The organism is Bacillus sp. XB1 (assembly GCF_053557995.1).
In genome coordinates this window covers 2,680,510-2,738,180 of the sequence record NZ_JBNRIL010000001.1, presented here as the reverse complement: position 1 = coordinate 2,738,180, position 57,671 = coordinate 2,680,510, and the positions used below count along the sequence as shown (strand labels likewise).

Genomic DNA, 57,671 nt, shown 5'->3' with positions numbered 1-57,671 from the left:
AAACTTAGGATTAAAGAACTTGTGATGTATGACTATATTGGCTGTTTTTATTCAGAAGGATATATTAATCCTGAGTATACATTTGTATTTAATCATGAGGATATCGAAGAAATTATATTTGTAGGTTTTATAGATGAGGAAGAAGAGGCATTTGTAGGATTGCTTAATTGAATAGAATCTAGAAACAGGTAATTTTCAAATTTCGATAAAACTAGCAATCTCCACGCCGAACTTGGACAAATCCTAAGCGGGGGAAAAACGGACGCGAAAATGATGAAGAGATTACTATTTTTAAATCAGTTGGTTTGGCTGTAGTAGATATTATCGTTGCGAATTATTTGTATGAGAAAGTAGTGGAGCGCGGGATGGGATTGAGTTTTGAGGGACTGCCTTTTGGTGGTCTTTTTTGCATAAAATCTTGTAAAGTAAGAAAAAGTTGAATATTAATATTCTAATATTCAATAGAAAGATAAAATGTTTTAAAGTTCAAAATAATACATTATAATATATTTAGTAAAATTAACCAATTTATATTTTGCTCATTATGTATTAAAGGGGAAATGAAAATGGCTGGACAAATTCGTATGTCACCAGAGGAGCTTAAATCGAAAGCGGCTCGATATGGACAAGGTGCAAATCAAATTGAGGACATTTTAAGTCAACTACAAAACTTACAAAATGAATTAAGAGGAGAATGGGAAGGTCGTGCTTTCGAAGGTTTTGATCAACAGTTCAATCAATTAAAGCCAAAAGTACAAAACTTTGCACAGCTATTACAAGAAATTAATATGCAGCTTAATAAAACTGCAGAAGCTGTTGCTTCTCATGATGAAGAATTATCACGTAATTTCGGTTTGAAATAAAAATTGTCATACTCTATATAACAGGCATTTCAAATGAGCCATACAGCTTATAGTGTATGGCTCATTTGATTGCATGCCCAACTTAGCTGGACACACGTTTAAAAAGAGTGATATTAATAGGGAATTTTCATATATTTATTGGGGTTTCTTTGGCATCTTCTGAAAATTAGAGAAAGGATTTGAGTGATGGGACAATTTCAAAGTAATTTTCAAACGGCACAACAAATTGCTACGCAGATGAGAACAGCTTCGAATATAATCCAAAGTGCAACAAATCGTTCTATAACAAAGGCGACGCGTACAACATTATCTGTTAATTTCAAAGCACAAGAAGCGAATCAACAAATGTTAGACTTGACGAAACAATTTTCCGCTGCCTTTCAACAAGCGGTTGATAATATTCATTCAGTAGCCCAAGAGTTTGAGAGAATGGATAACGAACTTCACAACACTTTTCGCTAATGTGACAACCTACGTAAAGGTAAAATGGCAGGAGGAATATAATGAGTCAAGATATTGAAAAACAAATCAATCAAGTAAATCAAAAGTTAAGAAGTGTATTTGAAGAACAAGACCGAAATCAATCCGCGATTCACATTCAGGAGCAAGCGGAAGCAGATTTTTATGAATGGAGAGGTCGAAACCATCGTTTGTTTGATCGAATTTTAGGAACTTGGCATGGTGATAGAGAAATGTCTCAGTTTTTTATGAATACATATCAAGAGGCACAACATATTGAACGAAAAGTCACATTTGAATTAGAAAACCAAAAAGAAACGTTGCTTAAAGAAAGACGAAACCTTAGTGATTTAGAAAACGATCTTTCCTATCAACAACAACAATTAGCGAGGGAGGTCAATGCATGAGCTTAAATATGTATTTAGGAGAAGTACAAGGCCAAACTCAAAGTATGAATGCTGTATGTAACGCTACTATTCAAGGTATGGAACAAGTCATTCAGTCAATTGATGCCTTTGCAATTGATACTGTGTTACAAGGGCAAACGTATAGCAGTGCAAAATCATTTTTTGTACAAACCTTTCGTCCTTTAGCGCAAGGAATCATTTATCTGTGTGAAGAGTTAATTCGCCAGAACGATGCTTTTCCAAGTCAATTTCAATCACAAGTCGCTTCCACAGATGTAATTGAACAAGAAATATTAGAACAAATTCGAGAAATTGACCGAATGAAAGCAAGTATGGAAGCCATCAGTCAAGCTATGCCAATCCCAGGTATGGAAGCTATGGTAAATCTTTTTACTGTGATGAGGCAAAAACTGCAAGAAAAACTAGAACATCTATATGAATTTAATTATACTTCTAGTAGTAATTATGATACTGCTCTCCAACTAGCTGTTAGCATTGCGACAGGTTTGGCGGAAGTTCAAAGTGGAAAAGGCTTTAGTCCTGCAAGTGGTACATTTAGTACGCAAGGGTTGAATATGGATTGGATAGCGCCTATTCAGAAAATTACAGAAAAGAAAATTACAGAAAAGAAAACTCTTGAAGCAGATAAGAAAAAGTCACGAGACGAAGATGCTAAGTTCATGGAGGGATCAGTAAAGGGTAAAGAAGGAAAGCGAATTGGATTTGAGGCTGAAGGGTCTATAATGGGAAAAAAGAGCAGCTTCTCTAATGGTGATAAGCTTACTAAGGAACGATATATTGATGAGCTTTCAACAAAGGCTATAGCTGGGCAATTGGATGTGAATATACCCTATGATTGGAAGAGTTTAAAAGAAGATGTATTTGCTAGTAAAGTTATTGGTTTAAAAGGGGAAGCAGGTATTTTAGATAACTCATATAAATTTAAATCCACAATTCCTTTCATGACACCTTTAGGTATTATACAATTAAAAGATAGAGAGGTTACAGTTACTCAAAAAATTTTTTCAGGAGAAGTTGTAGCAGGTATTGACGATTACTCCTTAAAAGCAGCATCGGAAGCTTCTACACTTAAGTATGAAGTAGAAGTAAGTATGCTACATTTTCCAGATTGGTTGCCAATTATTGGAGATACAGATCTAAAAATTAAAGGTGATTTGGGATTGGGCGCAATAGGTTTGAAAGGTAGCGTTGGAAAAGAAACTGGTATAACAGTTCCTGTTTTAGAGGGGTTTACTGTGGGAAGTAGTTTTAAATTTGAAAAATCTGAGGAGAAAAAATGATATGAAAACACCATCGTATAAACCATTATATATTTTAGTTTATGTCGTAATATCCGTATCTATTATAGGGTTAATGATTACTCCATCCAACAATTGGTGGGAAAAGTTGTTAGGAACTATCGTTCTCATTCTTTTGGGAGCAGGTTTAATATGTTTTTTAAAATTTGGACGGTGGGCGCAAGAGAAATTTTATGATAAATTTACAAAAAAACGGGATTAATATAAGACTGGAGTAATTAAGATATGCGTACAATAAATAGAATTCTGACTTTTACTGTATGTATTATGTTTATGTTGTTAATTGGGGCTTCTTCTACTATACGGTTAGAAGATAAAATTTTACTTATAGGTTTGCTGCTAATTTGCAATGTTATTGCATACTTTACAGTAGAGTATATCTATAAACGTATAGACAATAAGAAAAAATAGTAGATTTATAATTCTCGGAATTTATTCAATATTTAGGAGGCAAAAGTATCAATGAAACTATTACCAATTGGAACAGTAGTTAAGCTAGAAGATATGGAACAAAGCGTTATGATTATTGGAAGAATGGCTATTTCAGAAGATAAACGTGAATTTGATTATGTAGGTGTTCTTTACCCTATTGGATTTATAGGTAATGAGAATGTGTTGTGTTTTAACTACGATAAAATCACAGAAGAAATGCATAAAGGATACATGACAGATGAAGAATTAGTTTTACGTGAAAAGTTATTAGAAATGTAAATAAAGCTTTTGTTTATAAATATCCTTTTAGTAAGAATACTTTAAACGTTTTGGTAGAAATCTTTAAAAGATGACATGCTATAATTTAGCATGTCTTTTTTATGAAAAAAATTCTTCCTATCTAAATATCTTCCTTTCTGCCAATTTCATATGCTGCTCTAGATGCTTCGAATAACTTTTGATTACGTTGGTATTTAACTTGTTTTATGATAATTGTGGCATACTGATTTAAGGTGGTTTTGGTGCGAAGTTCTTGCAAGTAATCTACTAAACTTGGACATACCAGCAAAATCTCCGGCTTTTTGAAATTTTTGATAAGCCTAGATTTTATTAATGGGTTGATCTTCTTTTCGAGAAGGGAATAATATTTCACAGAAGGTGTGAAATGGGATGTTGATTTAGATGATGATGGTGAAGATGATAGTATTAAAGATATGGTGAAAACGGGTGTGAAAAAAACTTAGTCAACAGTAGCGGGGTGGTTTAATTCACATGAAAAAAAATACAGATTTTAATAAAAAAGCTTTTGAATATTATATGGCTCTTTATGCTGTAAATGATATAAGATCGACTATAATTACTCTTGTGATTGGGATAGCAGATATATTTGTGCTTTTACCTGCTTTTGCGAATCCTGTTCAACCGATATATATGTACATAATAGTTCCACCAGTTGCTTTTTTAAATGTATGGGCAATATGGATTGTTATAAATCCTAGGAAGCGGCAATTACAATACACTCTATTTCGTGGGGTATTTGGCATCGTATGTTCAGTAGGATTATTAATTATAACCCAAAAGTTTGCATATGGAATGTTAGGATTACAAACTCCTATCTATTTTATTTTTTCGGTTGGTTTGTATATTTTTGCTTTGCATTATTATTATAAAAATCATATTAAAAAACTTCAGGAATCAATCAAAAAATCAAAATCATCGAAAAAAAACTCTAGTTTTGGAGTAGTGGCTTTTGTAGGATTGGGTCAACTCATTGCTAATATCAGTCTTGGTTTTGCAACACAAAAGATGGTAGCAATTGTATTAATGTGTGTATACTCCATGCTTTCGTTTATGTTGTTTCATTTCATTATGGAACTCCATAGGTACTATTATTTAAGGAAGCATATAGAAGATGGGGGTAGAACACATGAAACCTTTTAAAGAGGTTTATTGAATTTTAAGTATTGTGATTTATGGAAGGAAACAAAAACTTATGGTTAAAGAACCTGTGATGTATGACTATATTGGCTGTTTTTATCCAGAAGGAGGAAAGCTGATATGCAAGCATTTAAAGTTGGGAAATTAGTCACATTCGTTGCAATTATAATACTTCTTGCAGTTGCTATTTTATCTCCTTACAACTTATTTAAAAAGATTTATTTTATTATTGGTGTTCTTATTATTGGCGCAATTTCACTTGGTGCAAATAAATTCTTTGAACTGATACACAGTAAATTTGATAAGAAATGATATTACTTATGTGATAAAGAAATTCCCCTCTAAATCCTTAATGATTTAGAGGGGAATTTCTACAATATGATTTTACTGGATTACGTGGAACTAAATTAGTCCATCACCATATTGGTGGTGGTCAAGCTGTTGGTGTTCCGCTGCCACTACATCCTGGTTTTGGAGGGATTCATAACGCAGAAAAATCGATTGGAGCATGGGGGAAAAGATGCAGGGATTGAACTACCCCCATATTCTAATGCAGCACATCATCTAACACCTTGGAATGATAGTAGGGCAGAAAAGGCACAAAAATTATTAAAGGAATTTGGGATAGACCATGATTCGGCGGCTAATGGAGTATTTTTACCTTATAAAGTTAATAAATACGTGACTACTGAAGTCTTACACATAGGGAAGCATAGTTCAGAGTATATACTTGAAGTAGAGAGAGTATTAAGTCTTGTTAAGAAACGGGGCGGTACTCAAGAAGATGCTGTTGACGCCTTACATGATATAAGAGAACGTTTATTGAATAGTGAATTAAAATTAAATAAACCGAAGAAAGAGTAATCTTATAATAGAAAAATAACAAAGGAGAGTAAAAATGAAAATTTGGGAATTAAAGAGTTCATTTGATGACTATGAATCCTTTCAACTATTGAACTTAGAAGAAGATTCTAAAAAGTATTTTGAAGGAAAAATTGACTCGGCAGTAAAAGCATCTGATTCATGGGGAGAAATACGTATTAAATGTGTAGAGGAAGGAAATCAAAGTGATTTGCCTCATTTTTGGGGAGAAGTTGGTACACCAATGGTTAGTGGGAAAGCTAAAAAATTTTTAGAGTCTATACTTGGTGATAATGTAGAATTTCTTCCCCTAATTCATGATGTGACGGGAGAAGTGTATTATATAATTAACGTTTTAAATGCAATAGATGCTATTGACTATGAGAAAGCTATACTAAAGAAACTACGTTCTGGCTTAGTAATAGATTTCAAAAAATACGCATTCTTACCTAATATGGTTAAGAACCAAACAATATTTAAAGTTTACTTAAATGAAATATTACATATTCCTTCCGTTTTTGTATCAGATGAATTTAGAAATACATTGTTAGAAAGTGATTTAAAAGGTTTTGAATTTATCGAGGTATGAGATTCAGAAGCAAACATGTAAAAGAAAGTCCTAAAATAATTGATAGGAGTTAGTGACATGGATGTAAAGGATTTAAAAATTCTAAGAATGTTAAACAATTATGAGGGAAATGAAAAAGAAATTTTTGAACTGATTCAAGCTGAAGCAATGGTGAAATTTATATGTGGAAAAATCTGATTTTAGAAATTGAAAAAATAGAGAAAAGTTTTAATGATAAACTGAATACACCAGCAACAGATAGTGAAGTTAAGAAATTAAGAGAACGCATGAAAAAGAGTTTTAATGTTGACCTCCCGAGTGAATATGAGGAGTTTCTTAAAACTGTAAATGGATTAGATTTTAACGGGCTAGTACTTTATGGAGTTGACTCTTATTTGTTGGATACAGAAAGGGACGAATCAATTTGCGGGCTTATAGAAACCAATGAGATTTGGTATGAAAATGAATTTCAAAAAGAGTATCTTTTCCTTGGAGATTCAAATATAGCATGGTTCTGTAAAAACTTATCTGATGGTACTTATTTAGAACTTGATAAACCATCTGGTACAGTGATGAATACATATAATGATTGCAACACAATGCTTGAGGAAGCATTGAAAACAGCCCTTCTTTAATAGGAGGTAGTAAAAATTATGTTTAATTTTTTGAAAGAATATGTTGTAGCAGACAGAAGTGTCCGTTCTAAACAGAAACCTATTTTCTATCCTATATATCAAGATGAGATAGATGAGGCAGAAAGTTTATTACAAATGGAACTCCCAAAAGAACTAAAACGCTTTTATCAAGAAATAGGTTATGGGTTTTTAAAGTCTGATAAAAGAACGTTTTTCAACAGATTTATGGACCCGATTTCAGTTGTAGATTTCTGTTTAAGGCAAGATATTTATGAATATAATCCTAACCTAGATGATGTAGATGATGATGAATCATTAGTGTTTGTTGAAGTAACAGAACTTAACTTTTTAACCATTAAATTTAAAGAGGAAAATGAATTAGGTCAATGTCCTATTTACTCTGAAGATGAGAAAATAGCGGATTCTTTAGAAGAATTTTTAATTAAAATGGATGAAAATCCTGACTATTATATTTAATGGATATCAATTCTATTTTGTAGAGTGTGCATTATTGGTTCGTCCTTGTGAGAAGTGTTTTCTAGCTTATGTGATTGCAAAGACAAATAATAATTAATTATGAGTAACAAAAGTAAGACTTATGTGAATTACGCATAAGTCTTTTTAATATTATCCCCAAGTTAAGAAGATTGAGGGGGAAAATTCTCATGAATCTAGGGGAGCTAGTTTAAAAGAAATTAAAAGACAATTAAATATACCTAGATTTCAACACCCGATTAGTCAAAAAATGGTACCATTAACAGATAGTAATGGTAAAAGGATATTAAATGATAATAAACAGCCTATTATAACTCGAGAATTAACATATGAAGTAAAAGGTCAAAAAATTATAATTCAAGATCATTCAGAGGGTCATAAGTTTGGAGAAGGTGGAGTTGGAGATCAGTCACCGCATCATAATGTAAGACCTGAATACAATACACGAACAGGACAGGTAGATCGTATGGAGGATCATTATTATTTTGAGAAGAGAAATAATAAATAGGGAGTATAAAAATGATTGATCAATTTAAATTTTTAAATCCACAAGCGTTAATTAGTATTTTTGGGAAAATACCAAAGTTGGAAGAATCAGAGTTATTAGATGTGCGTCTTAAAAGAGATGGCCCTACTTTAGTTATTCAATTGATGACAAAGGAAAATGTTGAAAACAAGCCAAAAAGATGGGATAAGTGGGATGTAATTTATGTAGAGATATCTTTCTTTACTATTCATAATTTAACAATAAAAGGTTTAGGGACAGAAAATATAATTGATTATTTTGAAATAAATACGATAGAAGAAGAAGGTTTATTAAAAATTAAGTGTAAGAATCAAATGTTAGTTGAGTGCTCGTTTGGATGGGCAAAGGTGGAAGGGGTAACCCCAGGTTTAATAGGATTACCATAATTTTGATGGGAAGTAGATAGTTAATTTTTATAATATTCATATTTTAATGTTTTGGGGTTAAATAAGGAATGTATAAAGGACATTTGAAACGTTGATAGTGTTGCAAACATATGAAGCGGAAATTACTAAAATTAAGATACCTAATTATATACCTGTATTAGGTGATTATGATATAAGTTCCAAAGGTGAGATTGTAATAGGTGGGTATGGTTATAGATTCCGCAGGAGTTTCATTTAAGTTTGAGAAGGAAGCGAGATAATAGAATGCGAAAATTTTCAAAAATAGTTATATGTGTTGGTGCGTTAATAATGATTATACTAGGCATGATTGTACATGATACATGGAAGGATAGGATTTATTTTTCTTTAGCTGTACTTTTTGTTACCGTACTTTCTTTACTATGGAATATAGTTGCTCATAATATTATGGATAAATTTAGGGGGAGAGAATGAATAGTTATGAAACTTTTACTGATTGGAACAGTAGCAGGGTGGTTTAATTAACATGAAAAAAAGTATAGATTTTAATAAGAAAGCTTTTGCACATTATATGGCTCTTTATCCTGTAAATGAAATAAGAGTCCACGTAATTGTCCTTGTCCTTTTGGGGGCAGACGTGTTTGTTCTCTTGCCTGCGTTTGCGAATCCTTTTCAATTACTCTATGTATATGTAGTAACTCCTCCAGTTATTTTTTTAAATTTGTGGGCGATATGGATTGCTATCAATCCTCGGAAACGACAGTTACAATACACTCTATTTCGAGGAGTATATGGCACCATATGTTCAGTCGGATTATTAGTTATAACTCAAAAATATGCTTATGAAGTGTTACAATTACAAACTCCTATCTATTGTATTCTTTCATTTGGTTTGTATAGTTTTGCTTTGTATCATTTTTATAAAAATCATATTGAAAAACTTCAGGAACCAAGAAAAAAATCAAAATCATCGAAAGGAACTGGTGGTGTAAAAGTAGCAGCTATTGCAGCGGGATTGGGGCAGTTAATTGCTAATATAATTCTTAGCATTGCAACACAACAGATAGGGGTAATTGTATTTATGTCTGCATGCACAGTGATTTCGTTTGTTTTGTTTTATATGATTATAGAACTCCATAAGTATTATTATTTACGTAAGCATATAGAAGATGGAGGGAAAATACGTATAGGCTTTTAAAGAGGATTTGTTGCATTTCAAGTGTATAATTGCATTCTTCTTATGGAAGCCATTCACGAGGCTTATAGCAATAAAAGATGTATAAGTGGAAGATTATATTGTGGTAAAACATCTGAAGGAATGGAAATTAGGTTTGTTCTTATTAATGATAAGATTATAGCTGTTTATCCCGTGTATTAAAGAATGTGAGGTACTCAAAAATGAAAGTAACTAATCAGCCCATAGTTAAAAATGTAAGAAAATATAGAGGTAATTGCTAAGAAGCATTCCCCCTAAGTTTCAGATGAAATTAAATGATTGAATATTTACATTTAAATAATCGACTATTTATGCTTTAATATTTATATGTACATAATTGGGATAATTAGGGATTTAAATTTAATATGTTTTAAGAAAGGGGAATGTTTTTTATATGGAAACTCCAGAAAATCAATTTAAACGTGCACTTAATCCTTGGTTCTCCATTTGGACAAAACCACGTGATACAATGAAAGAAATTTTTATATCCAAACCTAAGAATGTGTTTTTACTCATTTTATTAGGCTCATTCGTACAGACTTTAGATCGAGCATCTTCTAAAAATATGGCGGATTCAATAAGTAGTCCAGTTTCATTAATCTCAATGGTTATATTCGGTACCTTCGTTGCCTTCTTAATTTATTATTTTTTGCTACCAGCGTTATTTAATTGGGTGGCAAAAAAACTTGGTGGACAAGGTACCTTTGAAAAAACACGTTACTCAGTTGCCTATTCTTATATCCCTTACGTTTACTCTCTTATATTAGTTTGGGTGCCTTCATTTTTCTTGTTTGGGATAGAAAACTTTACGAGTGAGACACCGAAAATGGAGAGTAGCATAACTTTAACGATTTTGTTTCTTATTTTTGCCATAATTGATATAGTTATTGGAATTTGGACAATCATTATTTCCTTAAAATGTTTAGGAGAAGCACACCAATTTTCAGCATGGAAAGCATTATTAACAATAATAATATCCTTTATGATTATCATTCTTCCTTTAGTAATAATAGTATTTCTTATAGTAGGGGTTACAACTTTTTAATCATTTATTTGCCTCTTATTTATCCAAATGTTTTCTACGCGCTGTTAGTAATTGTTACAGGGTGAACAACCACATGATTCGGATGTTCCACTTGGCGAAGCGTATGACCTATATGATCAAATTGATCGCCCGTTTTACGGCCTGTTCTTCTTATTATTAGTGTTAACAGGAATTTGTGAAGGCAAACTTGAAAATCAAATATTAAACTATTAAAACCTTAGGAGAGCTGAGTAGATTGTCTTTGTTCGTCTCTTATTTTCCAATTGGAGGCTAATTATTACCAATTGGTTCTGTAGCTCTTATAGAAGAAATTAATCAACCTCTTATGATTTATGGAAGAAAGCAACAACAAGCTGATAATAAATTATGCGATTATGTTTCTTGTCCATATCCTCATGGTAATTTATCAAAAGAATATAATGTGTTTTTTAATCATAATCAAATAATTCATTTATTATTTAAGGGTTTCGAAACAGAGGATGAATTAGAATTAAGAAGTAAATTATCTGAGTTTTAGTGAAAATGGAGAAAATATAATATGGTTTTAGGAATTTCATATTCTGATATTTTTCATATCATAATTATTGTTTTGGTTTTTTTCATTTTTTGGAGATTGAATACTTGGTATAATAAAAAATATAATGTTCCTAAGGTTTTTCAATGGTTTCCTAGAAGATGGGGAAAAAGAAAAGTTTCAGAGCATTTGTCTCAACTAGATAAAAAGTTAGAAGCTGAAGGTAAAGGTATCTGGGTTACAATCTATGCTATAGATTTGTACATTGTAACTATTCCTTGTACAGTAAAAAAATATAAATCTTAATACATATATGTGTATAAAAAAGACCTTTTATTTTAAAATAAAAGGTCTTTTTTATGATGATTGAAATAGTAATTTTAAGTGAATTAAATTTGAAATGTATCAAGAATATTATCTTTTTCTTCTTTATTAATTCCAATATATTCCAGATGAATGTGTGGTGTGCTATGATTAAGAATTTCTTGTAACATAGCAACATCTTTTGTTTGTTTATAGAACCAATAGCCGAAGGTTTTTCGCATGGTGTGAGTACCAATGGATTCTACATTGGCAAAATCTCCGGCTTTTTGCAATTGTCGATAATACGTGTTTTTTCGTCATACAAAAACCCCTACATATAAGTAGAGGTTTTTAAATTATATCTTAATGAATTATGCCTTCTTAGATAAAGTAAATCGAGTTCAGATAAACGAAGATTATAGAATACATCATTTTAACTAGATTTATTATTAACTAATGTATCCCCACTACCAAGCTCCGCCTCAATTTGCGAAGTCTTCGATGACTCATCCATACGCCAATACGTAATAAAGCTGATTGCGATACATCCAGCTACATAAAAGTAGAATAGTGATTCCATCCCAATACTCTTTAGCCATAATGCGATGAACTCAGCTGTTCCGCCAAATATCGCAACTGTTAGTGCATATGGTAAACCTACGCCAAGTGCGCGAATTTCAGTTGGGAAGAGTTCTGCTTTTACAATTGCGTTAATCGAAGTGTAACCAGTAACGATAATGAGACCGACCATCATGAGTAAGAATGCTACGATTGGTTCTGTCGTTTTTTCCATAAAGAAGAAGATCGGTGCTGTTAGCAATGTTCCGAGAATACCAAATGCCATTAATAGTGGGCGGCGTCCAATTTTATCGGATAATAGCCCTGCAATCGGTTGAAGTACGACGAAAATAAGTAGTGCGACAAAGTTAATCCAGCTTACAACTTCTTTCGGAAGACCGACTGTGTTTACCATGAACTTTTGTAAATATGTTGTGTACGTATAGAATGCGACAGTGCCTCCGAGTGTTAGACCGACTACTGTTAATACTGCTTTCGGGTGTTTCATAAGCGTGCGAACGGTTCCTGCGCTTTCGCGTTTTTGTGATTTTATGTTTGTGAACTGCTCCGATTCATCCATTGTGCGGCGAAGCCATAATACAGCTACTGCACCCATCGCTCCAATAATGAATGGAATACGCCAGCCCCAAGCTTTCATATCTGGTTCGCTTAGTAATTGCTGAAGAACAATTTGAACGCCTAACGCAACCATTTGTCCGGCAACGAGCGTGACATACTGGAAGCTTGAATAAAAGCCGCGGCGTCCACTACTAGCCATTTCAGATAAATACGTTGCGGAAGTTCCGTACTCTCCGCCGAGTGATAATCCTTGTACTAAACGGGCAAGAACTAAAATAATTGGTGCCATAATACCGATGCTTTCGTAACTAGGTGTACAGGCGATAATTAAGGAACCACCGGCCATAACCGTAATGGAAAGCGTTAATGCTGCCCGGCGTCCGTGCCGATCCGCATAGCGTCCCATTAATAAACTTCCGATAGGGCGCATTAAAAACCCAACTGCGAAAATAGCTGCTGTGTTGAGTAACTGACTCGTTGGATCTCCTTTAGGAAAGAACTCTGCTGAGAAGTAAACAGCGAAAGCAGAGTAAACGTACCAGTCGTACCATTCAATTAAATTGCCGACTGAACCTTTGAAAATATTGCCGGCGACTCGATTAGATTTTACTTGAGCCATAATCATTCCTCCTCTTGCTTATAAATAAAATGATAATTATGAAAGCGTGTTCATTATAGTTGAATTGTACTGTCTGTAGAATGAAATCTCAATATTATGACAATTTTATTCTTTTTGTACTTTATGTACATGGAGAGTTTTTATAGTTGCTTCATTATTCGTTTTGTCATAATAATAGAAAAGGAGATTGATAGTTTTGAATATTTTATCAAAGGATATGAAGCATGAAGAAATCACGAAAGGTTTCATTACAAACGAAAATAGTAAGCTTAATTATTACGTTAATTGTATTTGTCGTTCTCCTATTAGCGGGGATATTTGTTTACATTCAGTCCGTTGATACGAAACGCCAAGTGGAGCAGTTAGCACTGCAAACAGCCAAGTCGCTTTCTTTTATGCCAGCTATAAAAGATGCCTTTCAAAATAATGAGCGTAAAAGTACCATTCAATCCATTGCGGAACAAGTTCGTGAGCAAGCTGGTGCAGATTATGTCATTATAGAAGATCGTTTTGGGGTGGTGTATTCCCATTCTAATTCGGAGTTAATTGGCACAAAGAGTAACAATCCATATAACTATGAAGCACTTACTTTTGGAGGATACTATACGCTCGAAGGAAATGGGGAAAGTGGTCCGGCTTTAATGGCAAAGGCACCCATTATTGTTCATAACGGAGATTACGATCAAGTCGTAGGTGTTGTGACAGTAGAGTTTTTAATAAAAGATATCGAATCTAACATACTGAGCAGGACGAAAGAAATTATACTCTTTTCCTTAGCTGTATTACTAGCCGGCATTGTTGGTGGCATTCTTTTAGCACGTAGCATTCGAAAAGATACACTCGGTTTGGAACCGAATGAAATCGCGGCGTTATACCGTGAAAGAAGTGCGATATTACTATCTATAAAAGAAGGAATTATAGCTATTGATCAAAACGGTTTTATTACGATGATGAATACGTCGGCAGAAGAAATGCTGCATGTAAATTGTGATTATATGCAGCAACACATTTCAAAAGTTTTACCGGAATTTAATATGGAAAGAGTGCTAGAAAACGATCAAGAAATCGCGTTTCAAGATAAAGTGTTTATTTTAAACATGACACCGATACTTGAAAATAACAGTACGGTAGGAGTTGTATGTAGTTTTAGAGATAAAACAGAACTGCAAAACCTTGTGAACACAATATCTGAGGTAAGAAAGTATTCCGAGGACTTACGCGCTCAAACACATGAATTTACAAATAAGCTTTTCGTTTTATCAGGATTACTTCAGTTAGGACATTACAAAGAGGCGATTGAATTTATCCAGCAAGAATCTAATATTCATCAAAGTCAAAACCATATTTTATTTCATCAAATTCATGATGCGAAAGTACAAGCTATTTTATTAGGGAAAATCGGAACAGCATCTGAGAAGAAAATTGATTTTCATATTGAAGGAGATAGTGCGCTTCATCCGTTACCAGACCATATAAAGGTGTCGCACCTCATTACGATCCTTGGAAACATAATCGATAATGCGTTTGATGTGGTGAGTGGGCAAGAGGAGAAGAGAGTTTCCTTCTTCGTTACGGATATAGGACACGATATTGTATTTGAAGTGATAGATAGTGGGATAGGAATACCGGTAGAAAAAATCACGACTATTTTTCAAAAAGGATTTTCAACGAAAGGAAATGATCGTGGTTACGGACTAGCAAACGTGAAAGAAATGGTAGATCTACTAGGGGGAACAATTGAAATTCAAAACGAGAAAAATGGGGGAGCTATTTTTACAATTTACCTTCCGAAAACATTGAAAGAAAGTACATAACAAACAGGGGGATGGACATATGTTGAAGGTTGCAATTGCAGAAGATGATTTCCGCGTCGCGCAAATTCAAGAGGAGTTTTTATTAAAAATAAAGGATGTAAAAGTAATCGGAAAAGCATTAAATGCAAAAGAAACGATAGAACTACTACAAAAGGAAGAAATCGATTTACTTCTATTAGATAATTATTTACCAGACGGAATTGGGACAGACTTATTACCAAAAATTCATGCCGACTTTCCAAGCGTTGACGTCATTATGGTAACGGCGGCGAATGAAAACCACATGTTAGAAAAAGCAATTCGAAACGGCGTAAGCAACTACCTTATAAAACCGGTCACGTTAGAAAAATTTGTTCGTACAATTGAAGATTATAAAAGAAAGAAGCAACTATTACATAGTAACAATGAAATAAATCAAGCACTCATCGATAACTTCTTCGGGACTTCGCAAACACAAGACATAAAAAACTTACCGACAGGTGTTGATCCGTTAACACTGCAAAAAGTGAAAGGCATTATAAAAGGATTCGAAGAGGGCATTACAATAGAAGAAATGGGAGAACAAATGGGGGCCTCCAGAACAACGGCAAGAAGATATTTAGAATACTTAGTAGCGACCGGCGAATGCACAGTAGAGTACACATACGGCATTATCGGACGACCAGAACGAAAATACCGAATAGGACGAGGGCTATGAAAAAACGATTATTACTATTTATATGGATCATGACAGTAGTAATAGCTGGTTGTTCCTCGGAAAAATCCCATACGAATACAGTGAACATCGACAAAGTAGAAATCGTTGCACCAAACGTTCAAGGAGCAGGATGGGACTTAACAGCACGGGCGATGCAAAAAACACTAACAGAAGAAAAAATCTTCACAAAACCAATCACTGTCACAAACAAAGTAGGTGGCAGCGGTGATGTCGGATGGAAATATACGAAACAAAAAGGTGGTCACGTACTGGCGATTAACTCAAGCTTACTCATAACGAACAACCTACTAGGCCACAGTAAACTAACATATAAAGACTTCACGCCGCTCGCAACACTCGCATCAGACTGGGAAGTCGTTGTCGTATCAAAAGACTCAAACATAGAAAACGCAAACGAACTAATGGAAGAAATCAAACAAGACAAGAAAAACTGCAAAATCGGAGTTGCCCCCGGCCTAGGAAACGACGATCACCTATCCTTCGTACAAGTAAGCAAAGCATTCGGCATAAACCCAGCCGAACTACAATTCTTCGTCTACGAAAACAAAGAAAAAATCATAAACGTCCTAACGAACAAACAAATCAGCGCCGCAACCATGACCCTATCAGAAGCCGAAAAACAATACAAAGCTGGCAAAATAAAAATACTAGCCGTATCCGCACCAAAACGACTAGACCGACTACCAGAAATCCCAACATGGAAAGAACAAGGAATCGACGTCATCTTCCAGCACTGGAAAGGAATTATGGGCCCGAAAGATATGACGGAGGAAGAGGTTGCTTATTGGGATGGTGTTATTAAGAAGATAGTGGAGAGTGATAGTTGGAAGGGGATTTTGAGGGAGCGGGGTTGGGAGAGTTTTTATAAGGGGAGTGGGGAGAGTAGGATATTTCTTGAGCAGAGTAGTCAGGAGTATGGGGAGTTAGTGGGGAATGATAGGAATTAGTAGATCATACGGTATGGCGTATGATTTTTCTTTTATACATAGTTTAACAAAATTATAGTAATTGATCTTTTAAGAGAGCCCGAGAAGGATATAGAAAACAACTGTAGGGATTTTTGGGATGGTAATTTTTGAAGTTTTAGAAGGAAACTTAATAGTGGGATTTTTTGTAATTTTGCTATAATATTAATATACAAAACAATAGTGAAATAGGAGGTGCTTGCGTGGGAAGAAGCAAACCTATGAGAGTTGCATACTATAGAGGTTATAACAATTTAGAATATCTAAAAGAAGTGAACTGTAAAGATGTCACAATGGCAATGAAAAATAAAGGTACTTTTCATTGCATGGATTGCATGAGACAGGTAGTACATGCAGGTGGGAAAAATCCTTATTATAGGCTCCCTTCAAAGGATGCAGAACATGAAATGAATTGTGATAATTATCTACCGATTGATGATTTATCTGAGAGGATTAGAACAGTAGGCGAAAAATTGAAAATTAAGTTAAAAATACCTTTTTTCTGTGGGAATGAGGAAGAGAGAAATGAAGGGATAAGGATGAAAGGTGAGAAATCACATTCAATAGGTGGGAAATCAGTTAAAGTTGGACCTGTCACAACAATAAAAGCCCCTAATAAATCAACTACAGTTACGCTGAATAGTGCAGCAGAATTACTTTATCATACTTCTTTTGATCGTTCGGATGAGCACCGAAAGAATGTAACGAGGGTATTATGCTTTAATAAACAATTTTATTATCCTAGTATATATGATGAATTACAAAGAGACTTTGAGACCGGTAAATTGAATCCTATAATTTTTGTTAAGGGGCGATTGAATCAAAGTCAGTTCTATACATTTGAAAATCACGGTTATATTAATGTGCAAGATAAACCATATGACTATGGGCCAATAGAGTTGAGAATTCACTTTAATAGGGTCCAAGAATTAGAAAAACGTTTAAAAAAGATAACTTGGCATATTAAAAGCGGAAAAAATCGTACAGAAGAAATCGGTGTAATGGGTCAAGTCATTAAAGTGGAAGTAACGGAAGATAAAATATTTATCCACATTAGATGCTATGATTTAGATGTAGAGCCAAAAGACATATAATGAGCAACTCTGTTAAAAGTAAAAAAGTTTTATAATAATAAATAGGATTTTCTATTTGGCTATTATGGTGCGAAAAAGTACAGATATATTATGTCGTATGGTTTTTAGAAACAAGTAACAGGGCATTTCATATGTATTATAGACGTTGGTAATCACATATGAATTGTTTAAAATTAAGAAAAAAGGGGGTTAAGTAATAAAGCTTAACCTTCTTTTTTATATTGATGGATTATGGACAAAAATATCGTTGTTATAGGAAGGGTGTTTTTCGTGATAAAAAGATCCTTTATGTTTATTTTTGAAATAGATTCCACTATGAAATAAAAGTTCATATTTATTTGAAGCTGAGTATAATTTTTCTTTTATACATAGTTTGGTAAAATAGTAGTAATTGTAATTAATTGTAACGGTGGGGATGAAAATGTTAGAGCAACTCATAATTGAATTGGCTAAATTAATGGAGCAGGTTGAAGATATAAATGGTGATAAAACCTATTTGGTTATAAATAAAGATGATGAAAGATTATACGTTGAAGCTAAATTTTCACGTGAGCAATATGAAGAGGAAGCATCACCTTATTTTAAAGTGAGCTTTGAATTTCTTAAGGATGCTTGGAGAAAATTTATCGCTATGCGTACAGTAAAGAACGAAGATTTTGGACAAACGAGTGAATGTAATACTTTCATGGTAGCTTTCTTTTCACAGCTTCCATTTGTGGATGTAAATGAATCGGGAGCTATTACATTTAAAGAATTCAAAACCGATAATTTACCAAGCGAAAAATACGATAAAGTCATGCTCTTTTTAGAAGAGATAATGAATGGTACATATAATCCAAGTACGTTAAGTGAACAAACGGATGAAAACTTATATAGAATGAAATCTAATGCGCGCCAAGATTTAAGATTGTTGGGCTTTTTGAATGAATCTCATGAAATGAATCAGCTGCTATTAAGCGAATATGTTCAATCGGAAGATAAGAAAAACTACATGACACAGCTAGTTTTAAAACAAGAATATTTTCGTCATACTTTATTTGTTCTTGGAGTTTTAAAGAACTGCTCAAAAGATGACAAGAAAGAAGCATTAGTGGAGTTAGGAATGACGATTGTCCGAAATTCATTAGGGGATAATTTGATGGTTGAATCAGTAGCGAAGCGGCGTACGGGTAACTTACTGGATTGGATGGAACAAGTAGGGCTGATTAATGATGAATGGATTCCTGTTGAACAATATGTAAAAGATGATGTGGAAAAGGGCGGTAGTATGAACAGTAATTTACGTGAAAAGTTTTTAACGGTTATGAATGAGTATTTACAGGCAAGAACAGAAAGATTTGCGGGTCATAAAATGGGATCGGTTGTTAGGAATGAGATGACAACGGAAATAACGAGGTTACCATTTATTGATCATAATCAGTATGTTGTCACAGGATCAATTGGACAAGGAAACTGGGCTGCTGTTCCATGGCTTGCAATTATGAATAAAGATATTACGACATCCACACAGAGAGGTTATTATATCGTTTACTTATTTAGTGAAGATATGGAACGATTATATTTAACGATAGCGCAAGGAGTAACTAAAACGGATAAAGAGGAATTGGATAAAATTAAAGAAGAAATTCGCGAGCAAATACATATGTCCCAAAATGTGAAAAAAGATGATGAGATTTTCCTAGGGACAAGCTCAAAAGCGAAAGGCTATGCGAATTCAACAGCTGCATATATTGCGTACGATGCTAATAAAATGCCAAGTGAAAAAGAGTTAGTAGAGGATCTAGAAGAAATGCTTCGCTATTATGAGGGATTCATAGCGTATAAAGAGGAAGGAACGAAATATGAAGTGATTTATGGGAGGAAAGAAGTTCATTTAGATCAGCAATCCATTATTGATCATGTGTCTTCTTATATTCAAAGTAAAGGTTTCTTTTATGAGAAAAAAGATCTTATTAATTTCTTCCTTTCATTAAAGACGAAGCCATTTGTGATTTTATCAGGTATTTCAGGTACAGGGAAAACGAAAATTGTGCAGTGGTTTGCGGAGAGTTTAGGGGCAACAGAAGAGAATGGACAATTTACGCTCATTCCAGTTCGACCTGATTGGAGTGATAGCTCTGATTTACTTGGTTATGTGAACCTGCAAGGGGAGTTTCAAGAAAGACCGTTAATTAAAGTTCTTGAAAATGCAGATGCAAATCCAAATCGACCGTACTTTGTAGTGTTGGACGAGATGAACTTAGCTCGAGTGGAATACTACTTTAGTGACTTTTTAAGTGTAATCGAGAGTCGTAAATGGAAAGATAGAAAAATTGTTACGTCACCTGTTCTTCCTGAGTCAATTACGAATAAGCATATTACGATTCCATCAAATGTATATATTATCGGAACTGTAAATATGGATGAAACGACACATACGTTAAGTAAGAAAGTATTAGATCGAGCGAATACGATTGAGTTTAATACTGTTAGCTTAGATTATTTTAATTTCTTAATGGATGTAGAAGAGAAGGAAGCTGAAATTGTTTCAAATCGTTCTTTAGAAACTGAGTATCTTCATCTAAAAGAATGTTTTAAAGAAAACGAAGATCTTGTGAGAAATATATCGAACCTTTTAATAAAAATAAATAAAATACTTGAATCAGTTGGAGCTCAAGTTGGGTATCGTATACGAGATGAAATTTGTTTCTACATGGCATACAACGAACAAGGAAAGTTATTGTCATTCGATGAAGCACTCGATTATCAAATATATCAAAAGATTTTACCGCGTCTTGCGGGGAGCGATGGAAGAACAGAAGAGGTATTGAAGCAGTTGTATGTATTATGTACAAATGAAGAATATGATAGTGGCAATAATGATGCTTCCTATGCTAAGTATCCTCGTTCAGCTAACAAGCTGTCTCATATGTTAAGGAGGTTCGAGTATGATGGTTTCACCTCTTTCTGGATCTAATAATGAGATAGAGCTAGTTAAGATTGAAACAGAAGAGCTATCATTGACAATTAAGGGAAATCCTTATCATGAAAAATATGAGAGTTTAAAAGAGTATCAAGCTATGAAGGTAGATGAAATGATGTATTTTCATGTAGATGGGAAGGCGGAATCCGTTTCTGTATTTGATGCGAGATTGCAGGGGTTAGACGAATGGAATGAACACCCGCCAATCTTTTTTGAAAATAGAAGTTATCAGCTTGTTGTTGTTCCGAAAAATAACAGGCAGCTCTCTTTTTATCATGAACACCCGGGTTTTCGAAAGCAAGTTAGTTCTATTCAAATGGGATCACTTCATGTGTTAATGGGGAATCTTTCGTTTCCAAATGAAGTAGGAAATACAACATTCGAAATTAAAGACGAGCAAGAAACTTTATTAACTGTTACATTTGAAGTTTTCCCGGCAAAACTTGATTATAAGGAAGATTATAGAGCCTTATTAGATGAAGTAAATGATGAAATTTATAATTTAGCATTTCATTTACTAAAGAGAACTTACTTAGGAGCATCCGCAATTTACGCTACAAATCCATCGAAGAGTGAATTTTATCGTATTTTAAATGATTCCTTTGAGCGATTTATAAAGTCGATCTCTCATATTAAAAGACAGCCGCATCATACGCTTATGACTAGGCATCAACTTGTACGAGGAGAAAAAATTCGTAAATTGGATTCTGTCGGAATGAATTATTTGCGAAAGCGACCACACTTACTGCAAGGAGAAAACTATATACCGACTAAAGGGATTACAGCTTATAAGGAAGTGTCTTATGATACGTTAGAAAATCGATTTGTTAAATGGATGATTCAAAGAGTCGTACATAAAATAGATGATTTACTTAAGGCATTAGAGCCGAAGTCTAGATATACACGTGGTGTAACTGATGAAGATTTGTTAGAACGTGTGAAAGATATGAAGTATCGAATGAAAAATGAATTGAACGATCCATTTTGGCGAGGAATAGGAAAATTAGATCGCTCAGTCTTTTCACTCGTTATCCAAATGGCGGCAGGCTATAGAGATGCGTATCAAATCTTCTTAATGCTATCGCGAGGTTTAACATTACGAGGACAAATATTCAAAATGTCGGTAAAAGATGTTGCTAGATTATACGAATACTGGACGTATTTAAAACTTGGACAAATTCTATCAAAAAAGTATATACCGCTCCATCAAGATGTTATTCAAGTTAAGCAAGACGGGTTATACGTAACGCTTGATGAAAGCAAAACTGCAAAAAGAACGTTCAAGCATCCAGTCACTGGTGAAGTAATAGAACTGTATTTCCAGAAAAGGAACGGTAGACTGCCAACAGTTACACAAAAGCCAGATACGATGCTCGCTATTGAGAAAAAGGGAAAGAACTATCAATATCAATACATTTTTGATGCAAAATACCGAATTGATTTTGCTGAAAGGTCTCATTATAAAAAGAAGTATGGTACTCCTGGCCCAATGGAAGAAGACATTAATACAATGCACCGCTACAGAGATGCATTAGTTGTGGAACAAGATGGACCTTTTGAGCGGACAGCTTACGGAGCGTACGTATTATTCCCATGGAACCAAGAGGAAGCGTACGAGAACCATCCATTTTATAAAAGTATCGAAAAAGTAAATATCGGTGGCTTTCCATTCTTACCAAACGCAACAAGACTAGTCGAACAATTTCTAGACCATCTCATTGAAAAAAGCCCCGAAGAAATTATAAAAGAAGGCATCCTTCCAAGAGGGACAAAAGAAGAATGGCACTCCTCACTAGAAGAAAAAGTATTAGTGGGCAGCGTGAAAACTGAAATTGAATACGAAACATATAGAAAAAATGGCTTATATCAGATGTTAGTCACACAGTTAAAACCAGGATGGCAAGAAGCGAAGTACATAGCATTATATGCACCGAAAAAATGGTACGGAGAAAAAGGCGGAATTCAATACGTCGCCAAAATCAAGCATATTCAAATGCAACAAAACGATGACCATGTACATTTTGAACTAAAGCCATGGAAAAAACTAGACCACCTCATCCGCCCAGTAGGATATGGCATTCAAACATACACAATAACAACTATGTCGTTATTAAAAGAAGTACAAGAACTCCCAGAACTCTTCATGAAATCAAAGGAAGAACGAACTCTTTGGAAAACGCTGCGCCGTTTTACGAAGCAAGTTAAGGTGGAACTGGATCATAACAACTTAGATGAGGCTTCTTCTATTAAGAGTTATTATGTACAGGATGTTCAGATTTGGGTTGATTATGAGAAGGAGGTTGTTAGTGTGGGGAGAGATGGGCGAGTTAAGGAAGTTCCATTGGAGTTGGTTGTTGGGAGAGGATCGGTGTTGTTTAAGGAAGTTTTAGAAGTATTACATGTTGAGGAATAGTGCTTAGATACAAAGGGGATTAAGTAATGGATAAGAGACCGAATTTATTTTCACATGGAACAAGTGAGTTGTCGCAAGATGCTTTTATTTGTTGGCTAGCAGAGTGGGCGAACCCAGTCTATAAAGAAACTGATAAATGCTTACATGAAGCTGGTATAGATTTTATTAGAAGAATATATGACTTACATAAAAAGAACTTTCCAGCTTCTATTAAAGAAATTAAGGTTACGAAACAATTTAAAGGTTTAGATATACTTATTGAAGTTAACGGTAATCAGGCTATTTTAATTGAAGATAAAACATATACAAAAGAGCATTCTAATCAATTGAAGCGTTATTATGAAGAAGTGGTTAAATTAGAAAAATACAAAGAGAGCGACCTATTACCCATCTACTATAAAATAGGTAATCAAAGTGATTATTCAGCAGTGATTGATGCAAAGTATATGTTGTTTACAAGAAAACAAATGCTTGAATTTTCACAAGAAAATATAGATAGAGGCGTTCAAAATCAAATATTTTTAGATTACTATTTTTATTTAAGAGAAATAGAGCAAAAATATGATTCATATAAGACACTTCCGTTAAGCGAGTGGAAAGGTGAAGCTTGGAAAGGATTTTATGAGGAACTAAAGCAGCGTGGGATCAAAGGTCAATACGGGTATGTAGCTAATCCGAATGGTGGATTCTATGCCTTATGGTGGAATGAACGAGAGGATAATAATTGTAAGCAGTATTTGCAGTTAGAAGAAGGACGTTTATGTTTTAAAATACATGTTGCTGATAAGGATAGAAGAAAAGAGCTTAGGGATAAGTGGAGTAAAGCACTAATCGAACGAAGTCATAATTATTCTTTCAATGTGGAGAAACCCAGATTTGGTAATGGGCGATATATGACGGTTGCTGTGGTGAGGGATTATAGAGTGGGTGATGGAAAAGGGAGGATTGATATTCCTGGAACGATAGGAGTTTTAGGTGAAGTGGAGAAATTTTTAAAAATGATAGATGTAATTGTGAAATAGATTAGATAAATATTAGTCGGACAAATTGTATTATTGGCTATGGGAAGAAGAGCATATGAGATATATGCTCTTCTTTCTATTTATAAATAACGTGGATGTGAAATTTAAATGATGACCTCCACCCTGTCAAGGTAAAGGTCTTATTTTACCTCTATATTAGTGATACCAAATTTTTTCTGTATATTCCACTTGCATCTCCCCCAACGTCACCCCCTAACCTAAAGAAGACAAATCAAAAAGGGGGGACCAAACAACTCATGAAAACCACCACAAAAGAAAAAAGAAACACCATCATCATGCTATTACTCTCAGCCGCAATAGGAATTTTTTCACCACTACTCATGTACATCACGCTGGCACGTAAAAATGAGGTGTACAAATATCATTGCCGAAAGGCATTCAACTTTCATTTGTTAATCTTTCTTCTATTTAATATTAGTTCGCGTATTAGTGATGTTTTGTTTTGGATTGTGTTTGCCTTTGAGGTCGTTCAAGTGATTATTGTTGCGTGGAAAGTAGTACGCGACGAACCATATCGTTATTTCATTCGGATTCCTTTATTTAAAGAAGATAAGTACGCTGTGGAAGGAGAATAGGTGATGAAACAAGAAGTGGAGATAAGGGAAAAGCGAATTTTTATTATGATTGCTGTGTTGTTTCTTGCGATTTATATCGTTTTACGAAACAGAAAGTATGAGTACTTTTATGACGGTATTAGCGAGTATGAACATCGTTATAGAGGTAATGTTCCTTTTGTATTACTTGTTGTAGGTTTGTTTCAATATTGTAGGCAAAATGAGATGAGTTTTTCACGTATGCTTCAGTATGTGAAAGAGAAGTTATCGGAGTAGGTGATGATATGGCGTGGATGATTAGTGAGTTTGCAAGTGTTGGGGATGTTACGGTGCGGACGCTTCGTTATTATGACAAGATTAATTTATTGAAGCCGAGCGATTATACTGAGGGTGGGCATCGGTTATATACGAAAGATGATTTGTATGTGCTGCAGCAGATTCAATCGTTTAAGCATCTCGGTTTTTCACTTAGTGAAATTCAAAATATTATATTGCAGCGTGATATAGAGACGGAAGAATTTTTAAGACAAATGCATTTTCAAAGGGAATTGCTTTTGGCGGAGCAAGAAAGAATTGCGAAGGTACTTTCGCATATGGATGAGATGACGAAGAAGTTTCAAAAGGAAGAACGAGTGGATGTCGCTTTGTTTTCTTCTTTTCTGCAAACTTTTATATGGGAGAAAGAAAATAAGGAATGGTTAGAGAAACATTTTTCAACGGATAGTGTTCGAGCTTTTTATAATAATAAGGAACTAAAAGAGAAGTTTGATCGGCGTTTTATGGATGTGATAGGGACGTTGAAAAAGTATAAGGAGGAAGAGAAGGATCCGAGTCATCATGAAGTTCAAGTTACTTTGAAGGAGTTTTTCAATGTAATAGAAGAGGTAACGAACTATCTTGATATCTCTCAAAGTGATATAGAGGATATAATTAAACAATCAAATTTCCCATTATCCGAATTCCCAACCATTTTCACAACCGAAGAAGAAAACTATATAAAAGAAGCAATGAGAAGCGCCTTATAAGTTGATGAAAAACAACTTATAAGGCGCTTTTTAAAATTGTAAAAATTTGTTTGATTTTGCAAGTTGATGCAGGGAACCATCATTATAGTATTGAAAATTACAGGTGATAAGGTCACAAAATGGTATTGCAGAAGGAGGTTGAAATGAAAAAATTATTTGAATACATTCCGGAAAATTATTTTAATTTGTTTACTGGGAAAAATCGGGAGTTTTATGCTGAAGTTGCTTTTTTACTATATGAACAATTCCACATCAATCGAGCTGGTATTTTATATAGCTTGATGAAAGATGAAATTCAAGAATTGATAGAAACGAAAGAGGAGCTAGGAGAATGTATTGATGTAGAAGATGAAATGGAAGAAAGAGTGCAAGACAGTGCTGAGAGAGCGAATGTGGTACTTCGACGTTTAAAGAAACTTAAATGGATTGATGTGGAAATACGTGATCAATTTGAAGAGTTTATAGTACTTCCAGTGTATTCTAGCCGTATTTTGGCTGTGCTAAAGGAAATTTGTGAAAATAGAACAATTGAATATCAAAGATATTGTTTTACGACATATCAGTTGTTAATAGGAGTGGAGGCGGAGGGGCGCCCAGCTTCAGCTATTTGGGAGTCTGAAAAATATAGTGATCAACTTTATGATGAATTAACAATTTTACTGCACAATATGAAAAATCATATGGAAACAATTGCAGCTAAAGATGATATACAACAAGTGTTAGAGCATCATTTTGGAGAATATAAAAAAGACATAATTGATAAAAGTTATCATCGTTTAAGGACATCGGACCATGTGTCGAGATATCGAAATAAAATATTAGAGCGTATACAGACTTGGTTTTTAGATGATGAATTCATGAAACGTGCTGCCAAAGATGCTGTAGAAAGTGGATATTCTACTAGTCAAGAAGAGGCGATGGATGTACTAAGTAAGAAAATGTATAAGGTTGAAGAAATTTATAGTAATTTAGATGAAATTTATAATCAAATTGACGCACGTCATTATCAATATTTACGAGCGGTCTTAGATCGTTCTCGATATTTAAGTACTTATAATGACAGTACTGATTACAAAATATCTTATATTTTGGAACATATCAGGCAAACGGACGAGAATATACTCGATTCTTCCCCGTTTCGCTTAGTACAGTTTAGGCAACTTCAAGAAGCATCACTGTTATCCCCACGTAAGAAAAAAGATGTATATGAACCAGAACAGCATGAGGTTACCGAAATTAGTGAAGAGATGCGAGAGGAGCTAAAAGCTGAAAATGTAAGACGTATTGAAAAGGTTATTAATAGAAAGAAAATCCGAAGATTTGTGTTGGAAGCAATGAAGGGGCGTCAAGAGATAGAGATGAGTGAGTTGGATTTGCAAAACGAGGAGGACGCTTTGTATTTAATTTACGTTTATTTGTATGGCTACAGTAGGAACGCTGGATATACGTTAAGTGAAGAGTCACCTGAATTTATTACACAAAGGGGCTATACATTTTCTAATCGCACGATAAAACGAGAAAATTAGGGAGGAATTTATGCAAAATATATTGGATAGAGAAAGAGAAGAGATGGAAGTTGTTATTAATTATTTGTTTTCTCATAATTTTTTATTGAAAGAATTTGAACGTGAGAAGTATCAATTGGCAGTACGAAATAAAGAGATTATTAAGCGATATTTACAGGTAATTGGTTGGGATTTTATTGTGGATGAAAAGCATGGGTGTATTGTTATTGCTTCGCCACATTACGAGCATCGGTTGAAATTGAAGAAAGACGAAACGATTTGGTTGTTAGTATTAAGACTTATCTATGAGGAAAAACGCAGTTCGCTATCTATTAGTCAATATCCATTTACCACCCTTCAAGAAATCAAGGGGAAATATGAGACGTTTCGATTAACATTTGTATCAAAAACGAAGTTACGTGAACTTGTGCAGATGGGGAAGCAAAATCAACTTTTGAGACCAATTGATAATGATATAGAGTTGGATGATTGTCGTTTTCAGCTTTTCCATTCATGCATTCATGTGCTGCAACAAGGGGATTTAAATGTATTGTATGAAAAAATAAAATCTTATAGTGAAGGTGGGGATCAAATTGAAATGGATGAAGAAGCTACGATTAATTAATTGGCATTATTACAATGATGAAACAATTATATTTGGAAAACAAACGGTTATATCTGGTCATACAGGAGCAGGGAAGTCCACTATCATTGATGCTTTACAAGTTCTCTTTATTTCGGATGAGCGGAAGATTAAATTTAATTCAGCAGCATATGAAGAAGCTAAGCGTTCTTTAATTAATTATTTGCGGGGGAAAATAGGGACAGAAGAAAAGCCTTTTGTACGAGAAGGGTATTTTACAACGTATATTGTTGCGGAGTTTTATGATGAGAAGGTAGGAGAAAGTTTTGTAATTGGTATTTCAATTGATGTATTTAAAAACGATGAGAAAATAAAAGAGTATTTTATTATACCTAAATCTGAAATTAATATGATTTCGTTTTTTAATACAAAAAATGCGAAACGTTACGTAGAAACACAAGCCGATTTTTCCAAAAAATTAAGAGCGCAATTTCCAAAGGCTATAATTGAAAAAAGTTCAATTCAATACCAAAAAGCTTTATTACACCGCTTTGGCGGACTACATGAAAGGTTTATTAAAACCTTTGCGAAAGCATTATCATTTAAACCAATCGATAACATGAGGGATTTTGTATATAAAAATATACTGGATGAAAAAGAACTTAAAATCGATGTTATGAGGAGCATTTTTAAAACACATGAAGAATTGCAAAGAGAATTAAAAGAATTAAAAGAAAGAAAAGAAGAGCTGGAACGAATAGATAATATTTATATGGAATGTGTAAAGTTAGAAGCGGATATTTCCATACAAGAGTATGTTCTTCGAGGGCTAGATTATTTATTAGTAGAAGAAGAAAAGAGCATATGTCAAAAAAGTATTGAACAGAGGGAAAAGGAATTGAGAAAATATGAATTAGATCAAGAAAAGACAGCAGAACAAAAAGATTATGCTAGAAAAAAAGAGATTGAGTATGAAATTAAAATTAAGGATAGTGCGGAACAAAAAAGACAAAAACAATTACAAGAACAAATAGATCAAGCGAAAAAAGAATGTGATGATTTAGAGCGTGCCAAAAATGTATATGTTCATAGTTTAGAAAGAGAAGAAAAGGATGTTTCTAGTCTTTTTAATTATCAAGGTAATGAATATTTCACTTTAAGCAAGGACGAGAAGCATGCATTGGAAATAGGAAGAGATTGTCTAGCATTCTTGTCACGTAATGATGGTACTGGAGGGAATAGGGAAGAGCAAACATTAAATAAACTTGGAGAGAATTTAAAACGAATTAGTGGGCGTTTTTATAAGAGTACAGCAGAATTAGAACACAGATCTGTTGAATTGAAAACAGAAGAGCAAAAATTACTTTCTGATATAGAGAATTTAAAAAGAAAGAAACGCTCTTATCCTATGTCTGTTGAAAAGTTGAGGGGATTACTAGAAAAACATTTAGAGGATCAATCGAAAGTATGGGTTCTTTGTGAAGAGTTAGAAATAAAAAATGATAAATGGCGAAATGCCCTAGAAGGGTATTTGAATACTCAAAGATTTGATATTTTGGTAGAACCACATATGTTTGCGACTGCACTATCTATCTATGAAAGGGAAAAGTGGAATCTTGGTCTTGAAGGTGTTGGACTTGTTGATACTGAAAAGGAACAAACATATTTAGGGAAGGTTGAGAAGGGTTCTTTAGCTGAAGAGATAGTAGGTGGTAACCAAATAGTACAGGCTCGAATCCATCATTTATTAGGCAGGGTAATAAAGGCGGACAATGAACAAGAATTACGAAAGCATAAAACAGCTGTTACTGCGACGTGTATGAGTTATCAACGTCTTGTAGCACGTCAAATTCCTAAAAGAGTATATGAAACTCCATATATAGGTGCACATGCTATTCAAAGGCAATTAGAAATTAAAGAAGAAAACTTAAAGGGAATTCAAAAAGAACTGCAAATGGTAGGGTACTATATTAAAGAATTTAAGAAATGGATTGAAATTTTAGAAGGTAAGCAATCCCATTATAAAAACTATATGTTAAATTTTTCATTGAATGATAGGATTTTGGGATTTAATAGAGATATAGATAAATGGCATAGCGAACTGAATACTCTTGATTTGTCACCATTAGAAAGGTTACACCAAAAGTTAGAAGAGTGGAAGGGGAAATATAATCAATTTAATAGAGAAGAAGGTAGATTGTTTGAACAAATTGGGAAAGTGAAGAAAGAACTTCAAGGTGTGAAAGGTGAGTTGTGGAAAAAAGAAAAGGACGTAACGGAGCGTTTAGAGAATTTGGAAAAATGGAAATTTGAATATGAAGTTGAATTATTACAAGAGGCCGAGCAAAGGTACGAGCAAGCTATTTTCACAAATAAAGCTTATGGTGCTATAAGAAATAAATACGAAAATAATAAAAAAGAAAATCAAAATAAATACGAAGAAAAATGGAGTTTTCTAGAAAGTGAACGTAAGTCTTATAATGAAGCGCGAACTTTCCAAGGAATTATACAGGCTAAAGATAATAAGCAGTACGAAGAGGCACTCCGAAAAATTGCAAATCTCGACATCCCAAAGTTTGAACAAGAGATCAAGGAAACGTTGCAACAAGCTGAAGAGGAATTTCAGTCTCATTTTATTTACAAGATGCGGGAGGCTATTCAAGCGGCGCGTAGAGAATTTAATCAATTGAACCATGCGTTAGGAAGATTTAAATTCCGAAATGACACGTATCGATTTGTAATAAAGCCAAGTGAACAATATAAAAAATTTTATGATGTAATTATGGATGAAAGGGTACAGCCGGAGATATCTCTATTTGATTTTGGTGATGAAGATAGGGCAGAGATTTTAAAGGACTTATTTGGTAGATTAGTGGTGGGCGAGTATGGTGAAAATGAAGAGTTTGTGGACTATCGTAATTATCTCGATTTTGATTTAAGTATTAATAATGAAAATGGAACAAGATTTATGTCTAATTTATTACGTGAGCAATCTGGTGGAGAGACGCAAACACCTTTTTATATTGCCATCCTAGCATCATTTCAACACCTTTATCGAAATAAAAATACCATTCGTTTAGTCGTATTTGATGAGGCCTTTAATAAAATGGATGAAGAGCGGATTCAAATTAGTTTACGTCTTATAAAACAGTTGGACTTGCAATTAATTGCAGCTGTTCCGGATGAGAAAATGGCTCATATGGCAGCTGAGGCAGATACAGCCATTATAATTAACCGAGTAGGGCATGTATGTTTTGCTGACATGTTATCTTATCCAAGGGAGGACGAGGCAATTGGATTACAAGAGCAAGATTCTTTCAGTCTTATTGAATAAATTTGAAAATAGTAAAACTGTTCATACAGGCGAGAGAAGTGCTCAGCGCCCTCAATTTTCATTTCGGCAAAAGCATGAACTTTCTAAAGTATATAATGATGAAATGGATTATACAAACCGTTTAGAAATTAATACTGCATTAAAAGACTTACTTAGTAAAGGAATTATTGAAGTGAAGTGGGAAAAGTGGGAAGAGAATCGGATTGCTGAAAAAGTTTATTTACAGTATGATTTTATTCCACTAGCTTATAGCGAAGCTGGTATAGAGCCGAAATTTGAAAAAATGAATCGGATTTTAAAAGTGTTAGAACCACTTGCTATTCATTCATGGAGTTGGGTTCGACAATGGTATAAAGAAGTTCAACAGTCGTTTCAAAATAAAAAAACGGCAAGAGTTGATTTAAATGATGTTAAAGGTTATGAACTACTTGTAAAAGCACTTTCTAGATTAGAAGGTTTAGAAGATAGTATACCCAAAAGGACCTTTAGCCAATTAGTATTCGGAGATACAAAACTTTTTGAAACTACGATACAAAACCGATTATTAATAATATATAAAAGGTATGGAGATATAGAATATGAAAGTGATAAAGAATATTTAGAGAGTATTGGGATTTTAGAGAATATCCAACCTGTCTATGTAAAAGGAAATGTTGATATTTGTGTTAGAGGAGAGAAGATTGCTCTCGGTTCCCTTCCTGGTGGGCTTGGTTTAATGGATGAAACAATAAAAGAATTAGAAATTCAGTATGTACACGATGAAAGTATAATGCTTATTGAGAACATGACCACATACTATGAACAAATTAAAAAAAATAATAATATTTTATTTATCTATACAGGTGGGTTTCCAAAAAAGAATGTACAGCAATTGTTAAAAAAGTTGAATATATATTTGAAAAACCATTCAATTCAAGTGTATCACTATGGAGATTTAGACTATGGAGGAATCCAAATATTTGAGTACATTAAGCGTGCGTTTTTTAAGGAGCTTGAGCCTTATATGATGGATGTATCTACCTATAGGCAATATGTAAAATATGGTATGGAATTTAGTGAAGGGTATGAAGGAAAATTAATGAAGATGTTAGAGAATGAGCGTTATTCTTTGTGGTATGAGTTAATTAAGGAAATGCTTAAAGAGGGACGGCGTGTCGAGCAAGAAGTGATTGTTAGGTGAGAATGTTGCGGTATATAGTGGGAAAGGAAATAGGTTATCTTCAACACGTGTTGAAGATAACCTATTTCCTTTTTTGTATGGTGCTATAAAAATACAACTGTATACATATGGTATATTTTTATGATAACTAATACAGTTTTTCTACCAATTTTTTAATTATATTATTACCCCTTTGGGAAATAAACCTTAAAGCTGATTCAGCTGTATCATTATCAAGTTCTACCTCGATATCATTTATGATTCTTTCCTCAGGATATAAGGCTACACTATTGAATTCCTCTTTGATATTTTCACCTGAAGCGATTAATTTATATAAGTTAAGATCCTTTTTCGCTCTATTTACATTGCTATCTAAAAACATCATATTTCCAAGCGAACCAGCTGGAATTTTATGCTTGGAATACTTATCTTTAACTTTTGATTTTACAATAATATGTTCAAAATCATGATCTCTGCCATCTAATAATCCATTGCTAGGAATAAGATTATAGTATACAGTTAGAATCAATTTTGACATATCATCAAACATTAGACTAGGGTTTGAACATCTTTCCTTCCACCAGAACAATAATGTTTCTTCAAGGTTTTCTTTGGATGGTCTCGAGGAATATTTTTTACTCCTATCTAAATAATAACTATTTAGTCTTGAATCGCCTGCATTTCCCCAACTATTCATAGCCGCATCTTGTAAATAATATATAATAAAGTTATTAAGTGAATTCGAATATGTTTTATCTTGACCAGTTGAATTATCTTTTATTTGACCGTCTTTAGTAATAATAAAATTATTAGCCCAAAGATCTGCAAAATAAGATAAAAATTTAAAATTACTTATTTTTTTATTTTCATATGCAATTTTTATTTTCATCAATTTTAAATATTTTTCAAAATGCGAATTAATATTACTATAAATCATTAATACTTTACCTATCAATTCTTCAAGTAAATCGGCATTCAAAACAGAATCAGTTTGGATTTTTAGAGTATGTAATTTTTTATTATCTACTCCAAAGATAATGCCCATTGTTGAATAGCCTAATTCATCAGCAAGATCTTCAAGTTGCTCATATTTTTTACTTGAATAAAAAACAGGAGATACATCTAAAATTAATTTTCCGATTCCGTAACATAATTCTGATAAGTTAATTGTTTTTAGTTCTCTCATCTCATCAGCTGAAAAATCTTCAATTTTAATATCCCTATTTTCATTAAGATTAATATATTTATTTATAATTGCTTCTAATAACTTTTGATTATTTTTTTTATCATTTAATTTAATAGTATCGTTATACCATTGTGCAGCAAAAACTTGGTATTTTGTTAATTTCTTTCCACCCTTATTTAAATTTTCAAAGACCTTAGCTAATTCGCTTACATCACCTAAAAATTCTACTGCCGGAATTTCAATGTTATCTACATTTAGAAAATTGGTTTTCTTTTCAATAATGTTATGCTGTAATTCACCAATAGCCCTTGTAAAAGATGAGTCGAAATATCTTGAGATATTTTCACTTGTCTTAATTTCATCCTCTAAATAAAAAGGTTTTGGATTATCTTCTTTTAACATATTTTTGAAAATATCTTTAATTTCCTTTTTTAATGAGTTTACTAGCTTTTCGTTCTCTTTATCAGAATCATTGGTAACTAACAGTTTAATTAGTTGTATTGCTTCATCATCTAAATCAATATATTTTTCAGGTGATTTTTCATAATCTTGAATTGTTGAAATTCGTTGTAGCCCATCAATTAAGCTAATCTCTTTTTTTTCTGGATATTGATAAACTAAAATCGATCCAAAAGGAAAACCCAAACTTAAAGTGTCAATAAATTCTTCCTTTTGCTTTGTACTCCAAACTAATCTTCTTTGAAAAGTAGGGAGATTAAATTTTCCCCTTAAGTGACTATATGTATATTGCTTTGAAGAATATTTCTTAGTTCTACTTTTTACAATCATAGTGTGTCCCCTCTATTTATATCTATTTTATATTTGTATTTTAGCATGTATTGTTTTTTATTAAAATCTTTTATATAAGCTTTATAACTTAGTAGTATTGTCATTATCTCTCGCATAAAATGTAATCTAAACATAGAGCTAATGATATAAGTTGCGGAGGAAATGGTATTAAACATGTTATGTTGGGAGACATTTATAAAATAGATGAAGATATCGATGTTATTGAAGATTTGTTTGATAGAAGAAAAAACCAAACAGAGGAAAACCACATGCCAACCTACAACAAACTAATCCGAAACAAAATCCCACAAATCATAAAAGCTAACGGAAAAACACCAACTACAAGAATCCTACCCGAAGACGAATACATAAAAGAACTCTGCAAGAAAACACAAGAAGAACTAACAGAATACATCGAAGCAAAAACAAAATCCGATAAACTCGAAGAGCTATCCGACTTACTAGAACTAATAAACGCCCTAGCTGAACACGAAGGCACGACACTAGAAGAAATCAACAACATCCGTAAAAAGAAAACAGAAGAAAGAGGCGGCTTTTCAAATAGAGTCTTCCTAATCGAAGTAACCGATAACTAGCCCCTCATAAGCCCCTTACAAGCCCCTACCAAGTAATAAATCACTAAGAAAAAACATAACAAAAACAAAAACACCAACAAACACCGTAGTAGTAGTCAAAAAAAATTAAAAATAACACGCCAAAAACCCGGCCATCCTCCCATATATATTATGAAGGGGCTTTTACTTTTGAACGGAGACGGGAGGAACTTTGATGGCGGTGTATCGTAATGTGCAGGTGAATTTTTGGCAGGATGATTTTGTTTTGGATTTGACGCCGGAGGAGCGGTATTTTTATGTTTATTTATTAACTTGTTCGAAGACGACGCAGTGCGGGATTTTTCCTTTTCCGAAGCGGTTAGCTGAGATGGAGACGGGTTATAATCGGGAGACTGTTGATAAGCTTGTGCAGCGCTTCATTGATTATGGGAAGATTCTGTATGATGCGGATACACGGGAGTTATTCGTTTTGAATTGGCTTCGTTATAACCCTGTGACGAATACGAATGTGGAGAAGTGTGTGCTTCGTGAGCTGAAGGGTGTGAAGAATAAGGAGTTTGTACATATGTTTCTTCAGAAGTGCGTAGAGGAGGAGCTGAATGTTCCGATGCTTTTAGCGCATTTCGGTATACCGAGTGATTTGGCTGTGGATGATGTTGAGCCAGTTTGTGAGGAGACAGAGGCGGAAGAAGAGGTTATAGAGGAAGAAACGGGAAGTCGTGTGTTTTCTTTTTATGAGCAACATTTTGGTAGTTTGTCTCCTCATACTGTGGAGGAACTGAGTGCGTGGATGGATGATTTGTCTGAGGATCTTGTGCTGAAGGCGCTTCAAATTGCGTTTGAGAATAATAAGCGGACGATTGCTTATGTGAAGGGGATTTTGAGAGGATGGCACGGGAAAGGGTTTACGAAAGTGTGTGAGGTTGAGGCGGATACGGCTAAGTTTCGGAAGAAGGAGTTGTCTGTTAGTACGGGGGAGACGGAGGAGTTTTTGGCGAGGTGTGAGGAGTGGGAGAAGAATGCGCCATCTGAGGAGGAGTTGCAGCGCTTTTTAGCGGAGCGCGGGTGGCGTCCATGAGTATTCAAAATGTGGAGGCGGAAAAGACGGTGTTAGGTTCTCTATTACTTGATGGAGAGCTTATTAAGGAGTGCCGTTTGACGGAGCAGTATTTTTCTCTGTCAGTGCATAAGTCTATATTTCAGTTAATGCGAAAAATGGAAGAAGAGGGGCAACCGATTGATCTTGTGACGTTCATTTCTAGGGTAGATCCGAAGTTTTTAGAGGGGGTCGGGGGAATGGAGTATTTTATAGGGTTAATGGATGGTGTGCCTACAACTGCCAACTTCTCTTATTATGAGGGGCTTGTTCGAGGTGCCTGGAAAATGTATCAGGCTGGTGTTCTCGGGCACAAGATGGGGGAGCGTCTTATTGCGGAGAAGAGTGAGAAAGTTATCGGTGAGACGATTACGGCACTTTGTGAGTTAGAGGAGAAAGACTCTGTATGTGAGTTTGATTTGAAGGATGCGTTAGTTGATTTGTATGAGGAGCTTCATCAAGATGTAAAGGAGATTACTGGTATTGAGACTGGTTATACATCGTTAAATAAAATGACGTGCGGATTGCAGGAAGGTGATTTTGTCGTTCTTGGTGCGCGTCCTTCTATGGGGAAGACTGCGTTTGCGCTTAATGTTGGACTGCATGCGGCGAAGTCTGGAGCGGCGGTTGGATTGTTTTCGTTAGAGATGAGTAGTAAGCAATTGTTAAAAAGGATGGCTTCTTGCGTAGGCGAAGTGTCAGGAGGTAGGCTGAAAAATCCGAAGCATCGTTTTGCGATGGAAGATTGGGAGAAGGTAAGTAAGGCGTTTGCGGAGATTGGTGAGTTGCCATTTGAGATTTACGACAATGCAGGCGTTACGGTACAAGATATTTGGATGCAAACTCGTAAGTTAAAGAGGAAACACGGTGATAAAAAGCTTTTAGTCATTGTAGATTATTTGCAGCTTATTACAGGCGATTCGAAGCATAAGGGCAATCGATTTCAAGAGATTAGTGAGATTTCTCGTAAGCTTAAGGTATTAGCACGTGAGTTAAATGTTTGTGTAGTAGCGTTATCACAGCTATCTCGTTCTGTAGAGTCGCGGCAAGATAAGCGTCCGCTTTTATCTGATTTAAGAGAGACGGGACAAATTGAGCAAGATGCGGATGTCATTATGCTTATGTATCGCGAAGATTATTACGATAAGGAAACGAAGCAGAAAGAGATGACGGAGATTCATGTGGCAAAGCACCGGAATGGGCCTGTGGGGAGTTTTAAGCTGAGGTTTTTGAAGGAGTTTGGGCGGTTTGTGGAGAGGGAGAAGTAGTGAGAGGAAGGTGTTTTGAAAATAGCATGTGCATGTGAACCAAAGTTGTAACGCTAATTTTATAAGTTATATAATAAAGAAAATGGTAACTAATAGTTAAGGGGGATTAGCTATTGGCAGGGAATGATATTTCTTATCATAATAAAGATATTCTGATGAAGTTTTTAAGTGAATGTTATAGGGATAAAGGGCTTGAAGCATATGGGTTAAAAGGTTATCCAAGAATAAAAGAATTGTTGCTAAATGAATTTTCGAGAGTTCGTGCAGATCAAAGGCGCTCAGATACTTTATTTGAAATGGAAGATGGTTCAATTTTAATGTTAGAGTATGAAAGTAATACCCGTTTCCTCGAAAACCATTTGAAGTATATGGATTATGCGAATCAAATTATGTATCGTTACTATAATAAGAGGAAAGAGTTACCGGATATTCGAATCGTAGTTATTTATACAAGTGAGGTAATGAATCCTATAGAAGAAATAGATGTATGTAGTATACGTTTAAATTCTAAAGCGGTTTTACTAAATGAATACAATGGTGATGCCATTCTTCAAAAGATTATTAGAAAAATGGAAGAAGGAAAATCTTTGACGGATGAAGAAACCATGAAATTAATACTTGTACCACTTATGCATAGTAGAGAGAAAAGACAAATTTTAATTGAAAAAACGATAGAAGTAGCAAAGTGTATCTCCAATGAGCAAGAACAAATTCAAGTTATTGCTGGGATTCTTGTAGCTACAGATAAATTTATTGATGAAGACTACGCGAAAAAGGTAAAGGAGTGGTTACGGATGACAAAAGTAGGTCGTTTATATGAGCAAGAGAAGCAAGAAGAAATTGATAAAGCACTTTCGGCAGCTGGAATGCTCTTTAAAGGAATGAGTGTAGAAGAAATAGCTAAAAAATTAGATGTAACAATTGAAAAGGTAAAAGAGTGGGAGAAGCGTTTATCTCATTAATCGCTGGGGTAATGGCAGCGTCTGTATAAATTTATACAAAAATAGCCGAATATTTATTATATAATAGTCGGCTATTTTTGTACGGAGAAGTTGTTAGGTTTAATACGCAAATCTTTTGGTTTGCTCTTGAATATGTTCCTCATTTCCCCATAAAGAAAGATCTTCTCTCTGCAGTAATCCATTGCTGCAAGTCATCTTGGCTACGTCGGACGAGTCGATTTACTAAAACATCATGCCATACATAATCCTCTAATAAGTATATATGAACGGGGTCATCTGTATAAAAAGCAATATTACGCTCTTCAAGTGATGGTCCATAAATCATCTCTTTAGAATCTATCGATACAATAAACCAATGTTCTGTAGACAAGGTTTCTGTATAAGGTGTTATACGATGGGCTTCTAGATTTTTAATTGGGTTTTCAACATGCAGGGTAATACCTTGTATTGTAACTTTATCAGCTACTTCAGATAGATCTTCTTTTAACGCTTCATACATCTCATCCCACATTGAAATGACAATACGTCGTTCTGCTTTTTTTATTAATGCCTGACAATAGCTAATGATTGTTTGATTGTCTTTTAAAGTAATCACTCGATTATCCGTTTTTTCCTCGGAAGTTTCTAGTTTTTTTAATGAATCACTTATTCCTTCGTAAGTAGACTGCCATTCTGTTTGCGCCTTCTGTAAAAAGATTTCAACAGGTAGAGGTGAATAGCGAGTGGTGTCATTTATTTCTTCCTTCATGACAATTCCTTTTTCTACAAGGTTACCTAAAATCTCATAAATTCGCGCTCTTGGGACACCCGAATCCTTACTCACTTGGTAGGCTGTGACAGGCCCTTGTTTAACAAGAGATACATAAGATTTAGCTTCATATTCATTGAAACCAATTTTTTTAAGCTGTTGCACTATGTAGTCCACTTTTTTCGTCCTCCGATGTTTGCTTTTATATTTCAACGTTACAATAACTCTTTACATTTAGCAAATTGGTAGTTACTATTACAATAGTGACTAAAGGGGAGGCTACTAGTATGGATTTGTATTTAGACCCATCTATATTAATTATTTTGATTGTTTTTGGGTTTGTAGCTGCATTTATTGATTCAGTTGTAGGTGGTGGAGGACTCATTGCCTTACCAGCTTTATTATTTACAGGGCTGAATCCAGCAAGTGCAGTAGCCACGAATAAATTAGCATCAACAATGGGGAGTGCAACTAGTAATATTGTGTTTTATCGTTCTGGTAATCTTGATTTGAAATCGGCTTTAAAATTATTTCCAATCACTTTCATAGGTTCTATAGTAGGTGCATGGACCGTTCATTTAATGAACCCAGAAGTACTGAAGCCATTGATGCTGATCATGCTCGGTGCAGTCGCTATTTATACGATATTTAAAAAGGATTGGGGTAGTATTTCTACTCATAAGAAATTATCTGGTCGACACGTCATTATTTTTACCTTTTTTATTTTTGCTATTGGTTTTTATGATGGATTTCTAGGGCCTGGCACAGGTTCGTTTTTAATGTTTTCTCTTTTATTTATTGGGTATGATTTTTTAAAAGCAGCAGGTACTGCGAAGTTTCTTAATTTAGGAAGTAATGTTGGTGCATTGTTGATGTTTATGTACGTAGGGCAAGTAAACTATGCATATGGTTTTATAATGGGGATTGCTCAAATTGCTGGAGGAGTTGTTGGCTCCAAGTTTGCTATAAAAAAAGGAAGTGGGTATGTTCGTGCTCTTTTCATTACAGTAACTTGTTTATTGTTAGCGAAAAATCTGTATGACTATATTCAGTAAGTAATTAAAGAACGTAGAAAAGGTCAAGTATGCAAACTACATCGAGTATAAGAAGATACTAAGGAGAGATTCCTTTTAACATTTTTTAGATGCTACCTTGTTTGAAGATAGCATCTAAAAAAATTAAGGTAAGAGGGTGAAAATAATACAAACGAATATTTTCGGGGTATGTTTATGTAATTTGGCGAAATAACTATTCCATATTCTTCTTATAATTAACCCGCAACAATCCTTTAAAATCCACCTCAGCAATCAACACACTTACTAATATAAGCGTAGCCCCTAAGTATCCTTTTCCGGTAAGTGTTTCACCTGTGAAAACGAAAGCGAAGCCTGCGGAAAAGACAGGTTCTAATGAGAAAATAAGTCCGGTATGTGTAGGCGTCGTGTATTGCTGGGCGATTACTTGCACGATGAAAGCGACTGCGGTGCAAAATATGCTTAAGGCTAGGATGATGAGCCATGAGTTGGTTGTGCTAGGCAGTTTGGGTGTTTCAATAATGAATGAAAAAATAAGACTAAATAGGCCGACGAAGCCGAGTTGTATGACGCCAAGTGCGATTGAATTCACATGTTTCGTTACGCTGCCAGTGATGATGACGTGAATGGCATAAAATAAGGCAGACAGTATGCAAAATATATCGCCATTACCGATCTTGAATTCGCTCGTTAATGTTAATAAGCCGATTCCTATTATCGTTAAAATGATTCCTACTATCACTTTCTTTTCTGGAATGTGTTTTAAAAATATAGCTGATAAGATCGGAATGAAGATGACTGTGAGACATAGTAAGAAACCAGCATTAGAAACACTCGTGTACTTTGTACCGAAAGTTGCGAAAATGTAAACGATAAATAAGACAGAAGCGAGTATAAATGCGTATTTTACAGTTTTAAAATCGACTTTGAATAAATGTTTGTAAAATATTAAACCTGATAAAAGAAAGGCAATAATAAATCGTAATGCGATTAAGTTGTATTCTTCGATGCCTTCGAGTCCAACCTTTGTAAGTAAGATCGATGCACCCCAGAAGAATGTAACTAGTAGTAGCCCTAAATCCGCTTTTAATTGTAGTTTCATTTCTATTCCCTCGTTATGTATAAATTTTTAAATCCCATACCCCTATCCCCATTCTTCATTTTAATATTAATTCTGAATATTTGTAACTTAAATTTATCGACGTTTTATTCCATCAAAAAAAGGCTGTTTATAAAACAGCCTATATGTATCTGAAAATCCGAACTTTGACTAAAGATTACGTAGAATCTCCAACCCTTTTCTTGTTAGATGAATCCCTGCTCTACCTCTTTTTATTTCCACATACCCTTTCATTTTCAGGAAGTTCAATCGGTGTCTTACCTGTGCCTCAGTTAATTTCATTTCGACTTCTTGGCTCTTTTCAGAAATAATTCTTCTTCCGATTGCTTTTCCTTTTTCTTCATAATTCATGATGAGGGTAAGGATGAAAAGGGATTCTTGATCAAGAGCGTTTGAACTTGAAGAAAAGGGTGTAATATTTTCTGCCTGATCACTATCTGTTTTCTTATGTGGAGGCTTTTGAAAGTAATGTTGATTAGGCAAATCATTTTTTGTTATTTGGTTTCCGGTACGGACAGCAAGCATATAATCTATCGTATTTTTAAGTTCTCGTACATTTCCGTACCATGGATATCCTTGAAGTTCTTCAATTAGTTCTTGTTCAATTTTGACTTTAGGGTCCGATAGTGCAACAAAATGTTTAGCTAATAATTCAATGTCATTTCGGCGCGCCCTTAATTCGGGAAGGTGAATAAAGAGTACTTTAAGCCTATGGTATAAATCTTCTCTAAACATATTTTCTTGAATCATTTTCAGTAAATCTTTATTGGTTGCTGCAATAATTCGAACGTCTATCGGGATAATTTGGCTTCCGCCAACGCGCATAATCTCTTTTTCCTGCAATACTCGAAGGAGTCGTGCTTGAAGTTTCAGGCTAATATCTCCAATCTCATCTAAAAAAATGGTGCCACCATTTGCTTGTTCAAATAATCCCATTTTCCCGCCCTTTTTTGCCCCGGTAAACGCTCCGTCTTCATAACCAAATAATTCACTCTCGACTAAATCATCCGATAAAGCACTAAAGTTAACAGCAAGAAAAGGGCCGCTATTTCGCTGGGACGCATTATGGATAGCGCTTGCAAATAACTCTTTTCCGGTACCACTTTCACCTTCAATTAATACAGTTAAATCGGTCTTAGCTAACCTTTTGGCAATTTGTTTCGTGTCTTGGATCGTAGAGCTAATGCCAACGATATTATGGAAATTGTATTTTGCTACATATCCTTTTTTGACAAATTCTTTTCTCAATTTCCGTTCAAATCCGATGGTCTTAAGGGCATTTCTAAAAGTAACAATAATTGATTGATCATTTATATGTAGGCGTTCCACTATTACATCCAAGCCGTTTACAACAAATATTCCGCTTTCTTGCTGCTTATTTGAAAGGATGAAGTTTACTAAATCAATATTATCAATAATGGCATCAATTGGATGACCAATAGCGTTTTTACTTTTTATTTTCAGCATGCTTTCCAGAAATTCATTAAAGACAACAATTCTTCCTTCATAATCAATAGCTAGTATGCCATCACCAACACCATCAATAACTTGATGAAGTTGTCGATGAGCTTTAGCTAAATTCTTTGTTAAATCTACTATTTTTCGATAGTATCTTTCAGAAACGTGGTTACCTGATTCCTCCATTAAATGAAATCGATCTAGAATGGACATGATTGTCGTAATATCTATTAATCTATGACCAATATTAATTACTTTTTCTACAAAGTCAGGGATAATTTCAAGTTCGCCAGGTGTGATTGCGAGCTTGATCATTTGTATATTCGTTTTTCCAGGATAGTATGGGACATATTCAATATGGTTCAGCCCCAATTGACGCATCGTTTCAATTGATTCGTATACTGTTTTATGATTATCATTCACATATAGGGCTTGTGTTCCTTCTGGTAAAAATAAAAGCTGGTCTACGTTTTCATAATTTAATGTTCGTTTTGCTATTATTACTTCGCAGTTTTCCCCAATAAAGTCTTTCACCGTTTCTATCGTAAATGTATTCGGTAATACAATTAATGTAGAATGAAATACTTTTGGAATACTTTCTTCTACAGAAAAACTTTCGATATCTATGAGATCACCTACCATCTCCGTTAGTTGTTGATGTAGGGCTTTTCGTGTTTCTTTTAAAACGGTGATCAATACAATGTGGTTGGTTTCAAATTTGTTCATAGAGCACCTCTTTAGTTGAATGGAATTGGTCTAAAGTTGGTTATTAAATGGTTATTATGTAACCAATTAATAACCAATTATAATACATTTCAACATAGTAAACACCGATAAAGTGACAAAATATTTAAATATGTGTAAATAATTGTTTAAATTTTAATGTTGGCACGATATTTGCTTATATCAATGGTGTGTAAAGAAATAGGGAAATGAGTAGAGTCGTAATTTACATATTTAATTCTTTACCACTTGCTAGAAAAGGGAGGTTAAGAGTATACAATTTCAGCAGAGAAAGACAACGAAACCATTTAAATTATGAGGTGAGAGAAAATGAAACCACTAATTGGTGTTACTGGGTATTATATTGATCATAGTGAAATAGGGAAGGAGGGCTTACGAGGGCTACCAGGTCAAGATATGGCTATCTTTTCTTATGACTACATTCGTTCAATTCAACGAGCAGGTGCAACGGTTGTTCTACTTCCAATTGAGGAAGTTGATCAAATTGAGTCCACACTTAATCAATTAGATGGATTGTTATTGGCGGGTGGCGCGGACATCAATCCTGTTTATTACGGTGATATTCCAAAAGCATATATAGGTACTGTAGAGGAAGAACGAGATAATTTTGAATTAAATCTGGCAAAGCAGGCTTTAGAAAAAGATATTCCTATTTTAGGAATTTGCCGAGGATTACAAGTGTTAAATGTTGCAGCTGGTGGAACTCTTTATCAAGACTTAGAGCACGAGATGGGGCCAGAATATTTCCATGTTCGAGAACAGTTCCGTAAATGGCAAGGCTCTCATTCTGTAGATCTTCTGGAAGAGGGAAAAATTTATGAGGCTATTGGCCAAAAATCTTTAATGGTTAATTCTTTTCACCATCAAGCAGTGAAAACATTAGGAAAAGATTTCGAGGCGAGCGCATGGTCCTTTGACGGTGTAATAGAGGCTATTGAATCGAAAGCTCATCGTTATGTAGCAGCCGTTCAATGGCATCCAGAAATGATGTCGGAAAGGGATGTCTTGCAGCAACGTTTATTTAACCAATTTGTAAATGAAATTAGTAAAAAGGTAGTTAAATCATAGCGTGTTATAAATAAAAGAATTGGTGGATAGCTTGGTATGTCATGGTTGTGGGGAAACCAGACTGCCGGCTGCCCGGAAAAGTAATAATCAGTGGGGGATGAACGAACCCCCCATTGATCAAAGTTTCACTTTATTGCAAAGGGGATTGGTATATGAGTCAAGTATCAGAGAAGGCAGTTTCATTCGAGCCAGAAGGAAAAAAGGAAAGAAAAGAATGGAAAATAAACGTATTTGCAATGTTACTTGTCTTGTTAGTTATTGCGGCTGTGATTACACATATATTGCCGGCCGGAAAATATGAACAGATTGAAAAAAATGGGTATACAACAGTAGATCCAAATTCATTTAAGTGGATTGAATCAACGCCACTTGGATTTTTTGATACGGTAAAATCTATTCCTACAGGGATGGTAGAAGCCGCTAATATTATCTTTTTTATTCTTATTATCGGAGGTTTTTTTGGTGTATTAAAGGCATCCGGTACAGTTGAGGCTCTTGTTTCAACGATGGCAAAAAAACTTGCTAACCGTGAAAAGTTAATGATTCCTATTATCATGCTGTTCTTTGCACTTGGCGGGTCATTAATGGGGATGGCTGAGGAAGCTTTAGTGTATGTACCTCTATTTATTCCGCTAGCTCTTGCGGTTGGATTTGATACGATAACAGGAACTGCGATGGTACTAGTAGGAGCGTCCGTCGGATTTACAACGGCAATTATGAATCCGTTTACAGTTGGTCTGGCTCAAGGGATAGCGGGTCTTCCTATGTATTCGGGGATGGGGTTCCGCCTCGTTTTATTTGTAGTCATATATGTAATTGCTGTTACATTCGTTTATCGTCATGCGATGAAAGTAAAGAGGGATCCTGCAAGCGGAATTTACGGAAAATTCGATACAAACAAGCAAGACAGCCTACTAACAGCGAAAGTAGAGTTAACAAAAAGACATAAATGGATATTAACGGCCTTTTTAATCAATTATATTATTCTTGTATTTGGTGTTATTAAGTACGAGTGGTATATAAAAGAAATTGCAGCCTTATTTATTATTTTAACTATAATCATTGCAATTCTTGGCAAGATATCTCTTGATGATACAGTAGAATCTTTTACACAAGGATCGGCATCTTTAATCGGGGGAGCTTTAATTATTGGTGTATCACGCGCTATTTTAGTTGTCTTGAATCAAGGGCATATTATAGACCCACTACTGTATCAAGTGTCGGAAGGAATGGAACATATTTCTCCTTTTTTAAGTGTTGTTGGAATGTACAACTTCCAAGTAGCGATTCATTTTATTTTAGCATCAGGTAGTGGTCATGCAATGTTGACAATGCCTATCATGGCGCCACTTGCAGATTTATTGGACATTACACGCCAAACAGCTGTATTATCCTTTTCATTCGCGGATGGTATTGGAAACATTATTTTTCCGACAGGTGGTACGCTAATGGCTGGATTAGCAATTGCAGGAATTTCATGGACAAGGTGGGCAAGGTGGATTCTTCCTTTAATTCTAATTGAATACTCAATCGGTTTAATAGCAGTTATAATTGCTCATCTTATTGGTTATGGTCCGTCTTAATAAAAGGTGAATATGCTTTCAGTTATAGAAAGTTCGGATTTGAAGAAGATCGCTAAATAATGGTGATAGAAAGGCCCGGTTTAGAAGGGCTTTTTTTCTATGTAAAATTTCATTTGTTTGGTTTACATAATATCTTTACAATCATTTGATAAAATATATGTAACTGCATATTGTGAGGGTGGGTGGTTATCCCTTCTTTCCATTTGGAAGGAAAGGGGGTGATAATATGGAGTTTTTGTTTGACCTTGTAAAAGAATTTGTAAAAGCGACTGTACGTGAAGTTTCAGCGTATTTTTTGCGGAAGTAACTTCTGGATAAGGACAACAAAAAACCCACTCCGCGCCGTAGGAAGCAAAAGGGTGGGTTTCGTAAAAAATAGTAACGTGTAATAACCACCACCCTATACGGTAGCAGTTAAGGAAGAGATGTTAGCGCATCTCTTCTTTTTATTATATGCCATTTTATTTGATGTCATACTTATATAGTATTCTACGGAAAATATATCATATTCCTATTTTGTGGTCAATTTGATCCCGCTTTAACGGGCAGTAAGACCCCCATCTCAAAATTCAGTGGAAGCAAAGAAGTTAGGTGGGGGTCGGGCTGTCCGTAAAAGTCCGATTGGTGAGGGCTGATAATCAGCGGGGGATGAACAAAACCCCCCACTGATTAAAGTTTCACTTTATTGCATGATTGAACAGGTGTAGTCTTATTCCTCTTCAAACTGAAAAATATCCCTGTTAATAAGTTGGTGGAGGTACCTATCCATTTCAGCAGCAGAAACTTTTCTTTCATTTTTAAACCACCATGCGCTTAATGAGGTGATTGCCCCTGAATAAAAATCAATGATTAAATCATTTGGCATCGTATGATTTTTGCGCAGTTGATGTAACGCTTCTATTTCTTGTTTTCTCGTTTCGTGACTTAAATACTGTGTCCGGTTAATAAATTGTTCATCAGACATTTGCGTTTCTAATATTTTACCGATTTCTTCATGGTGTAGAAATTGTTCCATTACTTGAAATGGTTTACTTAATCGATCTGAAACGGGTATTTCAGCAATCATCTTGCTGTATCGTTTAAATCCAAATGCTAATAAAGCATCTTTATCTTCAAAGTGTTTATAAAAGGTTGTTCGGTGTACCATCGCGCGGTCACATATTTGGTTAATTGTGATCGTACTATATTTCTGTTTTGATTGTGTCATTAATTCAAATAAGGAATCCCATAGTAATTTATGTGTACGTCTAATACGTAAATCAATTTGTTTTTCATTATCGTTCATCTACAATTCTCCTTTTTTGTAGATTAAATATACAGTGGCTGAAAATTGATTCTCCCTTTTTAATCTACATATGTATATTATATTACATGTGTTCTGGTGTATTTAAAGTTTTTTAGTAAGAAACAGGAGGAGAATTTGCAAATGAATATGACAACTAAGAGCCCAGCAAGTGGCAAAGTTGATACTTCTAATATGAAACATACCCCTATTTTAATTGCATTACTTTTAGGGGCAATGGTTGCATTATTAAATGAAACATTACTTGGTAATGCGTTAACGGTATTAATGAAAGAATTTGATGTAACAGCTTCAACGATTCAATGGCTTTCTACAGCTTACATGTTGGTGGTTGGGGTTTTAGTCCCAATTACAGCGTTACTTCAGCAATGGCTCACAACGAGACAAATGTTTTTGATCGCTATGGTAACGTTTTTAGCTGGTACATTAATTGCGGGATTCGCACCGACATTTTCTGTTTTATTAGTCGGCCGTATCGTCCAAGCAGTAGCGACGGGATTAATTACACCGTTATTAATGAATACGATTTTAATCATTTGTCCACCTGAAAAACGTGGTGCGACAATGGGATTAATCGCACTTGTGATGATGGCAGCTCCGGCAATTGGTCCTACATTATCTGGAGTAATTGTAGACTCACTAAATTGGCGCTGGTTATTCTACATTGTTATTCCAATCGTGATCATTTCAATTATGATTGGGATGAAGTACATTCAAAATGTTTCAGAGTTAACAAGACCAAAAGTAGATTACCCATCAATCCTTTTATCGACACTCGGATTTGGCGGACTTGTGTATAGCTTTAGTGCATCAGGTGATTTAGGATGGTCTGATACGAAAGTGTATGGCGCTTTACTTGTTGGATTTATCTCATTATGTATTTTTGTCGTCCGACAATTAAAAATTGAGAATCCAATTTTAGAATTACGCGCATTTAAAGTCCCGATGTTTACATTATCAGTTGGATTAATCGTCATTGTGATGATGTCGTTATTTTCAACGATGACTTTATTACCGATGTTCCTGCAAACAGTTTTACTCGTTACAGCTTTTAAATCAGGAATCATCATGCTTCCGGGAAGTGTTATTAGCGCCATAATGGGACCAATCGCAGGTAAACTATTTGATAAATTTAGTCCGAAAGTTATTATCGTTCCCGGTATTGTGTTAGTGGGGATAGCAATGTTCTTATTTAAAGGCATTACTCCTGATACATCAATGGTACAAATTATTGTTATGCATAGCGTATTAATGGTTGGACTCATGTTTGTCATGACGGCACAAACATACGGTTTAAATCAGTTAACACCAGATTTATATCCGCACGGAACAGCACTGTTTAGCACACTGCAACAAGTAGCTGGCGCAATTGGTACAGCTATCTTTATTTCGAAAATGTCTTCAGGAACAGCTAGCTATATGGAAAGTTCCGCAAATCCAATGGATCCAGTAGAGAAGTTAAACGGTTTAACATCCGGATTCCAAGGTGCATTTACACTTGGGCTAGTCTTTATAATTGTTGCGTTTATCATATCGTTATTTTTAAAAGAAGAGAAAAAGGGAGTAAAGGCAGCGAGGGTTTTACAGAACGAACATTAAGGTTTATATAAAAAAGACATCTTTCCCTAAAAAAGATGTCTTTTTTATATTTTTTTCGTAACACTTGTTTTTGATGTCTTAATACATAAGAATTGGTATGTAAAATATTTGTATTTTTTGAACATGAATAATTATTGAGAATAACGATGCAAAGCTGTGCTAATAACTAAAAGTCCAATAATGAGAGAAAGTGTTCTTATAATAAGTTCTGCCACTAATAGTTCACCAAATGATTTAGTGACATCGTATATAGATCCTGTTATGAGAATAGGTGCAATCATAATTATAATTCCAATTATTATTTGAAGAAGTAGATTGATGTTTTTATTCAAGACAATCACCTCCAAAAAAATAGGGAATGAGAATATAGGTTTTTTTGTATTATAAAATGATTATATCGTATTACATTAAACGATGAGAATATTTTTAAATAGTAGAAATTAGAGACTCTTCAATAAAAAGGAATTAAATATGGTATTCTTTAGTTAAGATATGTAAACGAAGACGGGGGAAATGAAGATGGATAAGAAGCTAAAGTATTGGCTAGCATCTATTATAGGGGGAGTAGTACTTGCAACTGGTATGACTTATGGAATATTACAGTTTGCTGAAGTCCCGCTTAAGGGTGAGGACCATGTTTTTGCAGAGGTTAATAAAGAAGACATACTATCGAATGAAGCAGAAGTGAAAGGTTCAAATGCACAACTTCACATTACAGTAACTTCTACTGAAGAAGAAGTTATTTCAGCTATGCATAGCATGACTCATCAAAAAGTAAAAGCGTGTGAAGGAAAGGGAGCAACCCCTATGTCCAAAAAGAATGCAGAGAAAGTAAGAAATATTCTAAACGGAAACAATTTCAAGAACAAAGAAGAGCTATTAGCAATTACTGAAAGATGGGCAAATAGAGATTTTAGTAAAATTGTAGAAGAACATAACTATTTTATTAAACTTCAAGGTGGCGTGATAGGTGAAGCTACAGTGATGGATAAGGTAGACGAGCAAGTATTCTGTCTCAATACTTTCGGTGATGATGTAACGGCCACATTAATTAAATCAGGAGATCTTCAAGCGCTGTAAGGTGTTTTTTCTCTGATATAAAGAAAGCCTCAAGTATTCATATACTTGAGGCTTTTCCAATGGAAAGATAGGAATGGTCCGAATTCTTTACATTAAGAACAAAGTGGAATTACTCCTAAACCAATTAATAAAGCTGCAGCAACTGCTGGAATTGGTACAGGAATTTGAATACCTTCTACAAATAAGAAATATTGACCACTTACTATTTTAAAACAAACTAATTGCATGGCTATTCCTCCCTTCTTTTAGGATTAATACATTATATTAATTTATCTATCTATTGATATAGTTAAATTATTTATTTTTAAAAATATAGTTAATATGTGAATAGTTTTCGAAAGGACCTGCTCAATCAATGCGGAAAAACATAAGATGAAACGAATCCATTAAAATACATGAGTGAACCTTAGTTTTCCCCTCTTATCTAAAGGAGGAACTATTATGGGTTATGGTGGTAGTTGTGGCGGTTGTGGCTTTTCTGGAGGCTTTGCTTTATTAGTTGTGTTATTCATTTTATTAATCATCGTTGGAGCTTCTTGCTTCTGCTAAAAACTATTGGAAAAGACACTCATATAGAGTGTCTTTTCTTTCGTGCAAAATGATTCCTGACAATAGCCAACTGTATAAAGTATACGGTATACTTTTGCCTCATTAGACATATAAAAATGTTGGAGGGATGTTATGAAACTAGTAGGGAAGCACATTTATATTCGGCTTTATAAAACTGATGATGCCAACGAGTTAGCTAACTTACATATTAGAAATCGCGAATTTTTTCAACGAGTTTGTCCATTGCTCCCAGAAGTTTTTTATACAGAAGAACATCAAAAAATACGTCTTGAACAAGCTCTAAAAAAGACAGCTGAAGGGCAAGTATACCCTTTTGGAATCTTTTTAAGAGAAAATGATAAGCTTATCGGAGACATTTCATTAACTCAAATTGTTAGAGGGGACCTCCAAAGCTGTTATACGGGATTTACTTTAGATAAGGAGCATAATGCAAAGGGCTATACAACAGAGGCTCTTCAACTTGTTGTAGATTTTGCTTTTAGGGAATTAAAGCTAAATAGAATTGAAGCAGGAGCGATGCTTGATAATATAGCATCTATTCGTGTATTAGAAAAAGTGGGGTTTAAAAAAGAAGGTATAGCGAAAGAAAATATAAGGATTAATGGCAAATGGACAGATCATCAAATATTAGCTATTATCAATAGTTTGGATGTGTAAGCTTATTTTGATTCCAATAAAGATAATCATGTAACTCTTCAAACTCTACCAACAGTTTTATAGAGACCCTTACAATTTTCGGATCAGAAACTAACCTTACAAGTCTTGAAATTCCACCTAACTCTACAATTACTCTATTTGAAAATTTTACAACTAACCACACTAAGACTCTTATTCGTTTTAGTTTTAGCTTTGTATTTGCTGCGTTCGTCACATTGACTAGTAGACCATTTAAATCCACAACTCCACAAACAATTAGATTAACACCAGGGAGATACAAGGACTTTCTTATTTGAGGATGTTAAATGCCACTTCAGTTAACGCCTCATCAAGGCCATTATTTATCCAACAAACAACATATATTTGTTGTGATAAATCAAATTCATATTACTGTGAGAATAGTGACTATGGTTAGTATTAGTTATTAAAGAGAGCTTTGGCTCTTTTTTTATTTTCTTTCGACATAATATGACAATATATGAATTAATAGTTTGGTATTATTATCTAGAAATCTTACATTTATCTACAAATTATTATTGTATTTTTAGATTTTTAAATGTAAAATATTTCAATGTAAATACATACCATTTAGGGGGATAAAGAAATTTATGAAAAAATTATTAGCTTCAGCAACAGCGGTAACACTATTAACAGTGGGGTACAGTTCTTCTGCATTTGCAGCTAAGAGTCCTAATGATACAAAAAACTGTGGTCATTTTAAAAGTCAACAAGATGCTCAAGCATTCTGGGATCAAAATGGATATGGTGTTGGAAATGATCCACACCGTTTAGATAATGATAAAGACGGCATTCCATGTGAAGATTATAAATATCCAAAGAGCACAAATACTACAACAGAAAATAAAGAAACTACTAAACCTCAAGAACAACCTAAACAAGAAAATACTAAACAGGAAAACACTAAACAAGAACCTGTTAAACAAGAAGACACTAAGCAAGAGAATTCAAAACAAAATAACCAAACAACAAATAATAAACAAGAACAAACTAAGCCTCAAACAACTGCAAAAGAAACAAAGAAAAATACTAATACAGTTGTGAAAAAAGAAACGAAAAAACAAGGTGAAAAATTACCTAATACAGCATCAAACGGTGTTACAATGATGTTAGCAAGCTTAGGATTAGCATTAGCTGGTTCTGTATTAATGTTCCGTCGTAAAAAGACAAACGCATAAAATAGTTCCTTAAAACGGCAGGAGAAATCCTGTCGTTTTCAAATGGAGTGATAAAAGTGAATAAAAAACAATGGATAGGCTTATGTTTAACTGTTATTGGACTTACTATCTTTTCCTATTATTTTCTAGAATGGTATAGTGCTAGACAATCAGCAGAGTCGTTAACAACTAACGAGGCTAAACAATATGAGACCTCCACACCTTCTAAAGAAAATGAAACGCAAAACATCAATCAAACAGAGACAGAGACAGAGACAAAGATTGACACTTCATTACAATCTGAAGAACCTGTGCAAATTCCCGCTTCAAAGGTAAACCATCAGTTAGGAGATAAAGTAGCATATTTAATTATCCCTAAAATACAAAAGAAATACTCTATATATTGGGGAGCTGATGATAAAGTACTAAAAAAGGGTGTAGGTATGTTTGTTAGTGACTTAACTACTACACCATCTGGAAATGGTCATACAGTTTTAAGTGGACATAGAGATACTGTTTTTACCGAGCTTGGTCAATTAAAGGAAAATGACCAACTTATCGTGGAATATGAAAATAAAACATATACATATGAAATTAACAAGCATTGGATAACAGATTCAGAAGATCGAACAGTTATTGTAGAAAAAAGTGAGCCAACATTAACATTAACAACTTGTTATCCTTTTGACTATATAGGAGACGCTCCAGATCGGTACATAATTGAAGCATCTCTACTTTCCATTCATTGAGGATGGAAAGTCCAATACACATTAATTTTAATAATATGTATTGGACTCCCATTCAAGTATCATTTTTCTCAATGAATAATTGGTATATTTTAGGGTGTTTTTTACTATTTTTATGTTAAGATATTTTGGTTGATATTCATCTTATTTTAGGAGGTTGGAAAATCTGTTACATGCTTTTCATATGGATTTTAGTTTCTATACCGAAAGTATAAAAGTTTTAGGGTTATTAGGGAATTCTACTCGCTTATCAATTGTTTGTAAATTGATTACATATGGATCGTTGTCAGTTTCTGATTTAAGTAAGCAAACAAGAATTACAGAGGATTTGATTGTACAACATTTGCGTAAATTAGCCTTTGGAAATATTGTAATTAGTGAACGTATAGGGAAAAGGCTTTATTTTAAAATAAAAGATAATAAAACAATTGAGATTATTAAGGTATTAGGATTACTAAGTTAATTTTCATTACTTTCAATATAAATGATTTTGCTATAACTCAATTGTGCAAAATCACATTTAGCCTGTCTACGGAAATAGGGAGGTTTTTAATATACAAAAAGGCGCCCATATAAGGGTGCCTTTTCCAATAGTTTTTAGCAGAAACAACTGCATCCGATAATGATTAATAAAATAAACAATACAACTAATAAAGCGAATCCTCCAGCGAAACCGCAGCCTTCGCCGCAACTACCACCATATCCCATAACAATAGTGCCTCCTTTAGATTAGAGGGTAAAACTAGGGTTCATTCCATGGATTTTAATGGGTTCACTTTACCTTATGTTTTTAAGAATTAATTGAGCAGGTCCTTTTGAAAATAGAAAAAAGACGCCAGAAGGCGCCTTCCTTTTAGGTAGATAAGACTTTAGTTTTCCAATCTAAAGAAATTTTGTATCAGCTCTTTGAGAGTATATCATGATATTCGCTTGATTTATTATGCATTATTACATATCATTGTAAATCCCTCTATTTTCCATTTGATAAAATGCAATCCCAATATTGTTAATAATTAAATAAATATTTCTACAAATTGAAAATATTTACAAAAGATATAAAAGTGATACATTTAAGGTGCAAGTTATAAAAAATATTTAAGGGGGATTTATTATGTTTAAGAAATTAGTAGTAGGAACATTAACAACTGGTATCGTATTAACTGGAGGGATTGGAGCAACATCAGCAAGTACAGAAGGTGTAGATAATACTAAAAATTCAGCACCAATTATCCAACGTACCCAAATACTTAAAGATGATTTCAGTCTGATAAATGGTGAAAGAGAAGTATCGTTCGAGCATGTAAAAAAAGCAGATATGAGAGTTCATATGACAAACAATACTAAAGGTACACTTGATTGGTCTTTAAAAGACTCAAAAGGTAATGTTATTGGTTCTGGATCGTTAGCAGCAGGAAAGGGTTTTACAAATACGTACAATACTCTTCCAAAAGGTAAATATAAGCTTAAAGTTACTCACAGAAATGGTGGTTCTGGATCATTCTATGCAGCTGCTCGTACTTTAGACTAATATACATAGAATCATCTTAAGTATATTAAAGAAGAACAATCGGGGAGTTTGAGGATTAAGGAGTTTTGTTATAATATCATCGTTTGTAAATACAAAGTCACAAAAGGCCTACCTAGGGAAATAGGTAGGTCTTTTAATACATAAAAACACACCATAAGGTGCCTTTTAAGCTGTAACAAATTTAAATACATAGTACATAAAAAATAACAAAGATAGACTTGCTAATCTGCCAGCAATCGATTCTTTCATAAATTTCATAAGTATCACTTTGACAATCAATGCTAAGAATAATGGTATAAACAGTACCATAGCAAGTTTAATAGCTAAGTCGTTTATAGTTGGATTAAACGCTTCAAAATTAATGATGATATTCACTTGCCTCTCTATTATCTGTTTATATTTATAATTAGATTTTTATTGTTTTGTCTACTAAAAAAGCCGTTAATTTGAGAACTATTTATTTTTGGATTATAAGAGTGCTCTCACATTTACGACAAGTAATCTTCTCTTCCTCAAAAATGAATAGATTTTCAGCATCACATTCTGGGCATACAACTGCAAATGGTGTTTTTATATTTTTATAGCATAGGAAAGAAAAGAATGCCATGATTAGAGCAGGTATAATAAGCATCATAATTAAGAATAGGCCCGCAAAAACGCCTGTAATTATGGAAAGTGGTTTCATTAGTTTTCTACCTACGGAGTTTACTTGATTATCCTTTTTACGAAAAGCAGTAACAAGGTAAGTTTGGGTTTCTTTTACTGGCTCAAATGCATTTACCGTATTGTAATCTTGTTCATCCATAGTGGGATAGGAAGTGTTTGGTCCTTGATATCCTCGTTGTATATAATAATTGTTTGACTCAGCTATTCGTGGTGTATACGAGATTCCAGTTCCAGGTACATAAGTTGTTGTTCTTGATTCAGGTGAAATAGAGTTCCCTCCCATACCTGTGTATGTAAAGTTAATTTTCACACCCGGGGAAAACTGGATAATTCTACGAAATTTATAACCCATAATATTGTATCCTCTCTATCTAATTAATAGAATTCTTTACTAATTATAACAAATTTTCAGTGTTAATATTAATGTATTATTTTATAATAAAATAGTGATATTTAAATTTGCTAATTTAAGGCGTTTTATGAGTTCTCTTTTACTTGGACATTTGGTGCTAAGAAGGTATTGTATTGCTAAAAATACAACAATTATCGAGTAAGCTTATTATACCATCAATAAATGGGATTATTTATATTTTAAATTTAACATATAGATTGAATAATATTTTCTCTATATAGTTAAATAATCTATTATTTATTAAATTTAATAGGAAATTTTGCAGGAAGGAGAATATAATTTATGGTTTTTTTGAGAATATTTTTATTAATTATAAAGAGGCTCGATAATGCCCTATTAAACTTTGATAAGTTGGAAAACGAATTGAATGAATCCGAGAATAAATTTAAAAAGAAATTTGGTATTTATGCAATTGATTTAATGGCATTATTATTATTTTCGTATTTTTTTGGGGCATTACTATATATTTTTATTACTTTCTTACCATCTTTTAATAGCATTATTGTATCTTTTGTAAAAAATTTAGGATATATCTTTACAGGAGAGAGAGAATTCTTATCACCCTCCTTACTTATAATACCAAGTCTATATATAAGTTTTAAAGATATATTTTTATGGTTAGTTTTAATAGCATTTATTTCTGCTATTATAGTTTATTTAAATAAAGATAATAATGAGTTTAGAATGGTGAAAATTTTAGCGATAAGTAATAGTATATTACGTTTAGTAGTTATAAATTTAAAAATAGAAAAATCTTTAGTTATTATAGGGCCAATTTTTATTTTTGTTACATTATTTATTACATATGCAATGGTGCCAGATACTTTCTTTGTAGCCCATATATTGGAGATTTTGTTTTTTTGGACAGCTATTTTTGTTATTTTAATTACGTATTCAAGTTTTAATAAAGATAGTATTAGAGCGAAAAGATTTGTCGTATTTATAGTGTTTATACCTATTGTAATTTCGAATATTTTACAAAATAAAACACAAGGTTCCATAAGTTTGCTATTTTTAACAGTTACTATATTTTTGACATTTGAAAGAGTATTTGCAATCCTTGTGGAATATAAGGAACAGATATATGAAGGGAAAGAATGGATATTTGCATTAAGAAATTTAGAACAAAAAGATTACGATAAGATAAGAACTAAGCATAATTTGGATAATGATGATTACTTAGAAATTTTTGAGGATAAGGTTTTAGCGGGGATGGTATTTTATAAAGGTACAAAAAGAGATTTATTAAAATCAAAAGTATGTTTTGAGAGTAGTTTAGTCGATAACCCAGATGATACATTTTGTAAATATTTATTAGCTCAAGTGTTAGTGGATATTGGTGAGGAGCAAAACATTCAAAAAAGTATTGATTTGCTTCAAGAAATAAAAAAACAACAGCAAGAAAATCCATATGTATTTGAAGTTAAAGATGTTGAAGAATATATAGCATATTTAGAGTTTAGTAGTGAAAATCCTAAATACAATGAAATAATTAATATTTTAAAAGATAAGAGGAATTTACAAAATGATTTTGTTTATATATTAGGAGTATCTTATTTGTACGTAGAAGATTTAAAAAAGGCAAGAGAGACGTTGGAGTTGTTAGAAGGGAAAGAAGATAAGCTAAGTTTTAATGATTGGCATGAGTACATGGATTATTTGGAAACTAAGGAAATGGAATTAAATCAAGAAAATAATTAGTAGTTTGTTTGATGGAAATGTATAAAATTTCATTTTAATTACATAGGAATTTTATGAATTTCAAGTCGGAGGAAGACACCCTAAGGTGCTTTCCTCCGACTTGAACCACTTTAATTTTAATAATATGTATTGGATTTCCATTCAAGTATCATTTTTCTCAATGAATAATTGGTATATTTTAGGGTGTTTTTTACTATTTTTATGTTAAGATATTTTGGTTGATATTCATCTTA

Annotated in this window: 61 protein-coding genes and 5 pseudogenes (1 of these 66 running past the window's edge); 54 read left to right on the top strand and 12 right to left on the bottom strand. The window is 33.9% G+C overall.

The window, feature by feature from the left end:
• The 23 genes and pseudogenes from ACK1U5_RS14095 to ACK1U5_RS13985 form a co-directional block, all read left to right on the top strand.
• Window positions 1-171 (top strand): annotated as a pseudogene (locus ACK1U5_RS14095) (DUF4176 domain-containing protein); its annotated part reaches 15 nt to the left of the window's first position; the annotation flags it as partial.
• A 116-nt stretch (window positions 172-287) separates the two neighbouring features.
• Window positions 288-440, top strand: coding sequence for an ornithine cyclodeaminase (locus tag ACK1U5_RS14090; protein WP_229163620.1), 153 nt, complete (start codon window positions 288-290; stop codon window positions 438-440).
• A gap of 126 nt (window positions 441-566) precedes the next feature.
• Window positions 567-863 (top strand): WXG100 family type VII secretion target, encoded by a 297-nt coding sequence (locus ACK1U5_RS14085; protein ID WP_000918591.1) that lies wholly within the window; start codon window positions 567-569, stop codon window positions 861-863.
• 186 nt (window positions 864-1,049) lie between these two features.
• Window positions 1,050-1,325 carry a TIGR04197 family type VII secretion effector gene (locus ACK1U5_RS14080; protein WP_000529653.1) on the top strand — a complete coding sequence of 92 codons (276 nt, stop codon included), beginning with the start codon at window positions 1,050-1,052 and terminating at the stop codon, window positions 1,323-1,325.
• A 41-nt stretch (window positions 1,326-1,366) separates the two neighbouring features.
• A complete protein-coding gene (locus tag ACK1U5_RS14075; RefSeq protein WP_000076120.1) occupies window positions 1,367-1,729 on the top strand; it encodes a DUF3958 family protein in 363 nt (120 codons plus the stop codon).
• The gene (locus ACK1U5_RS14070) at window positions 1,726-3,030 is read left to right on the top strand and encodes a T7SS effector LXG polymorphic toxin (protein WP_000056055.1); all 1,305 of its coding nucleotides are present in this window, start codon (window positions 1,726-1,728) and stop codon (window positions 3,028-3,030) included. Before ACK1U5_RS14075 ends, ACK1U5_RS14070 begins: the two co-directional genes overlap by 4 nt.
• 1 nt (window position 3,031) lies before the next feature.
• Complete coding sequence (locus tag ACK1U5_RS14065; RefSeq protein ID WP_000856866.1) at window positions 3,032-3,250, top strand: hypothetical protein; 219 nt, start codon at window positions 3,032-3,034, stop codon at window positions 3,248-3,250.
• Window positions 3,251-3,510: 260 nt separating this feature from the next.
• Window positions 3,511-3,759 (top strand): DUF4176 domain-containing protein, encoded by a 249-nt coding sequence (locus ACK1U5_RS14060; RefSeq protein WP_000771621.1) that lies wholly within the window; start codon window positions 3,511-3,513, stop codon window positions 3,757-3,759.
• A 492-nt stretch (window positions 3,760-4,251) separates the two neighbouring features.
• Window positions 4,252-4,920 (top strand): hypothetical protein, encoded by a 669-nt coding sequence (locus ACK1U5_RS14055; protein WP_061139746.1) that lies wholly within the window; start codon window positions 4,252-4,254, stop codon window positions 4,918-4,920.
• A 13-nt stretch (window positions 4,921-4,933) separates the two neighbouring features.
• Window positions 4,934-5,026, top strand: a pseudogene (locus ACK1U5_RS14050) (DUF4176 domain-containing protein); the annotation flags it as partial.
• Between the two features lie 11 nt (window positions 5,027-5,037).
• Window positions 5,038-5,229, top strand: a complete 192-nt coding sequence (locus tag ACK1U5_RS14045) for a hypothetical protein (protein ID WP_061139745.1) — start codon at window positions 5,038-5,040, stop codon at window positions 5,227-5,229.
• A 107-nt stretch (window positions 5,230-5,336) separates the two neighbouring features.
• A pseudogene (locus ACK1U5_RS14040) lies at window positions 5,337-5,450 on the top strand (hypothetical protein); the annotation flags it as partial.
• Window positions 5,419-5,781: an AHH domain-containing protein gene (locus ACK1U5_RS14035; protein ID WP_175423932.1), complete on the top strand. Its 363-nt coding sequence runs from the start codon at window positions 5,419-5,421 to the stop codon at window positions 5,779-5,781. The pseudogene ACK1U5_RS14040 and the gene ACK1U5_RS14035, both read left to right, overlap by 32 nt.
• A 34-nt stretch (window positions 5,782-5,815) precedes the next feature.
• Window positions 5,816-6,367 (top strand): imm11 family protein, encoded by a 552-nt coding sequence (locus ACK1U5_RS14030; RefSeq protein WP_113710783.1) that lies wholly within the window; start codon window positions 5,816-5,818, stop codon window positions 6,365-6,367.
• Between the two features lie 161 nt (window positions 6,368-6,528).
• Window positions 6,529-6,981, top strand: a complete 453-nt coding sequence (locus ACK1U5_RS14025; RefSeq protein ID WP_000265786.1) for a YrhA family protein — start codon at window positions 6,529-6,531, stop codon at window positions 6,979-6,981.
• A gap of 18 nt (window positions 6,982-6,999) precedes the next feature.
• Window positions 7,000-7,458, top strand: coding sequence for an SMI1/KNR4 family protein (locus ACK1U5_RS14020; RefSeq protein ID WP_000481684.1), 459 nt, complete (start codon window positions 7,000-7,002; stop codon window positions 7,456-7,458).
• A 268-nt stretch (window positions 7,459-7,726) separates the two neighbouring features.
• The gene (locus tag ACK1U5_RS14015; RefSeq protein WP_000249012.1) at window positions 7,727-7,984 is read left to right on the top strand and encodes an HNH/endonuclease VII fold putative polymorphic toxin; all 258 of its coding nucleotides are present in this window, start codon (window positions 7,727-7,729) and stop codon (window positions 7,982-7,984) included.
• 11 nt (window positions 7,985-7,995) lie between these two features.
• Window positions 7,996-8,388 carry an immunity 50 family protein gene (locus ACK1U5_RS14010; protein ID WP_000566922.1) on the top strand — a complete coding sequence of 131 codons (393 nt, stop codon included), beginning with the start codon at window positions 7,996-7,998 and terminating at the stop codon, window positions 8,386-8,388.
• A 505-nt stretch (window positions 8,389-8,893) separates the two neighbouring features.
• Window positions 8,894-9,565, top strand: coding sequence for a hypothetical protein (locus ACK1U5_RS14005; protein WP_113710782.1), 672 nt, complete (start codon window positions 8,894-8,896; stop codon window positions 9,563-9,565).
• A 412-nt stretch (window positions 9,566-9,977) separates the two neighbouring features.
• Complete coding sequence (locus tag ACK1U5_RS14000) at window positions 9,978-10,628, top strand: Yip1 family protein (protein ID WP_000449722.1); 651 nt, start codon at window positions 9,978-9,980, stop codon at window positions 10,626-10,628.
• Window positions 10,629-10,679: 51 nt separating this feature from the next.
• Window positions 10,680-10,841, top strand: a complete 162-nt coding sequence (locus tag ACK1U5_RS13995; RefSeq protein ID WP_043328555.1) for a hypothetical protein — start codon at window positions 10,680-10,682, stop codon at window positions 10,839-10,841.
• A gap of 112 nt (window positions 10,842-10,953) precedes the next feature.
• Window positions 10,954-11,145: a DUF4176 domain-containing protein gene (locus ACK1U5_RS13990; protein ID WP_000639126.1), complete on the top strand. Its 192-nt coding sequence runs from the start codon at window positions 10,954-10,956 to the stop codon at window positions 11,143-11,145.
• A gap of 21 nt (window positions 11,146-11,166) precedes the next feature.
• Window positions 11,167-11,448, top strand: a complete 282-nt coding sequence (locus ACK1U5_RS13985; RefSeq protein ID WP_000242737.1) for a hypothetical protein — start codon at window positions 11,167-11,169, stop codon at window positions 11,446-11,448.
• A gap of 83 nt (window positions 11,449-11,531) precedes the next feature.
• Here the strand turns inward: ACK1U5_RS13985 and ACK1U5_RS13980 are convergent.
• A pseudogene (locus ACK1U5_RS13980) lies at window positions 11,532-11,747 on the bottom strand (tyrosine-type recombinase/integrase); the annotation flags it as partial.
• Window positions 11,748-11,878: 131 nt separating this feature from the next.
• Window positions 11,879-13,201 (bottom strand): MFS transporter, encoded by a 1,323-nt coding sequence (locus ACK1U5_RS13975; RefSeq protein WP_050964611.1) that lies wholly within the window; start codon window positions 13,199-13,201, stop codon window positions 11,879-11,881.
• Window positions 13,202-13,425: 224 nt separating this feature from the next.
• Between ACK1U5_RS13975 and ACK1U5_RS13970 the strand changes: the two genes are divergently transcribed.
• From ACK1U5_RS13970 to jetD, 14 genes are all read left to right on the top strand, one after another.
• On the top strand, window positions 13,426-15,015 hold the full coding sequence (locus tag ACK1U5_RS13970) for an ATP-binding protein (protein ID WP_113710781.1): 1,590 nt from the start codon (window positions 13,426-13,428) through the stop codon (window positions 15,013-15,015).
• 19 nt (window positions 15,016-15,034) lie between these two features.
• Window positions 15,035-15,712, top strand: coding sequence for a response regulator (locus ACK1U5_RS13965; RefSeq protein WP_061139741.1), 678 nt, complete (start codon window positions 15,035-15,037; stop codon window positions 15,710-15,712).
• Window positions 15,709-16,680, top strand: coding sequence for a tripartite tricarboxylate transporter substrate-binding protein (locus ACK1U5_RS13960; RefSeq protein WP_113710780.1), 972 nt, complete (start codon window positions 15,709-15,711; stop codon window positions 16,678-16,680). Before ACK1U5_RS13965 ends, ACK1U5_RS13960 begins: the two co-directional genes overlap by 4 nt.
• Window positions 16,681-16,901: 221 nt before the next feature.
• A complete protein-coding gene (locus ACK1U5_RS13955; protein ID WP_000533757.1) occupies window positions 16,902-17,792 on the top strand; it encodes a hypothetical protein in 891 nt (296 codons plus the stop codon).
• Window positions 17,793-18,213: 421 nt separating this feature from the next.
• On the top strand, window positions 18,214-20,748 hold the full coding sequence (locus tag ACK1U5_RS13950) for an MrcB family domain-containing protein (protein ID WP_113710779.1): 2,535 nt from the start codon (window positions 18,214-18,216) through the stop codon (window positions 20,746-20,748).
• On the top strand, window positions 20,723-23,167 hold the full coding sequence (locus ACK1U5_RS13945) for a restriction endonuclease-like protein (RefSeq protein WP_113710842.1): 2,445 nt from the start codon (window positions 20,723-20,725) through the stop codon (window positions 23,165-23,167). Before ACK1U5_RS13950 ends, ACK1U5_RS13945 begins: the two co-directional genes overlap by 26 nt.
• 26 nt (window positions 23,168-23,193) lie before the next feature.
• Window positions 23,194-24,189, top strand: coding sequence for a PD-(D/E)XK nuclease family protein (locus ACK1U5_RS13940; RefSeq protein WP_113710778.1), 996 nt, complete (start codon window positions 23,194-23,196; stop codon window positions 24,187-24,189).
• A 257-nt stretch (window positions 24,190-24,446) separates the two neighbouring features.
• A complete protein-coding gene (locus ACK1U5_RS13935) occupies window positions 24,447-24,785 on the top strand; it encodes a DUF4870 domain-containing protein (protein ID WP_057528221.1) in 339 nt (112 codons plus the stop codon).
• Between the two features lie 3 nt (window positions 24,786-24,788).
• A complete protein-coding gene (locus ACK1U5_RS13930; RefSeq protein WP_113710777.1) occupies window positions 24,789-25,040 on the top strand; it encodes a hypothetical protein in 252 nt (83 codons plus the stop codon).
• Window positions 25,041-25,048: 8 nt separating this feature from the next.
• Window positions 25,049-25,789 carry a MerR family transcriptional regulator gene (locus ACK1U5_RS13925; RefSeq protein ID WP_113710776.1) on the top strand — a complete coding sequence of 247 codons (741 nt, stop codon included), beginning with the start codon at window positions 25,049-25,051 and terminating at the stop codon, window positions 25,787-25,789.
• A 143-nt stretch (window positions 25,790-25,932) separates the two neighbouring features.
• On the top strand, window positions 25,933-27,315 hold the full coding sequence (jetA, locus tag ACK1U5_RS13920) for a type I Wadjet antiplasmid transformation system protein JetA (RefSeq protein WP_113710775.1): 1,383 nt from the start codon (window positions 25,933-25,935) through the stop codon (window positions 27,313-27,315).
• 10 nt (window positions 27,316-27,325) lie between these two features.
• On the top strand, window positions 27,326-27,919 hold the full coding sequence (gene jetB / locus ACK1U5_RS13915) for a type I Wadjet antiplasmid transformation system protein JetB (protein ID WP_113710774.1): 594 nt from the start codon (window positions 27,326-27,328) through the stop codon (window positions 27,917-27,919).
• A complete protein-coding gene (jetC, locus tag ACK1U5_RS13910) occupies window positions 27,897-31,211 on the top strand; it encodes a type I Wadjet antiplasmid transformation system protein JetC (RefSeq protein WP_223277263.1) in 3,315 nt (1,104 codons plus the stop codon). The genes jetB and jetC overlap by 23 nt, the downstream gene beginning before the upstream one ends.
• Complete coding sequence (jetD, locus tag ACK1U5_RS13905) at window positions 31,171-32,391, top strand: type I Wadjet antiplasmid transformation system protein JetD (protein WP_113710772.1); 1,221 nt, start codon at window positions 31,171-31,173, stop codon at window positions 32,389-32,391. Before jetC ends, jetD begins: the two co-directional genes overlap by 41 nt.
• A gap of 127 nt (window positions 32,392-32,518) precedes the next feature.
• Here the strand turns inward: jetD and ACK1U5_RS13900 are convergent, their stop codons facing one another.
• Complete coding sequence (locus tag ACK1U5_RS13900; RefSeq protein ID WP_098876830.1) at window positions 32,519-34,345, bottom strand: GmrSD restriction endonuclease domain-containing protein; 1,827 nt, start codon at window positions 34,343-34,345, stop codon at window positions 32,519-32,521.
• Window positions 34,346-34,614: 269 nt separating this feature from the next.
• Between ACK1U5_RS13900 and ACK1U5_RS13895 the strand changes: the two genes are divergently transcribed.
• The 4 genes from ACK1U5_RS13895 to ACK1U5_RS13880 all read left to right on the top strand — a co-directional run bounded on the left by ACK1U5_RS13895 (window position 34,615) and on the right by ACK1U5_RS13880 (window position 38,246).
• Window positions 34,615-34,941 carry a nucleoside triphosphate pyrophosphohydrolase gene (locus tag ACK1U5_RS13895; RefSeq protein WP_050309151.1) on the top strand — a complete coding sequence of 109 codons (327 nt, stop codon included), beginning with the start codon at window positions 34,615-34,617 and terminating at the stop codon, window positions 34,939-34,941.
• Between the two features lie 193 nt (window positions 34,942-35,134).
• Window positions 35,135-35,998 (top strand): DnaD domain-containing protein, encoded by an 864-nt coding sequence (locus ACK1U5_RS13890; RefSeq protein WP_050964576.1) that lies wholly within the window; start codon window positions 35,135-35,137, stop codon window positions 35,996-35,998.
• Window positions 35,995-37,284 carry a replicative DNA helicase gene (gene dnaB / locus ACK1U5_RS13885; protein WP_050964577.1) on the top strand — a complete coding sequence of 430 codons (1,290 nt, stop codon included), beginning with the start codon at window positions 35,995-35,997 and terminating at the stop codon, window positions 37,282-37,284. Before ACK1U5_RS13890 ends, dnaB begins: the two co-directional genes overlap by 4 nt.
• A gap of 113 nt (window positions 37,285-37,397) precedes the next feature.
• Window positions 37,398-38,246 carry a transcriptional regulator gene (locus ACK1U5_RS13880; protein WP_000908111.1) on the top strand — a complete coding sequence of 283 codons (849 nt, stop codon included), beginning with the start codon at window positions 37,398-37,400 and terminating at the stop codon, window positions 38,244-38,246.
• A gap of 139 nt (window positions 38,247-38,385) precedes the next feature.
• Here the strand turns inward: ACK1U5_RS13880 and ACK1U5_RS13875 are convergent, their stop codons facing one another.
• Entirely contained in the window at window positions 38,386-39,171 is a 786-nt protein-coding gene (locus ACK1U5_RS13875; protein WP_000384620.1) for a TrmB family transcriptional regulator, read from the bottom strand.
• 110 nt (window positions 39,172-39,281) lie between these two features.
• Here ACK1U5_RS13875 and ACK1U5_RS13870 point away from each other — a divergent pair, with 110 nt between their 5' ends.
• Window positions 39,282-40,049, top strand: coding sequence for a TSUP family transporter (locus tag ACK1U5_RS13870; RefSeq protein ID WP_003312708.1), 768 nt, complete (start codon window positions 39,282-39,284; stop codon window positions 40,047-40,049).
• Between the two features lie 193 nt (window positions 40,050-40,242).
• On the opposite strand, the gene ACK1U5_RS13865 is transcribed toward ACK1U5_RS13870, so the two are convergent.
• Window positions 40,243-41,130 (bottom strand): DMT family transporter, encoded by an 888-nt coding sequence (locus ACK1U5_RS13865; RefSeq protein ID WP_070757271.1) that lies wholly within the window; start codon window positions 41,128-41,130, stop codon window positions 40,243-40,245.
• Between the two features lie 168 nt (window positions 41,131-41,298).
• A complete protein-coding gene (locus ACK1U5_RS13860; protein WP_113710771.1) occupies window positions 41,299-43,332 on the bottom strand; it encodes a sigma 54-interacting transcriptional regulator in 2,034 nt (677 codons plus the stop codon).
• Between the two features lie 327 nt (window positions 43,333-43,659).
• Here ACK1U5_RS13860 and ACK1U5_RS13855 point away from each other — a divergent pair, with 327 nt between their 5' ends.
• The 3 genes and pseudogenes from ACK1U5_RS13855 (at window position 43,660) to ACK1U5_RS13845 (ending at window position 46,412) form a co-directional block, all read left to right on the top strand.
• Entirely contained in the window at window positions 43,660-44,418 is a 759-nt protein-coding gene (locus tag ACK1U5_RS13855) for a gamma-glutamyl-gamma-aminobutyrate hydrolase family protein (protein ID WP_000803236.1), read from the top strand.
• 152 nt (window positions 44,419-44,570) lie between these two features.
• Window positions 44,571-46,001 (top strand): YfcC family protein, encoded by a 1,431-nt coding sequence (locus ACK1U5_RS13850; protein ID WP_000084618.1) that lies wholly within the window; start codon window positions 44,571-44,573, stop codon window positions 45,999-46,001.
• Window positions 46,002-46,227: 226 nt separating this feature from the next.
• Window positions 46,228-46,412 (top strand): annotated as a pseudogene (locus ACK1U5_RS13845) (hypothetical protein).
• A gap of 298 nt (window positions 46,413-46,710) precedes the next feature.
• Here the strand turns inward: ACK1U5_RS13845 and ACK1U5_RS13840 are convergent.
• On the bottom strand, window positions 46,711-47,286 hold the full coding sequence (locus ACK1U5_RS13840) for a TetR/AcrR family transcriptional regulator (RefSeq protein WP_000999272.1): 576 nt from the start codon (window positions 47,284-47,286) through the stop codon (window positions 46,711-46,713).
• 141 nt (window positions 47,287-47,427) lie between these two features.
• Here ACK1U5_RS13840 and ACK1U5_RS13835 point away from each other — a divergent pair, with 141 nt between their 5' ends.
• On the top strand, window positions 47,428-48,903 hold the full coding sequence (locus ACK1U5_RS13835; RefSeq protein ID WP_113710770.1) for an MDR family MFS transporter: 1,476 nt from the start codon (window positions 47,428-47,430) through the stop codon (window positions 48,901-48,903).
• Window positions 48,904-49,034: 131 nt separating this feature from the next.
• On the opposite strand, the gene ACK1U5_RS13830 is transcribed toward ACK1U5_RS13835, so the two are convergent.
• The gene (locus ACK1U5_RS13830; RefSeq protein ID WP_001038824.1) at window positions 49,035-49,235 is read right to left on the bottom strand and encodes a hypothetical protein; all 201 of its coding nucleotides are present in this window, start codon (window positions 49,233-49,235) and stop codon (window positions 49,035-49,037) included.
• A 187-nt stretch (window positions 49,236-49,422) separates the two neighbouring features.
• Between ACK1U5_RS13830 and ACK1U5_RS13825 the strand changes: the two genes are divergently transcribed.
• Window positions 49,423-49,983, top strand: a complete 561-nt coding sequence (locus ACK1U5_RS13825; RefSeq protein WP_044584193.1) for a PRK06770 family protein — start codon at window positions 49,423-49,425, stop codon at window positions 49,981-49,983.
• Between the two features lie 92 nt (window positions 49,984-50,075).
• Here ACK1U5_RS13825 and ACK1U5_RS13820 read toward each other — a convergent pair whose 3' ends face one another.
• Window positions 50,076-50,210, bottom strand: a complete 135-nt coding sequence (locus ACK1U5_RS13820) for a hypothetical protein (RefSeq protein ID WP_001177693.1) — start codon at window positions 50,208-50,210, stop codon at window positions 50,076-50,078.
• Between the two features lie 214 nt (window positions 50,211-50,424).
• Between ACK1U5_RS13820 and ACK1U5_RS13815 the strand changes: the two genes are divergently transcribed.
• The 5 genes from ACK1U5_RS13815 (at window position 50,425) to ACK1U5_RS13795 (ending at window position 53,594) form a co-directional block, all read left to right on the top strand.
• Window positions 50,425-50,532 carry a YjcZ family sporulation protein gene (locus ACK1U5_RS13815; protein ID WP_000540375.1) on the top strand — a complete coding sequence of 36 codons (108 nt, stop codon included), beginning with the start codon at window positions 50,425-50,427 and terminating at the stop codon, window positions 50,530-50,532.
• 132 nt (window positions 50,533-50,664) lie between these two features.
• On the top strand, window positions 50,665-51,210 hold the full coding sequence (locus tag ACK1U5_RS13810; RefSeq protein WP_044584194.1) for a GNAT family N-acetyltransferase: 546 nt from the start codon (window positions 50,665-50,667) through the stop codon (window positions 51,208-51,210).
• A 608-nt stretch (window positions 51,211-51,818) separates the two neighbouring features.
• Window positions 51,819-52,406, top strand: a complete 588-nt coding sequence (locus tag ACK1U5_RS13805) for an excalibur calcium-binding domain-containing protein (RefSeq protein WP_448814823.1) — start codon at window positions 51,819-51,821, stop codon at window positions 52,404-52,406.
• A gap of 56 nt (window positions 52,407-52,462) precedes the next feature.
• On the top strand, window positions 52,463-53,134 hold the full coding sequence (locus tag ACK1U5_RS13800; protein ID WP_069605458.1) for a class D sortase: 672 nt from the start codon (window positions 52,463-52,465) through the stop codon (window positions 53,132-53,134).
• Window positions 53,135-53,315: 181 nt separating this feature from the next.
• Window positions 53,316-53,594, top strand: a complete 279-nt coding sequence (locus tag ACK1U5_RS13795; RefSeq protein WP_000347623.1) for an ArsR/SmtB family transcription factor — start codon at window positions 53,316-53,318, stop codon at window positions 53,592-53,594.
• Between the two features lie 134 nt (window positions 53,595-53,728).
• Here ACK1U5_RS13795 and ACK1U5_RS13790 read toward each other — a convergent pair whose 3' ends face one another.
• Window positions 53,729-53,839 (bottom strand): YjcZ family sporulation protein, encoded by a 111-nt coding sequence (locus tag ACK1U5_RS13790; protein ID WP_000540371.1) that lies wholly within the window; start codon window positions 53,837-53,839, stop codon window positions 53,729-53,731.
• Between the two features lie 403 nt (window positions 53,840-54,242).
• Here ACK1U5_RS13790 and ACK1U5_RS13785 point away from each other — a divergent pair, with 403 nt between their 5' ends.
• Entirely contained in the window at window positions 54,243-54,659 is a 417-nt protein-coding gene (locus ACK1U5_RS13785; protein ID WP_000473854.1) for a hypothetical protein, read from the top strand.
• 165 nt (window positions 54,660-54,824) lie between these two features.
• On the opposite strand, the gene ACK1U5_RS13780 is transcribed toward ACK1U5_RS13785, so the two are convergent.
• Window positions 54,825-55,034, bottom strand: a complete 210-nt coding sequence (locus tag ACK1U5_RS13780; protein WP_001021326.1) for a hypothetical protein — start codon at window positions 55,032-55,034, stop codon at window positions 54,825-54,827.
• 82 nt (window positions 55,035-55,116) lie between these two features.
• Window positions 55,117-55,677: a DUF4236 domain-containing protein gene (locus ACK1U5_RS13775; RefSeq protein WP_000540755.1), complete on the bottom strand. Its 561-nt coding sequence runs from the start codon at window positions 55,675-55,677 to the stop codon at window positions 55,117-55,119.
• Between the two features lie 342 nt (window positions 55,678-56,019).
• Here ACK1U5_RS13775 and ACK1U5_RS13770 point away from each other — a divergent pair, with 342 nt between their 5' ends.
• Entirely contained in the window at window positions 56,020-57,438 is a 1,419-nt protein-coding gene (locus ACK1U5_RS13770) for a hypothetical protein (protein ID WP_000231545.1), read from the top strand.
• Window positions 57,439-57,671 lie beyond the last annotated feature (233 nt).

Bases quoted from the DNA above. Each gene is read 5' to 3' on its own strand.
- ACK1U5_RS14085 (WP_000918591.1), top strand. From the start codon at position 567: ATGGCTGGACAAATTCGTATGTCACCAGAGGAGCTTAAATCGAAAGCG.
- ACK1U5_RS14080 (WP_000529653.1), top strand. From the start codon at position 1,050: ATGGGACAATTTCAAAGTAATTTTCAAACGGCACAACAAATTGCTACG.
- ACK1U5_RS14075 (WP_000076120.1), top strand. From the start codon at position 1,367: ATGAGTCAAGATATTGAAAAACAAATCAATCAAGTAAATCAAAAGTTA.
- ACK1U5_RS14070 (WP_000056055.1), top strand. From the start codon at position 1,726: ATGAGCTTAAATATGTATTTAGGAGAAGTACAAGGCCAAACTCAAAGT.
- ACK1U5_RS14065 (WP_000856866.1), top strand. From the start codon at position 3,032: ATGAAAACACCATCGTATAAACCATTATATATTTTAGTTTATGTCGTA.
- ACK1U5_RS14060 (WP_000771621.1), top strand. From the start codon at position 3,511: ATGAAACTATTACCAATTGGAACAGTAGTTAAGCTAGAAGATATGGAA.
- ACK1U5_RS14055 (WP_061139746.1), top strand. From the start codon at position 4,252: ATGAAAAAAAATACAGATTTTAATAAAAAAGCTTTTGAATATTATATG.
- ACK1U5_RS14045 (WP_061139745.1), top strand. From the start codon at position 5,038: ATGCAAGCATTTAAAGTTGGGAAATTAGTCACATTCGTTGCAATTATA.
- ACK1U5_RS14030 (WP_113710783.1), top strand. From the start codon at position 5,816: ATGAAAATTTGGGAATTAAAGAGTTCATTTGATGACTATGAATCCTTT.
- ACK1U5_RS14025 (WP_000265786.1), top strand. From the start codon at position 6,529: ATGTGGAAAAATCTGATTTTAGAAATTGAAAAAATAGAGAAAAGTTTT.
- ACK1U5_RS14020 (WP_000481684.1), top strand. From the start codon at position 7,000: ATGTTTAATTTTTTGAAAGAATATGTTGTAGCAGACAGAAGTGTCCGT.
- ACK1U5_RS14015 (WP_000249012.1), top strand. From the start codon at position 7,727: ATGGTACCATTAACAGATAGTAATGGTAAAAGGATATTAAATGATAAT.
- ACK1U5_RS14010 (WP_000566922.1), top strand. From the start codon at position 7,996: ATGATTGATCAATTTAAATTTTTAAATCCACAAGCGTTAATTAGTATT.
- ACK1U5_RS14005 (WP_113710782.1), top strand. From the start codon at position 8,894: ATGAAAAAAAGTATAGATTTTAATAAGAAAGCTTTTGCACATTATATG.
- ACK1U5_RS14000 (WP_000449722.1), top strand. From the start codon at position 9,978: ATGGAAACTCCAGAAAATCAATTTAAACGTGCACTTAATCCTTGGTTC.
- ACK1U5_RS13990 (WP_000639126.1), top strand. From the start codon at position 10,954: ATGATTTATGGAAGAAAGCAACAACAAGCTGATAATAAATTATGCGAT.
- ACK1U5_RS13985 (WP_000242737.1), top strand. From the start codon at position 11,167: ATGGTTTTAGGAATTTCATATTCTGATATTTTTCATATCATAATTATT.
- ACK1U5_RS13975 (WP_050964611.1), bottom strand. From the start codon at position 13,201: ATGGCTCAAGTAAAATCTAATCGAGTCGCCGGCAATATTTTCAAAGGT.
- ACK1U5_RS13970 (WP_113710781.1), top strand. From the start codon at position 13,426: ATGAAGAAATCACGAAAGGTTTCATTACAAACGAAAATAGTAAGCTTA.
- ACK1U5_RS13965 (WP_061139741.1), top strand. From the start codon at position 15,035: ATGTTGAAGGTTGCAATTGCAGAAGATGATTTCCGCGTCGCGCAAATT.
- ACK1U5_RS13960 (WP_113710780.1), top strand. From the start codon at position 15,709: ATGAAAAAACGATTATTACTATTTATATGGATCATGACAGTAGTAATA.
- ACK1U5_RS13950 (WP_113710779.1), top strand. From the start codon at position 18,214: ATGTTAGAGCAACTCATAATTGAATTGGCTAAATTAATGGAGCAGGTT.
- ACK1U5_RS13945 (WP_113710842.1), top strand. From the start codon at position 20,723: ATGGTTTCACCTCTTTCTGGATCTAATAATGAGATAGAGCTAGTTAAG.
- ACK1U5_RS13940 (WP_113710778.1), top strand. From the start codon at position 23,194: ATGGATAAGAGACCGAATTTATTTTCACATGGAACAAGTGAGTTGTCG.
- ACK1U5_RS13935 (WP_057528221.1), top strand. From the start codon at position 24,447: ATGAAAACCACCACAAAAGAAAAAAGAAACACCATCATCATGCTATTA.
- ACK1U5_RS13930 (WP_113710777.1), top strand. From the start codon at position 24,789: ATGAAACAAGAAGTGGAGATAAGGGAAAAGCGAATTTTTATTATGATT.
- ACK1U5_RS13925 (WP_113710776.1), top strand. From the start codon at position 25,049: ATGGCGTGGATGATTAGTGAGTTTGCAAGTGTTGGGGATGTTACGGTG.
- jetA (WP_113710775.1), top strand. From the start codon at position 25,933: ATGAAAAAATTATTTGAATACATTCCGGAAAATTATTTTAATTTGTTT.
- jetB (WP_113710774.1), top strand. From the start codon at position 27,326: ATGCAAAATATATTGGATAGAGAAAGAGAAGAGATGGAAGTTGTTATT.
- jetC (WP_223277263.1), top strand. From the start codon at position 27,897: ATGAAGAAGCTACGATTAATTAATTGGCATTATTACAATGATGAAACA.
- ACK1U5_RS13900 (WP_098876830.1), bottom strand. From the start codon at position 34,345: ATGATTGTAAAAAGTAGAACTAAGAAATATTCTTCAAAGCAATATACA.
- ACK1U5_RS13895 (WP_050309151.1), top strand. From the start codon at position 34,615: ATGCCAACCTACAACAAACTAATCCGAAACAAAATCCCACAAATCATA.
- ACK1U5_RS13890 (WP_050964576.1), top strand. From the start codon at position 35,135: ATGGCGGTGTATCGTAATGTGCAGGTGAATTTTTGGCAGGATGATTTT.
- dnaB (WP_050964577.1), top strand. From the start codon at position 35,995: ATGAGTATTCAAAATGTGGAGGCGGAAAAGACGGTGTTAGGTTCTCTA.
- ACK1U5_RS13870 (WP_003312708.1), top strand. From the start codon at position 39,282: ATGGATTTGTATTTAGACCCATCTATATTAATTATTTTGATTGTTTTT.
- ACK1U5_RS13865 (WP_070757271.1), bottom strand. From the start codon at position 41,130: ATGAAACTACAATTAAAAGCGGATTTAGGGCTACTACTAGTTACATTC.
- ACK1U5_RS13860 (WP_113710771.1), bottom strand. From the start codon at position 43,332: ATGAACAAATTTGAAACCAACCACATTGTATTGATCACCGTTTTAAAA.
- ACK1U5_RS13855 (WP_000803236.1), top strand. From the start codon at position 43,660: ATGAAACCACTAATTGGTGTTACTGGGTATTATATTGATCATAGTGAA.
- ACK1U5_RS13850 (WP_000084618.1), top strand. From the start codon at position 44,571: ATGAGTCAAGTATCAGAGAAGGCAGTTTCATTCGAGCCAGAAGGAAAA.
- ACK1U5_RS13840 (WP_000999272.1), bottom strand. From the start codon at position 47,286: ATGAACGATAATGAAAAACAAATTGATTTACGTATTAGACGTACACAT.
- ACK1U5_RS13835 (WP_113710770.1), top strand. From the start codon at position 47,428: ATGAATATGACAACTAAGAGCCCAGCAAGTGGCAAAGTTGATACTTCT.
- ACK1U5_RS13825 (WP_044584193.1), top strand. From the start codon at position 49,423: ATGGATAAGAAGCTAAAGTATTGGCTAGCATCTATTATAGGGGGAGTA.
- ACK1U5_RS13820 (WP_001177693.1), bottom strand. From the start codon at position 50,210: ATGCAATTAGTTTGTTTTAAAATAGTAAGTGGTCAATATTTCTTATTT.
- ACK1U5_RS13815 (WP_000540375.1), top strand. From the start codon at position 50,425: ATGGGTTATGGTGGTAGTTGTGGCGGTTGTGGCTTTTCTGGAGGCTTT.
- ACK1U5_RS13810 (WP_044584194.1), top strand. From the start codon at position 50,665: ATGAAACTAGTAGGGAAGCACATTTATATTCGGCTTTATAAAACTGAT.
- ACK1U5_RS13805 (WP_448814823.1), top strand. From the start codon at position 51,819: ATGAAAAAATTATTAGCTTCAGCAACAGCGGTAACACTATTAACAGTG.
- ACK1U5_RS13795 (WP_000347623.1), top strand. From the start codon at position 53,316: ATGGATTTTAGTTTCTATACCGAAAGTATAAAAGTTTTAGGGTTATTA.
- ACK1U5_RS13790 (WP_000540371.1), bottom strand. From the start codon at position 53,839: ATGGGATATGGTGGTAGTTGCGGCGAAGGCTGCGGTTTCGCTGGAGGA.
- ACK1U5_RS13785 (WP_000473854.1), top strand. From the start codon at position 54,243: ATGTTTAAGAAATTAGTAGTAGGAACATTAACAACTGGTATCGTATTA.
- ACK1U5_RS13775 (WP_000540755.1), bottom strand. From the start codon at position 55,677: ATGGGTTATAAATTTCGTAGAATTATCCAGTTTTCCCCGGGTGTGAAA.
- ACK1U5_RS13770 (WP_000231545.1), top strand. From the start codon at position 56,020: ATGGTTTTTTTGAGAATATTTTTATTAATTATAAAGAGGCTCGATAAT.